The 55,187-nt window shown below is 72.2% G+C and carries 47 protein-coding genes and 2 pseudogenes; 25 read left to right on the forward strand and 24 right to left on the reverse strand.

All coding sequences use genetic code 11. The annotated features are described in order from the left end of the window. A partial coding sequence (locus AB0I21_RS45895) for a S8 family serine peptidase (RefSeq protein WP_360570507.1) occupies positions 1–1,946 on the reverse strand: 1,946 nt, incomplete at its 3' end. Between the two features lie 450 nt (positions 1,947–2,396). Between AB0I21_RS45895 and AB0I21_RS45900 the strand changes: the two genes are divergently transcribed. Continuing rightward, positions 2,397–2,981: a hypothetical protein gene (locus AB0I21_RS45900; protein ID WP_360570509.1), complete on the forward strand. Its 585-nt coding sequence runs from the start codon at positions 2,397–2,399 to the stop codon at positions 2,979–2,981. Here the strand turns inward: AB0I21_RS45900 and AB0I21_RS45905 are convergent. From AB0I21_RS45905 to AB0I21_RS45925, 5 genes and pseudogenes are all read right to left on the reverse strand, one after another. Then, a complete protein-coding gene (locus tag AB0I21_RS45905; RefSeq protein ID WP_360570511.1) occupies positions 2,978–3,412 on the reverse strand; it encodes a hypothetical protein in 435 nt (144 codons plus the stop codon). The genes AB0I21_RS45900 and AB0I21_RS45905 overlap by 4 nt on opposite strands. Before the next feature lie 10 nt (positions 3,413–3,422). Then, positions 3,423–4,556, reverse strand: a complete 1,134-nt coding sequence (locus AB0I21_RS45910; RefSeq protein ID WP_360570513.1) for a hypothetical protein — start codon at positions 4,554–4,556, stop codon at positions 3,423–3,425. A 128-nt stretch (positions 4,557–4,684) separates the two neighbouring features. Beyond that, positions 4,685–5,764, reverse strand: coding sequence for a stress response protein (locus AB0I21_RS45915; RefSeq protein ID WP_360570515.1), 1,080 nt, complete (start codon positions 5,762–5,764; stop codon positions 4,685–4,687). Positions 5,765–5,847: 83 nt separating this feature from the next. Further along, positions 5,848–6,225: pseudogene (locus AB0I21_RS45920) on the reverse strand (TerD family protein); the annotation flags it as partial. Between the two features lie 18 nt (positions 6,226–6,243). Then, the gene (locus AB0I21_RS45925) at positions 6,244–7,062 is read right to left on the reverse strand and encodes a MerR family transcriptional regulator (protein WP_360570517.1); all 819 of its coding nucleotides are present in this window, start codon (positions 7,060–7,062) and stop codon (positions 6,244–6,246) included. A gap of 226 nt (positions 7,063–7,288) precedes the next feature. Here AB0I21_RS45925 and AB0I21_RS45930 point away from each other — a divergent pair, with 226 nt between their 5' ends. Beyond that, a complete protein-coding gene (locus tag AB0I21_RS45930) occupies positions 7,289–9,400 on the forward strand; it encodes a translation factor GTPase family protein (protein WP_360570519.1) in 2,112 nt (703 codons plus the stop codon). On the opposite strand, the gene AB0I21_RS45935 is transcribed toward AB0I21_RS45930, so the two are convergent. From AB0I21_RS45935 to AB0I21_RS45945, 3 genes are all read right to left on the reverse strand, one after another. Continuing rightward, positions 9,368–9,850, reverse strand: coding sequence for an SRPBCC family protein (locus tag AB0I21_RS45935; protein WP_360570521.1), 483 nt, complete (start codon positions 9,848–9,850; stop codon positions 9,368–9,370). The two genes, AB0I21_RS45930 and AB0I21_RS45935, sit on opposite strands and share 33 nt — an antisense overlap. A 196-nt stretch (positions 9,851–10,046) precedes the next feature. Next, the gene (locus AB0I21_RS45940) at positions 10,047–10,415 is read right to left on the reverse strand and encodes a hypothetical protein (RefSeq protein ID WP_360570523.1); all 369 of its coding nucleotides are present in this window, start codon (positions 10,413–10,415) and stop codon (positions 10,047–10,049) included. Between the two features lie 25 nt (positions 10,416–10,440). After that, the gene (locus tag AB0I21_RS45945) at positions 10,441–13,680 is read right to left on the reverse strand and encodes a DUF4132 domain-containing protein (RefSeq protein WP_360570525.1); all 3,240 of its coding nucleotides are present in this window, start codon (positions 13,678–13,680) and stop codon (positions 10,441–10,443) included. Positions 13,681–13,793: 113 nt separating this feature from the next. Between AB0I21_RS45945 and AB0I21_RS45950 the strand changes: the two genes are divergently transcribed. From AB0I21_RS45950 to AB0I21_RS45960, 3 genes are all read left to right on the forward strand, one after another. After that, on the forward strand, positions 13,794–14,156 hold the full coding sequence (locus AB0I21_RS45950; protein WP_344510384.1) for a VOC family protein: 363 nt from the start codon (positions 13,794–13,796) through the stop codon (positions 14,154–14,156). Positions 14,157–14,160: 4 nt separating this feature from the next. Further along, positions 14,161–15,033 carry an RNA polymerase sigma factor SigJ gene (sigJ, locus tag AB0I21_RS45955; protein WP_360570527.1) on the forward strand — a complete coding sequence of 291 codons (873 nt, stop codon included), beginning with the start codon at positions 14,161–14,163 and terminating at the stop codon, positions 15,031–15,033. Between the two features lie 742 nt (positions 15,034–15,775). Next, complete coding sequence (locus AB0I21_RS45960) at positions 15,776–16,915, forward strand: FAD-dependent oxidoreductase (RefSeq protein ID WP_360570529.1); 1,140 nt, start codon at positions 15,776–15,778, stop codon at positions 16,913–16,915. Between the two features lie 64 nt (positions 16,916–16,979). On the opposite strand, the gene AB0I21_RS45965 is transcribed toward AB0I21_RS45960, so the two are convergent. Further along, positions 16,980–19,301: an ABC transporter permease gene (locus AB0I21_RS45965; RefSeq protein WP_360570531.1), complete on the reverse strand. Its 2,322-nt coding sequence runs from the start codon at positions 19,299–19,301 to the stop codon at positions 16,980–16,982. Between the two features lie 265 nt (positions 19,302–19,566). Further along, positions 19,567–20,289 (reverse strand): ABC transporter ATP-binding protein, encoded by a 723-nt coding sequence (locus AB0I21_RS45970; RefSeq protein ID WP_360570533.1) that lies wholly within the window; start codon positions 20,287–20,289, stop codon positions 19,567–19,569. A gap of 199 nt (positions 20,290–20,488) precedes the next feature. Between AB0I21_RS45970 and AB0I21_RS45975 the strand changes: the two genes are divergently transcribed. Both AB0I21_RS45975 and AB0I21_RS45980 read left to right on the forward strand, forming a co-directional pair. Further along, complete coding sequence (locus AB0I21_RS45975; protein ID WP_360570584.1) at positions 20,489–21,370, forward strand: histidine kinase; 882 nt, start codon at positions 20,489–20,491, stop codon at positions 21,368–21,370. 175 nt (positions 21,371–21,545) lie between these two features. Beyond that, a complete protein-coding gene (locus AB0I21_RS45980) occupies positions 21,546–22,220 on the forward strand; it encodes a response regulator transcription factor (protein ID WP_360570535.1) in 675 nt (224 codons plus the stop codon). A 53-nt stretch (positions 22,221–22,273) separates the two neighbouring features. Here the strand turns inward: AB0I21_RS45980 and AB0I21_RS45985 are convergent, their stop codons facing one another. From AB0I21_RS45985 to AB0I21_RS45995, 3 genes are all read right to left on the reverse strand, one after another. After that, a complete protein-coding gene (locus AB0I21_RS45985; protein ID WP_360570537.1) occupies positions 22,274–24,190 on the reverse strand; it encodes an RICIN domain-containing protein in 1,917 nt (638 codons plus the stop codon). A gap of 69 nt (positions 24,191–24,259) precedes the next feature. After that, positions 24,260–26,182 carry a discoidin domain-containing protein gene (locus AB0I21_RS45990; RefSeq protein WP_360570539.1) on the reverse strand — a complete coding sequence of 641 codons (1,923 nt, stop codon included), beginning with the start codon at positions 26,180–26,182 and terminating at the stop codon, positions 24,260–24,262. A gap of 191 nt (positions 26,183–26,373) precedes the next feature. After that, a complete protein-coding gene (locus AB0I21_RS45995; protein ID WP_344510398.1) occupies positions 26,374–26,667 on the reverse strand; it encodes a metal-sensitive transcriptional regulator in 294 nt (97 codons plus the stop codon). Between the two features lie 91 nt (positions 26,668–26,758). Here AB0I21_RS45995 and AB0I21_RS46000 point away from each other — a divergent pair, with 91 nt between their 5' ends. Genes AB0I21_RS46000 through AB0I21_RS46015 form a run of 4 tightly spaced genes read left to right on the forward strand, consistent with a single transcriptional unit; the run spans position 26,759 to position 30,611 of the window. Beyond that, on the forward strand, positions 26,759–26,974 hold the full coding sequence (locus tag AB0I21_RS46000; protein ID WP_354900198.1) for a heavy-metal-associated domain-containing protein: 216 nt from the start codon (positions 26,759–26,761) through the stop codon (positions 26,972–26,974). Then, entirely contained in the window at positions 26,971–27,867 is an 897-nt protein-coding gene (locus AB0I21_RS46005; RefSeq protein WP_360570541.1) for a hypothetical protein, read from the forward strand. Before AB0I21_RS46000 ends, AB0I21_RS46005 begins: the two co-directional genes overlap by 4 nt. Continuing rightward, entirely contained in the window at positions 27,854–30,199 is a 2,346-nt protein-coding gene (locus AB0I21_RS46010; protein ID WP_360570543.1) for a heavy metal translocating P-type ATPase, read from the forward strand. Before AB0I21_RS46005 ends, AB0I21_RS46010 begins: the two co-directional genes overlap by 14 nt. Before the next feature lie 37 nt (positions 30,200–30,236). Then, positions 30,237–30,611: a nuclear transport factor 2 family protein gene (locus tag AB0I21_RS46015; RefSeq protein WP_360570545.1), complete on the forward strand. Its 375-nt coding sequence runs from the start codon at positions 30,237–30,239 to the stop codon at positions 30,609–30,611. 58 nt (positions 30,612–30,669) lie between these two features. Here the strand turns inward: AB0I21_RS46015 and AB0I21_RS46020 are convergent, their stop codons facing one another. After that, positions 30,670–31,317 carry an LPXTG cell wall anchor domain-containing protein gene (locus AB0I21_RS46020; protein WP_360570547.1) on the reverse strand — a complete coding sequence of 216 codons (648 nt, stop codon included), beginning with the start codon at positions 31,315–31,317 and terminating at the stop codon, positions 30,670–30,672. A gap of 204 nt (positions 31,318–31,521) precedes the next feature. Here AB0I21_RS46020 and AB0I21_RS46025 point away from each other — a divergent pair, with 204 nt between their 5' ends. From AB0I21_RS46025 to AB0I21_RS46035, 3 genes are read left to right on the forward strand one after another with little or no spacing between them, the layout of a single operon-like run. Then, positions 31,522–32,379, forward strand: a complete 858-nt coding sequence (locus tag AB0I21_RS46025) for a PHB depolymerase family esterase (RefSeq protein WP_360570549.1) — start codon at positions 31,522–31,524, stop codon at positions 32,377–32,379. Between the two features lie 11 nt (positions 32,380–32,390). After that, on the forward strand, positions 32,391–34,403 hold the full coding sequence (locus AB0I21_RS46030) for a helicase-associated domain-containing protein (protein ID WP_360570551.1): 2,013 nt from the start codon (positions 32,391–32,393) through the stop codon (positions 34,401–34,403). An 11-nt stretch (positions 34,404–34,414) separates the two neighbouring features. Next, positions 34,415–35,500: a winged helix DNA-binding domain-containing protein gene (locus AB0I21_RS46035; RefSeq protein ID WP_360570553.1), complete on the forward strand. Its 1,086-nt coding sequence runs from the start codon at positions 34,415–34,417 to the stop codon at positions 35,498–35,500. Here AB0I21_RS46035 and AB0I21_RS46040 read toward each other — a convergent pair. Continuing rightward, the gene (locus AB0I21_RS46040; RefSeq protein WP_360570555.1) at positions 35,464–36,360 is read right to left on the reverse strand and encodes a BadF/BadG/BcrA/BcrD ATPase family protein; all 897 of its coding nucleotides are present in this window, start codon (positions 36,358–36,360) and stop codon (positions 35,464–35,466) included. The two genes, AB0I21_RS46035 and AB0I21_RS46040, sit on opposite strands and share 37 nt — an antisense overlap. A 148-nt stretch (positions 36,361–36,508) precedes the next feature. Between AB0I21_RS46040 and AB0I21_RS46045 the strand changes: the two genes are divergently transcribed. The 6 genes from AB0I21_RS46045 to AB0I21_RS46070 are packed head-to-tail and all read left to right on the forward strand — an operon-like array spanning position 36,509 to position 42,546. Continuing rightward, positions 36,509–37,372: a MurR/RpiR family transcriptional regulator gene (locus AB0I21_RS46045; protein WP_344510463.1), complete on the forward strand. Its 864-nt coding sequence runs from the start codon at positions 36,509–36,511 to the stop codon at positions 37,370–37,372. Positions 37,373–37,401: 29 nt separating this feature from the next. Then, positions 37,402–38,124, forward strand: coding sequence for an SIS domain-containing protein (locus AB0I21_RS46050; protein WP_360570586.1), 723 nt, complete (start codon positions 37,402–37,404; stop codon positions 38,122–38,124). A 16-nt stretch (positions 38,125–38,140) separates the two neighbouring features. Next, complete coding sequence (ngcE, locus tag AB0I21_RS46055; RefSeq protein WP_360570557.1) at positions 38,141–39,559, forward strand: N-acetylglucosamine/diacetylchitobiose ABC transporter substrate-binding protein; 1,419 nt, start codon at positions 38,141–38,143, stop codon at positions 39,557–39,559. Next, positions 39,559–40,467: a sugar ABC transporter permease gene (locus AB0I21_RS46060; protein ID WP_360570559.1), complete on the forward strand. Its 909-nt coding sequence runs from the start codon at positions 39,559–39,561 to the stop codon at positions 40,465–40,467. Before ngcE ends, AB0I21_RS46060 begins: the two co-directional genes overlap by 1 nt. Positions 40,468–40,490: 23 nt before the next feature. Continuing rightward, positions 40,491–41,279: a carbohydrate ABC transporter permease gene (locus AB0I21_RS46065; RefSeq protein WP_360570588.1), complete on the forward strand. Its 789-nt coding sequence runs from the start codon at positions 40,491–40,493 to the stop codon at positions 41,277–41,279. Between the two features lie 40 nt (positions 41,280–41,319). Further along, a complete protein-coding gene (locus AB0I21_RS46070) occupies positions 41,320–42,546 on the forward strand; it encodes a glycosyl hydrolase (RefSeq protein ID WP_360570561.1) in 1,227 nt (408 codons plus the stop codon). Positions 42,547–42,611: 65 nt separating this feature from the next. Here the strand turns inward: AB0I21_RS46070 and AB0I21_RS46075 are convergent, their stop codons facing one another. The 6 genes and pseudogenes from AB0I21_RS46075 to AB0I21_RS46100 form a co-directional block, all read right to left on the reverse strand. Next, positions 42,612–43,838 carry an RNA polymerase sigma factor gene (locus AB0I21_RS46075; protein ID WP_360570563.1) on the reverse strand — a complete coding sequence of 409 codons (1,227 nt, stop codon included), beginning with the start codon at positions 43,836–43,838 and terminating at the stop codon, positions 42,612–42,614. A gap of 15 nt (positions 43,839–43,853) precedes the next feature. Next, positions 43,854–44,210: a YciI family protein gene (locus AB0I21_RS46080; RefSeq protein WP_360570590.1), complete on the reverse strand. Its 357-nt coding sequence runs from the start codon at positions 44,208–44,210 to the stop codon at positions 43,854–43,856. A 46-nt stretch (positions 44,211–44,256) separates the two neighbouring features. Further along, positions 44,257–46,759 (reverse strand): annotated as a pseudogene (gene pepN / locus AB0I21_RS46085) (aminopeptidase N); the annotation flags it as partial. Between the two features lie 37 nt (positions 46,760–46,796). Then, a complete protein-coding gene (locus AB0I21_RS46090) occupies positions 46,797–48,161 on the reverse strand; it encodes an MFS transporter (RefSeq protein ID WP_360570565.1) in 1,365 nt (454 codons plus the stop codon). A 33-nt stretch (positions 48,162–48,194) separates the two neighbouring features. Further along, on the reverse strand, positions 48,195–48,857 hold the full coding sequence (locus AB0I21_RS46095) for an AbfB domain-containing protein (protein ID WP_360570566.1): 663 nt from the start codon (positions 48,855–48,857) through the stop codon (positions 48,195–48,197). Beyond that, positions 48,794–49,300, reverse strand: coding sequence for a carbohydrate binding domain-containing protein (locus AB0I21_RS46100; protein ID WP_360570568.1), 507 nt, complete (start codon positions 49,298–49,300; stop codon positions 48,794–48,796). Before AB0I21_RS46100 ends, AB0I21_RS46095 begins: the two co-directional genes overlap by 64 nt. Before the next feature lie 3 nt (positions 49,301–49,303). Between AB0I21_RS46100 and AB0I21_RS46105 the strand changes: the two genes are divergently transcribed. After that, the gene (locus AB0I21_RS46105; RefSeq protein ID WP_360570570.1) at positions 49,304–49,465 is read left to right on the forward strand and encodes a hypothetical protein; all 162 of its coding nucleotides are present in this window, start codon (positions 49,304–49,306) and stop codon (positions 49,463–49,465) included. Positions 49,466–49,652: 187 nt separating this feature from the next. Continuing rightward, the gene (locus AB0I21_RS46110) at positions 49,653–51,005 is read left to right on the forward strand and encodes an FAD-dependent monooxygenase (protein ID WP_360570572.1); all 1,353 of its coding nucleotides are present in this window, start codon (positions 49,653–49,655) and stop codon (positions 51,003–51,005) included. A 283-nt stretch (positions 51,006–51,288) separates the two neighbouring features. Here AB0I21_RS46110 and AB0I21_RS46115 read toward each other — a convergent pair whose 3' ends face one another. Continuing rightward, positions 51,289–52,752: a multicopper oxidase domain-containing protein gene (locus AB0I21_RS46115; RefSeq protein ID WP_360570574.1), complete on the reverse strand. Its 1,464-nt coding sequence runs from the start codon at positions 52,750–52,752 to the stop codon at positions 51,289–51,291. A gap of 136 nt (positions 52,753–52,888) precedes the next feature. On the opposite strand from AB0I21_RS46115, the gene AB0I21_RS46120 reads away from it, so the two are divergent. Further along, entirely contained in the window at positions 52,889–53,587 is a 699-nt protein-coding gene (locus tag AB0I21_RS46120; RefSeq protein ID WP_360570576.1) for a permease prefix domain 1-containing protein, read from the forward strand. Here the strand turns inward: AB0I21_RS46120 and AB0I21_RS46125 are convergent. After that, positions 53,552–53,920 carry a nuclear transport factor 2 family protein gene (locus AB0I21_RS46125; RefSeq protein ID WP_360570578.1) on the reverse strand — a complete coding sequence of 123 codons (369 nt, stop codon included), beginning with the start codon at positions 53,918–53,920 and terminating at the stop codon, positions 53,552–53,554. The genes AB0I21_RS46120 and AB0I21_RS46125 overlap by 36 nt on opposite strands. A gap of 175 nt (positions 53,921–54,095) precedes the next feature. Between AB0I21_RS46125 and AB0I21_RS46130 the strand changes: the two genes are divergently transcribed. Both AB0I21_RS46130 and AB0I21_RS46135 read left to right on the forward strand, forming a co-directional pair. After that, positions 54,096–54,872 carry a helix-turn-helix transcriptional regulator gene (locus tag AB0I21_RS46130; RefSeq protein WP_360570580.1) on the forward strand — a complete coding sequence of 259 codons (777 nt, stop codon included), beginning with the start codon at positions 54,096–54,098 and terminating at the stop codon, positions 54,870–54,872. Between the two features lie 101 nt (positions 54,873–54,973). Continuing rightward, positions 54,974–55,187 (forward strand): hypothetical protein (locus AB0I21_RS46135; protein WP_360570582.1); only part of this gene is annotated, 214 nt, incomplete at its 3' end.

The following is a 55,187-nucleotide window of genomic DNA, read 5'->3' on the forward strand; positions in this document are numbered from 1 at the left end:
CCGTTGTTGTAGTACTTGTACTTCAGCTTGTTGTCCGTGGTACGGACGTACACCTCGGTGGTGCCGTACTTCGGGTTGTACAGCAGTGCCGGGTCGCTGGCGATCGAGCCGCCGAGGTCGGACCACCCGGACCAGCCGTTGGCGTAGTACTTGTACTTCAGCGTCCCGTCAGCGAACCGGGCGTAGATCTCGGTCGTGCCGTACTTCGGGTTGTACAAGATGGCCGGGTTACCTGCCAGCTCGCCCCCGAGGTCGTTCCACCCGGACCAACCGTTGGAGTAGTAACGGTAGGCAAGGTGGTTGTTCGACAGACGCGCGTACACCTCGGTGGTGCCGTACGTCGGGTTGTACAGCACAGCCGGGTCACCCTGCGTGTTGCCACCCAGGTCAGACCAGTCCGACCACTCAGTGCCGGCCCGGTACGCGTACACGATCCGGTTGTCCGTCGTGCGGCCGTACACCTCGGTCGTGCCGAAACGCTGGTTGTTGATCCCAACGGGCTTCGACGCGATCGCCGGCGGGTCGACCTGACGCACGTACAGGAGCCGGTTCGCCGTGCTGTTCCACGCAGGACCGGGACCGTAACCGCCGTACATGTCCATGGCGCCGTTCGTGGCGCTCTGGATGAGCGCCTGGCGCACCTGTGACGGGGTGTAGTTCGGGTGTGTCTGCAGGATCAGCGCAGCCGCACCAGCCACGTGCGGAGCAGCCATCGACGTGCCCCAGAGCGACTCAGCGTAGGTCCCGGGGGCGATGGACGCCGACCAGATGTCGCCGCCCGGTGCGAGGATGTCCACGCACGGCCCGTAGTTCGACCAGCTGATCGGGTAGTCGCGGCCGTTGTACCGCCACGAGCCACCGACGGTCAGCGCGTCAGGAACCCGAGCCGGCGACATGTTGCAGGCGTTGACCGGGTCGTCGTTGGCGTCGCCGTTACCGGCGGCGATCGTGTACGTCAGACCCGACGCGATCGACTTCCGGACGGCCTCGTCCTCCGTCGGGAAGATTTGCGACCCACCGAGGCTCATGTTGACCACGGCCGGCTTGACCGCGTTCGCCGTGACCCATTCGATGCCGGCGACGACCTCAGAGGTCCAGCCGCCGCCGTTGCAGTCCAGGACGCGGACCGCGACGATCTTCACCTGCTTGGCCACACCATACGTGGCGCCGCCGATTGTGCCGGCCACGTGCGTGCCGTGCCCCTCGCAGTCGGAAACGTTGTCCGGCAGGTTGTGCTCGGGCGTGTTCCGACCATACGGGTCGGTGGCCGGGCGGAGCGCCCGGTCGACGAAGTTCTTGCCCCACGAACCCCGGCCGCCGAACTCGCCGTGCTCCTTGTACAGACCCGTGTCGATCACGTACGCAGTCACTGACGGCGCCGTGTTCGGGTAGGTGTACTGGTAGTCCAGCGCCGACGAACGCTGATCGACCCGGTCCAGGTTCCAGACCGGGTAGCTCTGCGTGTCCGACTTGTGCTGCAGCACGTCACGCGAGACGGACGCCACCGACTGGTCTGCCGCCAGACGCGCGGCCTGGTCCTCGGAGAGACCGGTGACCGCGAAGCCCTTCAGCACGACGCTGTACTCGTTGGTGACTTTGCCGCCGTGGCGGGTCGTCAGAGCCTTCGCCGAACTGGTGACGTTGGCCTTCGCCTGCGCCGTGTTCATGCCACTGAAGGCGGTGCTCTTCAGCTGAACGATGTAGCTACCCGGCAGAGCCTGGTCCGCGTTGCCGAAAACCTCGCCCCGCGGTGGTTTGACCACCTCTGCCGATGCCGGCGTGCCCGAGACGAGCACGACACCCGCGGCGGCGAGCGTCGAGACGCCCACCATCGCCCAGCGCCGCGGCCGGCTTACGAGCCGTCCATACGCAGCCCTTTCCTTGCCCTTTGTGTTGATGGTTATTCCCTCCCCATGAGGATCACCCGGCGGACATCGACGGTTCACGCCAGAAGGGTGATCGGAATTAGGGAGAGACTAAGTGGACGACCCCGTTCTCGGCCACCCCGTTCGGGTGTTCATGTCGTGAAGATCGGACGAAGGGACTAGCCGTGTGTTAGCCAGGCGGCGAGGGGCCCCGGCGGTTTGCTCCTGACCGTATGCTTCGCCCGACGTCCGGCCTAGGAGCGCACCATGTCCGATCCATCCCAATCCCTGCCCCAGCAGCCTCCCTACCCGCCGGCCGCACCGCCTCCGTTGCCGCCGCAGCAGGTGTACGAGCAGCCGCAATTCGGTCAGCCACAGCAGCCGCAATTCGGGCAGACGCCTTACGGGCAACCGCAATACGGTCAACCGCAGCAGGCGCAATACGGTCAGCCACAGCCCCAATACGGGCCGCCGCAATTCCACCAGCCACAGTGGACACCGCCGCCCGCCAAGAACCGTACGGCGCTGATTGTGAGCATCGTCGCAGTCGTCGTCGTCCTGCTGTTCGCGGCGGCGGTGACGGTCGCGTACAAGCTCACGCGCGACGACGAGCCGGCCGCGACCGCCTCAGCGGCGAACACGGCCGGTGGTGGCGGCGGCGAGAAGCGGCTGCGCCTGACGGCGCCGGCGACCGTCGGGTCGTGGAAGAAGGCGAGCAGTCAGGAGCTCGCCGACAAGCTGAGCGCCGCCGGCACCGTCAGCCTCATCGACGAGCCGTTCGCGGCCCAGTACGACAACGGCGGCATCACCGCGGCGATCTGGGGCGGGACCGGCAAGGAAATCCGGTACGACTCGGCGCAGGAGCTGTTCACGGCGTTCGTCAAGGGCGCCCTGACGATCACCCCCGGCACGCCCGGGACGACGTCGCCGGTCGACCCGGGGCTGATCGGCGGCCAGGCGTACTGCGTGGCCATCAAGGGCAGCGGCGCCGGTTCGTCGGCCTGCCTCTGGTTCGCGGACCAGCTGACGGTCGGGTTCGTCTTCACCGGTGGCGAGCCGGACGCCGCGGGCGGATACGTGAAGGAGATGCTGTCGGGCTTGGTGACCTTCGGCTAACGGTCCGGGACGCCGAGGTTCAGCTCGGCGGTGGCGAGCATGCGGGCGATCTCGATCCGCGGCTGCCGGAACTCCATCGCCACGACCTGGAACGGGTCGACGACGTGGACGGCGCCCTGCGCGTCGGTGGCGCTCAGCACGTACCGGTAGCCGCGCGGCGCGTTCGGTGCGGGCCGGACCTCCCAGGCCGCGCCGAGGCGGGCCGCCATGACGCGCGCGACGAACGACACGAGGTCGGCGTGCAGGGTGACCCAGTCGTCGGTCTGGAACTCCGTCAGGGGCAGCCGGTTCACGTACACCTGCAGCAACGGCACGACGGAGACCGGGTCGCGCTCGGCTTCGTCGGCTGGGGCACCGACGAGCTCGGCGACCGCGGCGAAGTTCTTCCGCGAGCCGGCGGCCCAGTCCTCCAGATCGGCGTCGGTCACCATGGACGGCCCTTCACCGGTTGCGCAGACGGGCGAGGAACGAGCGGGGCGCCGGCCGCTGACCCACGACGGCCGCGGGCCGTTTGACGGCGGCCGGCCGTTTGACGGTGGACGACGGCGCGGTGATCAGGCCGCGGGTGCGCAGCTCGGCCCAGATCCACGGCGGGCACAGCCCCCGGTAGCTGCGGAACTCCTCCAGCGGCACCCGGGTCGGCCGCAGCTCCAGCCAGCTCTCCTTGCTCAGCACGCCGCGGCACCGCTCCAGTGGCAGGGGTAAGTAGTCGTCGAAGCGCGACTTGTCCTGGCTGGTGATCTTGAGCACGTCGGCGCCGCCGGTGTCGGCGCTCAGCACCAGCACCGGGCGGTCCTTGCCTTCGTCGTCCTCCTCGAAGGTCACGAACGCGTTCCACACCTCGTGCGTCTTGGGCACGCGGACGGCCGGGTCGCGGGCCGGTCGCGGAGCCACGTCGGGACGGAGGCGGCGCAGCACCGCGATGGTCAGTACCGCGGCGGCGAGGGCGAGCAGCGGCAGGGTCAGCAGCATGATCGCCACCGTGGTGGTGGAGGCGGTGCGGGGGTTGCCGGCGACGGGCACGTGGTTGACGGCCGCCCATGCCCCGACCAGGCCGACGGCCGCGAGCACCACCCCGGCCCGCACGAACAGGTGCACGACGCCGTCGATGTCCGCGAACTGCCAGACGGCGATGCACACCACCAGCGCGCCCAGGGTCACGGCGCCGCCGGTCCAGAAGTCGAAGACCCGGAAGCCGAGCGCATAGGCGACGCACTTGGCGGCGATGCAGCCCGCGAGCAGGATGCCGGCGCGGACGAAGATCTGGCCCGCGCTGTTTCCGCCGGGCGTGCGGAAGCGGCGGCCGAGCACGAGGGCCACGACCGGCGAGGCGACCAGCCCCGGCCAGATCGCGCCGGCGTCGCTGTGGCCGAGCAGCACGTCGGCGGGCAGGCCGATGACGGCGGCGCCGCCGAACCAGGCGGCCACCACGATCGGCAGCAGCACCCAGCCCAGCGGCGTGAGGAACAGGGCCCGCGACTCCCACGCGATGACGCACACCAGGCCGAACCCGATCGCGGCGGCGATGAAGAGCAGCGCCCCGGTGCCGTTGAGCAGCCCGTCAGCGACGGCCATGCGCGCTCCTCCCCCACACGGTCGGCATCAGCCTGCCATAGACCATTGTGTCGCCGGTACGGTCCGCGCGGGCCCGACAATTCGCGCTGTCGCGACCGCGTCACACCCAGTCACGCCGCCGCGGCGCCTCACGTGAGGTCGTCGAGCGCCGCCGCCTCCGACACGGTCTCCTCCGGCAGTTGCGGCGCCGGCGACGGCCACGGCTTGAGGCCCTGCACGACGGTGCCGTAGAACGCGTCGAGCGCCGTGATGACGCTGTGCACGAAGGCCCCTCTGACGCCGGACCGCCTGGCGCCCATCGGAGTGCTCCGGCTCAGCTTGAAGGTGGTGATGACCAGCCCGGCCGCGCCCGGGATCTTCAAGGTCGCGTCGAGGACGCCGTCGACGGCGAGCTTCGAGACGACCGCGGCCTGCCGGGCGGCCGGGTCCACGGCGAGCCGGCGGGGCAGCGGGCTGGTGACGGTGACCCCGAGCTCGGCGGTGAGGTGCAGGCAGAGGAACCGCACCAGCCGCAGCCACGCGTCGGCGACCGCGGGCACCTTACGGTCGGCGGCCCGCAACGTGCCGGCGACCGCCGCGTCCCGGACGGTCGCCCACGCGGCGCCCATGTCGTCGAACCCGGACGCGCCCGAGCGGGGGTGCTCCAGGTACTTGATGAACTCGGCCAGAATCCACGCCTGGACCGGCGTCTCGACGCCGCGGTGCGTGAGCACCATCCTGGCCTCCTGCAGGATCTCGGCCCACGACAGGTGCAGCATCCCGACCTTGCGGAGCTTGCGCTTGTCCACGTCGACGGGGTGCTCGCCGGCGCCGGGCGCGATCTCGTTGGACAGCGTGACGACCACGTCGTAACCGCGGATCCGGGCGACGTCGAGGTACTTCTCGACCTGGTCGCGGCGCAGCTGGGAGGTGCCGGTCTTGACCTCGAGCAGGCACATCCACAGGCGGCTGCCGCGGGCGACCCTGATCACGCCGTCCGGGATGACCTTGCGGTCGGCGAGCTCGAACTGCACCTCGGCGAACGTCTCCACGGTGCCCGCGGGGGCGCCGAGCCGCGCGACGATGCCGCGGGCGAACGGGCGGACGGCGTACATGGTCGCCAGCAGCGCCGACGTGGCCCGCTTCTCCTGCTCCTCGGCCGCGCCGACACCGGCGACCGAGAAGAGCCGGGCCGCCGGCCAGTTCGTGCCGCCGGCCAGGGCGGGCACCGGCGGCATGATCCTGGTGGTCCGGGGTTGCCTGGTGCGCACCGTCTTCGCCCGGCTGGCCGCCGGAGCGGCGCGAGGCCGGCGAGGCCGGTGTCCCAGCCCTGACCGACCGCGCGCAACTTCCAGGCACCGTTGCGCCGGTACACCTCACCGAACACGAATGCCGTCTCGACCGTGGCGTCGGTGATGTCGTACCGGACGATCGGCGCTCCCCCGTCGTCCAGCGCCACGAGATGCATTCCGCTCAATTCGCCGAACGAGCCCCGGTCGAGACTCGCGGCAATCGCAATGGTGTCGACATCACCGGGCACCGACTCGAGGTCGACCGCGATCCGCTCCTCCACACCGCCCTCGGTGACGCTCGCACCGAGATGCCGCACCGACCCGTCCGCCGAGGTCGGCTGGTTGGAGAAGACGAAATCAGCGTCCGACAGGTGCCCACCACCGCCCGTAGTGGGCACCCCATCCGTACAGGCGGATCAAACGAGAGGGAAGGCGACGTCGCAGACCTCGTCCGACGGGGCAGCGGCGCCGAAGTCGGCGAAGTAGACCTCGCGGGGTGAGGAGCTGACCGGCAGGCCCTGGGCGGCGACCCACTGCGCGACCGCGTCGAAGGCGGACAGAATCTGCGGGTACGCGACCTGGGCCTTGATGATGCGGGTGAACGCCTCGCGGTGGGCCGGCTCGACGCGGACGGCGCTGTCCAGCGGGCCGGACGGGTCGACCGGCAGGCAGATCTCGACGGGGCCGTCGCTGTCCTCGTTGACCTCGCCGTGGTACACGATGAAGCAGGGGCCGGTCATGCCGTCGCCGTGGCCGGTGGCGGCCTTGAGCAGGCGGCCGATGGCCTCGTCGATCCAGGCCTGCAGCTCCTGGGCGTTCACGTGCCGCTGTTCGGTCAGCACCGTCTGTTGGGGCACGTCGCGGACCTGCACTTCGTACATGGTGAGACTCTCCCGGTCGTCGAGCAGCCGGCTGCGCAGGTGGGTGACGAGCTCGCGGCGGACGGCCGTCGCGTGCTCCTGGGCGGCCCAGTAGTCACCGAGGAGGCCGGCCCGCGTCCGCGGGTCGGGGGCGGCGACGATCGCGGCGACGGTCGCGAGCGGCATGTCGAGGCGGCGGAGCCGGGCGATCAGCCTGGCCGTCTCCAGCTGCTCCTCGCGGTACCAGCGGTAGCCGTTGTGCTCGTCGACGGCGGCGGGCAGGAGCAGGCCCTGCCGTTCGTACAGCCGCAACGCCTTCGGGGAGAGCCACGACCGCCGTGCGAACACCCCGATGGTGAGCAGCTCCTCGTCCACCTGCGCTCCTTCCGGGCCGGGCGGACCGCCCGGCGCGATTCAGGGTCGGCCTTGCCCATGGGGCAAGGTCAAGCCGCGCCGCCGGCGGCGGAAAATGCCGGTGCGTGCGCCGGCCGGCTGAGCCAGTATGGGGCGAGGACCACGTCGAGGACTCGAGGAGCGGACATGCGCGCAGGGATCACGTCCATCCGGAAGGGAGTCATCGACGCTGGAGGCCTGACCCTGCATGACCATCCTCAACCTCGGCATCGTCGCGCATGTCGACGCCGGTAAGACCAGCCTGACCGAGCGGCTGCTGTTCCGCGCCGGCGTCATCGACCGGATCGGCAGCGTCGACGACGGCAGCACGCAGACCGACTCGCTCGCCCTTGAACGGCAGCGGGGCATCACCATCAAGTCCGCGGTGGCGTCGTTCCCCGTCGGCGGCGTCACGGTCAACCTGATCGACACACCCGGGCACCCCGACTTCATCGCCGAGGTGGAGCGCGCGCTCCGCGTCCTGGACGGCGCCGTCCTCGTCGTCTCCGCGGTCGAGGGCGTCCAGGCGCAGACCCGGATCCTGATGCGGACGCTGCGGCGGCTGCGCGTACCGACGCTGATCTTCGTCAACAAGATCGATCGGCGCGGCGCCCGGCACGAGGACCTCCTCGCCGACCTCGCGGCCATGCTGACGCCCGCGCTCGCCCCTATGGGCCGCCCCACCGGCCTGGGCACGCCCGGCGCCGCCTTCGAGCCCGGCACCGCCCGCCTGGCGGAGGCCCTGGCCGAGCACGACGAGCAGGCCATGGCTGCTTTTGTGCACGATGCGGCCGATGTACGGCTGGAGCCCGAGCTCGCCCGGCAGACCGCGGCGGGGCTGGTCCACCCGGTGTACTTCGGCTCGGCGACGACCGGTGCGGGGGTCGACGCGCTGGTCTCCGGTCTCGCCACGATCCTGCCCGCAGCGACCGGCGACCCCGGCGCCCCGCTGTCCGCGACGGTGTTCAAGGTCGAGCGCGGCCCGGCCGGCGAGAAGATCGCGTACGTCCGCCTCTTCGCCGGCACGATCCACGTCCGCGACCAGCTCCCGGCCGGCAAGGTCACCGCGATCGGCATCCCCTCGGGCGGCACCGCGGTGCCCGTCGGGTCGGTCGCCGCGGGCCAGATCGGCAAGCTGTGGGGCCTCAGGACCGTCCGGATCGGCGACACCATCGGCGCTGACCCGCCGCGCGCGGGCTCGGCCCAGCTCTTCGCGCCTCCTACGCTGGAGACCGTCGTCGTGCCCCGGAACCCGCGCGACCGCGCCCGCCTGCACGCGGCGCTCGCCCAGCTCGCGGAGCAGGACCCCCTGATCGACCTGCGCCTGTCCGACACACCGCCCGACACACCGCCCGGCTCGGCGGCGGGCTCGGGGACTGGTTCTCCGTCGGGTTCGAGGGCCGGTTCGAGGGCCGGTTCGCCGTCGGGTTCGCCGTCGGGTTCGCCGTCGGGTTCGCCGTCGGGTTCGCCGTCGGGTTCGGCGGCGGGTTCGCCGTCGGGTTCGCCGGGCGTCTCTCTGGCCGTCTCGTTGTACGGCGAGGTCCAGAAGGAGGTCATCGAGGCGACGCTCGCCGCGGAGCACGGCGTGCTGGTCGACTTCCGCGAGTCGACGATCGTCTACGTCGAGCGGGTCGCCGGCACCGGCTCCGCCGTGGAACTGCTCGGCGCGCCGGACAACCCGTTCCTCGCCACGGTCGGCCTGCGCGTCGAACCCTCCGACGGCGGTATCGAGTTCCACCTGGACGTGCCCGTCGAGTCCATGCCGATGTACGTCTACAACAGGGCCGCCGACTTCGAGGCCGCGATGTCCTCGTACGTGCGCGACACCCTCCGCCAGGGCCTGCACGGCTGGAACGTCACCGGCGCCAGGGTCACGATGACCACGTCCGGCTACCAGGCCCCCAGCAGCTCCGCCGCCGACTACCGCAAGCTGACCCCCTTGGTGCTCATGCGCGCGCTGCGCCAGGCCGGCACGCAGGTCTGCGAGCCGGTCCACCGCTTCCATCTCGAGATCCCGGCCTCCACCACGGGCGTGGTGCTCGGCCTGCTGTCGAAGCTCGGCGCCGTGCCGTCGTCGCAGGACCAGCGCCGCGACTGGTGCGAGGTGACCGGCACCATCCCGGCGGCGCGCATCCGCGATCTGGAACGCCGCCTGCCCGGCATCAGCCACGGCCTCGGAGTCCTGGAGTACGCCTTCGACCACCACCGTCCTGTCCACGGAACGCCGCCCGTCAGGCCCCGCTCCGACCACAACCCGCTGAACCGCAAGGAGTACCTGCTGTGGGTCTCACGCCGCGTCGCCGCCGGCCCCGTCGGTTAACTCCTGCCGCAACCGGGCCAGGGTGATCCGCATGCCCTCCCGGTTGTCCTCGGGCCTCGTCTTCGCGGCCTTCCCGGTGAAGATCCTGCCGAGGATCATCGCCCCGCGAACCCGCTGGTCGATCCAGTACTGGGTGACCTCGGTCCCGCCCTCGACCCCCGCGAGCCGGAACCCCCACCGGGCGACCGGCATCCCGAACGTCGTCACGTCGAACGCGAACTCCACCCCGGGCTCCGCCGCCACCACCTCGCACGTGGTGAACCAGACATACGCCCCGCGCCGGTTGAACCCGACGAACCGCCGCGGCACCCGCTCCGGCGACCGCGTCAGCACCCAGGTGCCGAAGCACTCGGGACTGTGCCTCGCCATCCGCCGCACGTCCGCCACCGCCCGGAACACCACCTCCGGCGCCACGCCGACGGTGACCCTCTCGACGACCTCGTCAGCCATCTCTCAGCTCCCCATCCGTTCTTCGAACCGGGCCCGGTCAAGGTAGTCCGTCCCGCGCGGCCAATCACCCAAGTCGCCACCGCCGATCGCTGACCGCAGGTCGTGTCGCTCAAGCCGCCCGGCGGCCACCGACCCGGCCAGATCACCACCCGCAGGCCGTGTTGCTCAAGTCGTCACCGGCCACTTACCAGACAGGTCACCACCCGCAGGTCGTGCCGCTCGACCCATCGCCACCGGCCACCAACGACCAGGTCACCACCCGCAGGCCGTGTTGCTCGAATCGCCACCGCCGACCACCGACCGGCCTGATCAACACCCGCAGGGTCGTGCCGCTCAACCCATCGCCACCGGCCACCAACGACCAGGTCACCACCCGCAGGCCGTGTTGCTCGAATCGCCACCGCCGACCACCGACCGGCCTGATCAACACCCGCAGGGTCGTGCCGCTCAACCCGTCGCCACCGGCCACCAACGACCAGGTCACCACCCGCAGGCCGTGTTGCTCGAATCGCCACCGCCGACCACCGACCGGCCTGATCAACACCCGCAGGGTCGTGCCGCTCAACCCATCGCCGCCAGCCACCGACCGGTCAGGTCACCACCCGCAGGTCGTGGATCAGCTCCGAGAAGACGACCGGCGGCAGGTCCCCGAACGTCCTGCCGTCGGCGCGAGCTAAGACCAGGTCGGCGACCGTCTGCGGCGGTGCGGAGTCGACCGTGTCGGAGGCGTGCCAGCCGGGCTCGGTGTCGAGCACCGCGTAGACGCCCCCGCCGATCGGCTTGGCCATCTGCACGACGGCGTCATACCAGCGGGTCCAGCCGTGCCGCTCAAGACCACGCAGCACCGCGACCGTCACCTTCCGCCCCTCGAAGCGATCGATCGCCCGCGCGCCCCGCTCCTCGTCCGTGACGCGGTACGCCGGCCGCCCCAACTGCTCGAACGGCTGCAGCAGCTCGTAATCGGCGAACACCTCACCCCACGCCGCCAGCCCGCCCTCGGGGAACTGCAGCGGATGCAGCACACCGAGCGCCGCACCGGCCGGCAGGATCACGGGCTCGTCGTCGACACCAGCAAGGGTGCCGTCCTCGGCGACCCGGACGGTCGTGACAAGCCCACCGCGCTCCTCCCCCGCTGTCGCGGTCGGTACCAGGTCCTCGAACACCCCCCAGACCAGCCGCCGGGCGAGGTGGCTCATCCACGGGTGGGTGGCGAAGCGGTCGAGGAAGATGGCGGCCGGGATGCGGCGGCCGGTGCACATGGCGCGCTCCAGCCGCGACACGTGCAGCGACGCCGACGCGCGGGCCTCCTTGCGCAGCGCGGTGATGCGGTCCTTGGCCTGCTTGTGTCGCTGCTTGTCCTCACCGCGGGCCGGCTTGGGCAGCTCGGCGTGGACCCGGCCGGTCGCGTCACGGACGACGGGCAGCAGCTGGTGGTCGAAGACGATCCGGAACGTGCCGGCGTCGGTCTCGACCGTGTCGCCGTCGTCGTCGAGGCCGAGGGTGGGCACGAGCCGGTCGGCGAGCTCGTCGGAGGTGAGGCCGCGCAGGTCGGCGATCGCTTCGATGTGCTGGCGGGCGACGCTCTTGAACACGGGGAACCTGGACTTCTCGGCGAGCAGATTGAGCTCGATGAGCGCCGCGTCGGTGCCGCGGTGCCGCAGCGCGTCGAGGGCGGCCTGCGCACGGGCGCTCGCGCCCTGCCCCGGCCAGTGCTTGGCGAGCGCGGCGATGCGGCGCGCGCCCGCGTCGTCGCCGATGAGCCCGACGGCCTGCATGCACCAGCCGTCGGGAGCGGGCGCGCCCGCGGTGAGCCACCGCTCGAACAGCTCCTGCGCGAACGCCGCCCGCGACCCCGCCGTCCACGCGTCACGGGCGGCGAGGACCGCGGGATGCACCTCGTCGGCGTTGCAGACGGAGAGCCTGGCCAGCAGGTGCTCGACCGTGTCAGGGTCGGCGACGGCGCCATCGAGAGTGGCGATCAGCGACGGCAGCGGCGTGGCTGTCACGTACTGCGGCAGCTTCACCGACGTGACCGGGTCCTTGTCGAGCAGCGCGACGAGGTCGCCGGCCCGCTCCCCCGCCTGCGCGAGCAGCAGCGGGCGGTGACCCTGCGCGTCGAGATACCGCAGGACCCGCCCGACCGCGGTGTCCGCCGGCGTCGCCGACCACAGCGCGACGGCGCCCGCCGCGGCGTGCCGGGGATGGCGCAGCAGCCAGGACCGGGCGGGGCGGCGCAGCTTCTTGCCGGCGAACGCCTGCACGACCGGCGCAATCAACGCGACGTGCCCGACCGGCTGCGCGGCCTCCAATGCGTGCTCCACGCTGGCCCGGTCGGAGAACGCGGCGAGCAGCGGGGCGACGTGACTGATGCCGTGCCGGGCCAGCAGCAGCGGCAGCGTGAACCGCACGTGGTAGTAGTGCTGCGCGAAGCCGAGTGCCATCAGCCGCTCATGTGTCCACAGTGGAGCGATCGCGAGCATGGTCAGCGTCGTCGGCAGCGCCCAGTGCTCCCGATGCTCCAGCCACGCCGTCACCTGGGCCGTGTCGCACCGGCTGATCGACACGCCGTCCCACCGCACCGAGCCGTCGTCGCCGCCCAGCCCCTCGGCCGCCGCCCGCTCCTCGTCGCGCCAGCGCAGCTCGGGCTCGACCGGCACCGCGGGCTCCAACCAGACCGGATGCGCCGCGGCGGGCGGCCGGTAGTCGCAGGGGATGCCGTCGGGCACCACCATCTCGGTCGCCGGATCGCGGCCGGGCTCGAACGCGCCGGGGTCGGTGAGCGGGCCGAGCGCCGCCCACGGGTGCCCGGCCTCCCGCTCCCGCCGCAGCGCCTCGCGCGCCGCGTCGTCGTCGATGTGGGCCAGCAGGCTGCACCACATGCCGTTGTGATGGGCATGGTCCTCGAACGGATACGCCGGCTTCATCGTGGCCATGACGGGACCCGCGGCGGCGCCGGCGATGTCGAGGACGCTCGCGAGATAGGCCCGGCCACCGCCCGTGCCGAAGAACTCCCACCGAACCTTCTCGTTGGCGGCGAGGAGCTTCTTGAGCGTGCCGAGGTCGCCGGCGGCGAGCCCGGACGCATGGACGTCCACGTTGCCGAATCTGCCGCTGTACCGCATAGCGTCGCGATGCGCGCCGCGCTCCTCCTCGCCGGCTTGGGGGCCCAGCGGCAGCAGGAACGAGGTGGCCCAGAACAGGTCGGCGCGGACGCTGCCGGTGTGCTCGGCGGCCTTCTTGTCGCGGACTTCCAGCAGCGCGTCACGGGCCTGGGCATAGGTCGGCTCGTCGGCGAGGACCAGCAGCTCACGCAGTCGACCGAAGACCCCGACACCGACATAGGGCAGCTCGACGTGCAGCCCACCGAGGATCCGACGGCAGCCCTCGACCAGGCCGTGCGCCGCGACGAGGAAGTCGGCGAGCCAGTCGTGAACCGGGCCGGACAGATACTCGAACCTGGCCCGGCACGCCTCCACGAGCGCGCGGTCCTCGGCGGCGGTGCCGACCCGGTGCTCGTGGTCCAGCAGCCGGTGCCCTGTCGCGCGCTCCTGCGCCTCCGAGGAGGTGACGAGCTCCCAGACCCTGGACGGATTGCCGCGCTCGCGGATCGCGGCGTCCTCCGACCACACGCCGCGGCGCAGCCCCGCCCATGCCTCCTTCACGGTGGCGAGCGGTCTGATGTCCGTCGTGATGCCGCCACGGCGCGGATGCAGGACCGAACGCAGCCAGGGACTGACCGCGATCCCGTCGCGCCACACGAGCGGCGGCGGCTGCGGCGGGGTCCACTCCAGCGGGGCTGAGGACGCCTGGGGCGTGGTCCATCTGGTCACGGCGTCACACTAACCACGACCACCGACAAAACCGCCCGCCCGCTGATCAACGTTGGACGGAAACCGTCGTACCCGCGTGGTAGGAACAAGGCATCGAGACGGAAGGGGCAACGATGCTCACGGATTCGAAGGCGTTCAGCGGGTTCTCGACGGGCGACGTCCCGGCAGCCAAGCGGTTCTACAGCGAGACCCTCGGCCTCACGGTCGACGAGGAGCACGGCATGCTGCACCTGCGCCTCGCCGGGGACAAGGACGTACTGATCTATCCGAAGCCCGATCATCAGCCGGCGACGTTCACCGTGCTCAACTTCCCCGTCGAGGACATCGAGGCCGCAGTCGACGAGCTGATCCGGCGGGGCGTGACGTTCGAGCAGTATGAGACCACCGACGCCAAGGGCATCCATCGCGCCGGCGGGCCGCTGATCGCATGGTTCCGCGACCCGGCCGGCAACATCCTGTCCGTGCTGCAGCAGTGACGCCATGATCCCGGCAGACGTCTTCGACGAGCACCGCGGTCGGCTCAAGGCCGTCGCCTACCGGGTGCTCGGCCGGGTCGGCGACGTCGAGGACGTCGTGCAGGACGCGTGGCTGCGGTGGAGCACCGTCGACCCGGCGACGGTCGACGACCCCGAGGCGTATCTGGTCCGGGTGACGACCCGGCTGGCGATCGACCGGCTGCGCAGCGCCCAGGCGCGCCGGGAGCACTATGTCGGGCCGTGGTTGCCTGAGCCGATGCTGACCAGCCCCGACGTCGCGGAGCGGGTCGCCCTGGCCGACTCGGTGTCCACGGCGATGCTGCTGGTGCTGGAGTCGCTGTCGCCGTTGGAGCGGGCGGTGTTCGTGCTGCGCGAGGCGTTCGGCTATTCGCACGCGGAGATCGCCTCGTTCGTCGGGCGGAGCGAGGTCTCCGTCCGCCAGACCGCGGCGCGGGCCCGCGCCCACGTCGAGGAGCATCGCGTCAGGTATGACACCGATCTGGCGACGAGGACCGAGGTCACGCAGCGGTTCCTGGCCGCATGCGCCGGCGGCGACCTGCGCAGGCTGGTCGAGGTGCTCGCCCCCGGTGTCGAGCTGGTCAGCGACGGCGGCGGCCTGGCACCCGCACCGCGCAAGGTGATCGCGGGGCTGGAGCTGGTGGCGGGGGCGCTGCTGACGTTCGCCGGCCGCCTGCCCGAGGCACCGAGCATCGCCGTCGAGGATCTCAACGGCGGCCCCGCCATCGTCGTGTATTCCGCCGGTACGCCGGCCGTGGCCGTGTTCCTGTACCTGGTCGACGGCCTGGTCCGCTCGATCCACCTGGTCAGCAACCCCGAGAAGCTCTCCGGCATCCCACCACTGCCGTCAGCGACATGAGGAGGCAATCCGCGCCGTTGCCGGGAAGACCCCGGCACGTTCGGAGGCGATCCTGCGCGCCCGACGAACGACGGACGTTGCGAGGTGACATCGGTGCCGTGTGACGCATCGCAACGAGGACCGGGTCATGCAGTGCTTCGGCAGTGGCGCAGGCGAGACGAAGAGCGGTGAGTGGATGTCGTCGCGCTGGATGGTGCGGAGGAGGCAACCGCGCCTGATGACGGCGCGGTCAGATTGGTGCGGTGGAGGTGACGCGCGTGCTGGCGGCGCGGCAGGGTCGGTGCGGCAGGGTCGGTGCGGCAGGGTCGGTGCGGCAGGGTCGGTGCGGCAGCGGCGACCGCGCCTAATGACGGCGCGGCGGTGACGACCGCACCTGGTGGCGGCGTGGCAGGGTCGGTGCCGCAGCGGCGACCGCACCCGATGACGGCCCGGCAGCGTCGGCCCGGCAGCGTCGGCCCGGCGGTGGCGGGGATGGTGTGGCGTGCGTTGGGTGGTCTGCCGGTGCCGGTGATGGCCGGCCCGGTGTCGGTTCGTGAGTGGGATGGGGGCGCCCCGGCTGTGTTGGGCCGGGTGCCGGGCGCGGATGCCGGTGAGGCGGGCCTTGGACAGCCCGGTCCGGCGGCGGGTGGGGTGGGTGAGCGGCGTCACTGTCGGGGCGGCTCACGGATCGGTGGAGTGGCTCGTCCTGGGGGTGATGCGCGGCCGGCACGGCGGGCGCGCGAGAACCGGAAGGGAGCCGGGCATGCACCGGATCGTTGTCCTCGGCGGCGGGTACACCGGGATGATCGCCGCTATTCGTGTGGCGCGCAGGGCGCGGCGGCTCGGGGTCGTCGTCACGGTGGTGAATCCGTCGGAGCGGTTCGCCGAGCGGTTGCGGATGCATCAGGTCGCCAGTGGGCAGGTCGTTCGGGAGGTGGGGATTCCGGAGCTGTTGCGGGGCACTGGCATCGAGTTCGTGCAGGGGTGGGCGGAGCGGGTCGATCCCGGGCGGCGGGAGGTGAGCGTCGGTGGGCGGGTCGTGGGCTACGACACGCTCGTCTACGCGATCGGCAGTGTGGCGCAGACCGGGACGGTGCCTGGGGCGGAGGCTCACGCGTACACGCTGAACTCCGTCGAATCGGCGGCACGGCTGGCGGACCTGCTCGCCGCGCGGACGGGCGCGACGGTCGCGGTGGTGGGCGGCGGGCTCACGGGCGTCGAGGCTGCCACGGAGATCGCCGAGCGGCACCCGGAGGCCCGCGTGCTGCTGCTCAGCCGTGACGTGCCCGGTTCGATGATGTCGGCGCGGGCGCGGGCGCATCTCGACCGGGCGCTGCGGCGGCTCGGTGTCGGCGTGCGGACCGGGGTCGAGGTCACGAAGGTCCTGCCGGACGGGGTCGAGCTCGCCGGCGGTGAGGTCGTCGGTGCCGACGCGACGCTCTGGACGACCGGGTTCACGGCGTCGCCGCTCGCCGCGGAGGCGGGGATCGCCGTGGATGAGCGCGGGCGGATCGTGGTGGACGCGACGTTGCGGTCCGTGTCGCACCCGGACATCGTCGCGATCGGTGACGCCGCGGCGATCACGCAGCGGTGGGGGACGATCCACGGCACCTGCCAGAGCGGCATTCCCAGCGGGGCGCACGCGGCGGACAGCATCGCGCGGGTGCTCGCCGGGAAGCCGGCCAAGCCGTTCCGGTTCGGGTACATCCACCAGCCGGTGTCCCTCGGCCGCAGGGACGCCGTCATCCAGTTCACCCGGCCCGACGACACCCCGCGGCGCTGGTTCCTCAAGGGTCGCGCCGCGGTCGTATACAAGGAGTTGGTCACGAGGAGCCCGTTGCCGTCGTACCGGCTGTCGAAGCACCTCACCATCCCCGCCGCCGCCCTCTCCTCCCGCGGCTGAGACAGACACCGACAGCCGCGGAGGCGGGCAACGTGGCGGGGAGAACGAGCGGGGTGGGCGGGGGTCATTCGGTGCGGAGGACCTCGGCGATGGTGAGACGGGCGGCGGCGCGGGCTGGGACGAGGGCGCCGAGGACGGCGATCGCGGCGCCGGCGAGGGCCAGGAGCAGCAGGGTGGCCGGCTGCCAGACGTTGAGCAGGGCCAGCGGGATGTCCACCTTCGCGGCGCGGGTTGCCACGGGGACGACGAGACGGTGGGCGAGGACGCCGGTGGGGACGCCGACGAGGCCGCCGAGGAGGCCGAGGCCGGCCATGGACGTCACCGTCATCACGACCACCTGGCGGGGGGTCATGCCGATGGACTTGAGCATGCCGAGGTCGCGGCGGCGTTCGCGGACGTTGAGCAGGACGGTGTTGAGGACGCTCAAGGCGGCCACCACACCGAGCATCAGCGACAGCGCGGTCGACAGGCTGATCATCGAGACCGTGAACGAGTTGACGCCCACGTTGCTCCATGCGGCGAGGCCGGGGTCGGCGGCGCGGACGGAGGCGAGGTACGCGGATATGTCGGTGCCCGGCAGGAGCGAGATCTCGTACATGACCTCGTGGTTGGGGATCGGCTGCTGCGGGCCGAGCCGCTGCAGGGTCTCCCAGGTCGTGATCAGGGCGGGGCCGCCGACGGCGGCGCTCATGGTCTCGCCGACGACGGTCACCTCGGTGCGGTGGCCGTCGAGCTCGAGCGTGAGCCGGTCGCCGAGGTGGATGCCGCGCTCGTGCAGCAGCGCCGAGGGCACGACGATCTCGCCGGGGGCGCGCAGCCACCGTCCGGCGACGATGGCCTCCTTCAACCCCACCTCGTCGTGGTCGCCGCGCAGGAAGTCCACCGGGACCGCCTGGGTCTGCCCGGCGACGGTGACGTCGATCCCGAGCATGGCGGTCACGTGCCGGGTGCCGGGCAGCGACCGCAGCAGCCGCTCGATGTCCTCGTCGGAGCGGGTGGTCGTCGCCTGCTGGAACTGTGGGTTGCCTGGCCGGACCGCGATCGGGGCGGTCTCGTTGCGGTCGGCGATGCTCGAATACCTCGAGACGGTGGTGGCGAGCCCGCTCGCGAACGTCACGGTCGTCACGCCGAGCACGACTGCGGCGACGGTCAGGGCGGTGCGGGCCGGCCGGGCGAAGGGCAGGCCCAGCCCGAGGCTCACCGAGCGCGGCAGCCGGACCCCGCTCAGCCACCGCTGCACCCGCAGCCCCCGGCCGGTGCGGGGAGCGCTGCCGGCGCTGATCGCCTCGGCCGCCGGGAGCCGCCGGGCCCGCAACGCCGGCAGCAGCGCGGCGAGCAGCACCACGACGAGGATCCCGGCGAGCGCGGCGATCTGCACGCGCAGCCCGTTGCCCACGTCGCCGTGGAAACCGAGGCCCTGGAAGGCGTTCGTCAGCAGTGGCCGTGCGGCGAACTCGCCCCCGATGATGCCGAGCCCGCCGCCGACCACCGCCGGCACGGACACCATCGTCAGATACACGCCGACGACCTGGGCCGGGGTGAAGCCGATGGCCTTGAGGATTCCGATGTGCCGGTATCCGGAAACGACCGCCCCGCTGACGACGTTGGCGACGACCAGGACGGCGACGAACAGCCCGAGGAGCCCGAAGACGATCAGGAACGGCACGTAGGCACCCGGGCCGGCCTTCACCGCCTCCTTGATCACCAGGTAGGAGCTGGTGGCGAGCAGGCCGTCGGACGGCAGCGCGGCGGTGAACGCGTCGATGGCCGGCTCGGTCGGCTCGCCGGGCAGCCGGTACAGCATCTGGACGGCGGTCGGATGCAGCTGCGCCATCTGCGCGGGGGTGACCCACGCGTCGGCGGTGCGGCTGACGCTGTACCCGAAACCGACGACCGTGAGCGGCGGCGCGCCCCGCAGCTGGATGACGGACCCGACCAGGGACGGCGGGTGGTAGCCGGCCGCCGGCGGGAGGTCCGCCACCACGATCTCGCCGGGTGCGGTCGCCCAGCGGCCGTCCCACAGCTCGACCCGGTCGACCGGCCCGGCGGGGTCGGCCCGCCCGACGACGGTGAGCGAGTCGGGCAGGTGGAGCGCGGCGTCGGCCGGCGCGGCCAGCACCGCCTGCTCGAACGGCCCGGCGGCCGCCGTGGTGCCGACCGGCGGTGCGGCGGGCGTGGCGCCGGCGGAGCCGGGCTCGTAGACGGCGACGACGTGGGCACCGGCCTGGTCGGCGAAGACCCGCTCGAACGGTGCCGTCGACGCGTCCAGCAGTCGCAGCGCGACCACGAGGGTCGCGGCGGAGAACAGCACGACGATGCCGATGACGAACGTCTGCAGCCTGCGCCGGCGCACAGCGGCCCGCGCGGCCCGCCAGACGGCGCTCATGCCGTCACCTCCGCCGCGATCCGGCGCCGACGCGAGCCCGCAACCACGATCCGGCGCCGGGCCGAGCCGGCAACCACGAACCCGCGCCGGGCCGAGCCGGCAACTCCGGTCGGGCGCCGACGCGAGCCGGCAACTGCAATCCGGTGCTGGCCCGAACCGGCGACTACGATCCGGCGCCGAGGCGAGCCGGCAACCACGATCGGGCGCCGGGCCGAGTCGGCGGCTGCGATTCCGGCTCGCGCCTCTCCGCTGCGCTTCGGGGCGGTCACGGGGTGCGCTCCAGTCCGCGGCCGTCGAGGGACAGGCTGCGCTCGCCGACGACGCGGCCGTCGGCGAGGGAGACGACCCGGCTGGCGCAGCGCTCGGCCATGCGCTCGTCGTGGGTGACGAGCAACAGGGTCTGGCCGATCTGGTTGAGGTCGAGCAGCAGGTCCATCACCTGCTCGCCGGAGTGGCTGTCGAGGGCGCCCGTGGGCTCGTCGGCGAGCAGAAGGGCCGGCCGGTTCATCAAGGCGCGGGCCACCGCCACCCGCTGCCGCTCGCCGCCGCTGAGCACGGCAGGGTAGGCATTGCGGCGGTCGGCGATGCCGAGCTCGTCGAACAGCTCCAGCGCGCGCCGCCGGGCCTGCCTCGCGGAGACCCCGGTGAGCTGGGCGGCGAGGGCCACATTCTCCAGCGCGGGCAGGTCGTCGAGCAGGTTGAAGAACTGGAAGACCATGCCGATGCGCTTGCGGCGGAAGAGCGCGAGCCCGGTCTCGGTGAGCCGGCCCAGGTCCTCGTCGTGGACGGTGACGCCGCCGGCCGTCGGGCGGTCCAGCCCGGCGATCATGTTGAGCAGCGTGGACTTGCCGCAGCCGGACGGGCCCATGACGGCGACGGCCTCGCCCGCCCGGATCTCCAGCGTCACCCCGTCGAGCGCGGTCGTGTCGCCATACTCCTTGCGCACGCCGTCGAGCCGCACCACGACCCGGTCCCCATCACCACTCATGCCAAGCAACGTAGAGCGGGCGCGGCCGTGGCGCGTCCTTCCACGGGTCCACCCACCGCGCGGGCGGGTCATACCGTGGGCGTAGGTCACCTGGCCGATGCGGCACGAGCGCCGCGTCTGCCAAGGTGGGCGGGTGTGGACCTCAGCGGCGACCTGGCTCGGCATCGCGCTGGTGTGCGCGTGCGCCATCGCCGCGGTCCTGCTGACGGCGCTGCTGAGGACCAGGAAGCGGCTCGCGGCGGCGCTCGGCGAGCGGGGCTGGCTGCTGGAGCGGGAGCGGGAGGCGGCCGCGCGGGCCGCGGTCGGCGCCGAGCGGGCCAGGATCGCCAGGGAGTTGCACGACATCGTCAGCCACACGGTCAGCGTCATGGTCGTGCAGGCGTCCGCGGCCAGGGAGGTGCTCAACACGATGCCCGATGAGGCGGCGACCGCGCTGCGGGCCGTGCAGGACGCCGGCCGCGGCGCTCTGACCGAGCTGCGCCACCTGTTGGGCCTGCTCGCACCCGACGCCGACGGCCAGGACGGCGCCACGAGCCAGGCGAGCGCCCACGACCAGCACGGCGCCACGAGCCAGAACAACACGAAGAGCCAGAGCAGCGCCACGAGCCAGGGCAGCACCGAGAGCCAGAACGGCGTCATGGACCAGTACGGCACCAGAGGCCACGACCTGGAGCCGCAGCCGAGCCTGAGCCGGCTGTCGGCGCTGGTGGACCGGGTCGCGTTCGCCGGGCTGCCGGTCGAGGTCCGCATCTCGGGCGAGCCGCGGCCGCTGCCGGCAGGAGTGGACCTGACCGCGTACCGGATCGTGCAGGAGGGCCTGACGAACGCGCTGAAGTACGGTGGCGGCGGCAAGGCGGAGGTGACGGTGCGGTATGCGGACCGTTCGCTGCGGGTGGAGGTCCTCAACACCGGCCCGAGCGTGCTGAAGGCGGGTCCCGCCGAGAAACCCGCCAAGACCACCGGGCGTGGCCTGACCGGGCTGCGGGCCAGGGTGGCGGTGTACGGCGGCGACCTCGACGCCCGCAGACGGCTCGGCGGCGGCTACCGCGTCCGGGCCCGCATCCCGTTGGACCCCCCGTGAGCGCAGAACCCCCGTGAGCGCAGAACCCCCCGTGAGCGCAGAACCCGCCGCGAACACAGAGCCCGCCACGAACACAGGACCCGCCGCGAACACAGAGCCCGCCACGAACACAGGACCCGCCGCGAACACAGGACCCGCCACGAACACAGGGCATTCCATGGGCACAGGACACTCCGTGAACACCGGGAACCCGCGGGTGCTCGTGGTGGATGACCAGGAGCTGATCCGCACCGGGTTCCGCCTCATCCTGACCGCCCGGGGCATCGACGTCGTCGGGGAGGCCGCCGACGGGGCGGAGGCGGTGCAGGCCGCCGCGGCGCTGGAGCCGGATGTCGTGCTGATGGACATCCGCATGCCAGGTATGGACGGGCTGGAGGCGACCCAGCGGATCCTGGAGCGCCGGCCGGAGTGCCGCGTGCTGATGCTGACGACGTTCGACCTCGACCGGTACGTGTACGCCGCCCTGCGGATCGGTGCCAGCGGGTTCCTGCTGAAGGACGTGACCGCCGACCATCTCGCCAACGCGGTCCGGCTCGTCGGCACGGGTGACGCGCTGCTCGCCCCGTCCATCACCCGGCGGCTGGTGGAGCGGTTCGCCAACCAGGAAGACGTCGCACCGAAGACCGACGCCACGATCACCGGGCTGACGCCGCGCGAGCGCGAGGTCCTCACGCTGATCGGGCGCGGCATGTCCAACGCCGAGCTGGCCGCGGCCCTGTTCCTCGCCGAGGCGACCGTCAAGACCCACGTGGCGAGGATCTTCACCAAGCTGGCGCTGCGCGACCGGGCCCAGGCGGTGGTCGTGGCGTACGAGAGCGGCCTGATCACACCCGGCGACCCGGACACCTAGCCGGGGTGGTCGCCACCCGGAGAAGCGGCGACGACCACCCGGATCGGACGGGGTCAGGCCTGGGCGACCAGGCGGAACGACTGGGCCGCGCCGCCGGTGCACGACCACTGCTGCAGCAGCGCGCCGTCGGCGGTGGAGACGTCACGGACGTCGAGGCACTTGCCGCTGTTGCGGGCGGTGAAGCGGAAGTTCCCGCCGCCGAGCGACGCCGGCAGCCACTGCTGGTTGGTGGCGCCGCCGTAGGACCACAGGTGCACCTGCGTGCCGTCGCCCGTGGAGCCGGTGCCGCCGCTGACGTCCCAGACCAGGCTCGGCGCGTAACGGTTGACGACCTGGTAGTAGCCGTTGCTGGTGGGCCGGAACTGCCACTGCTGGTTGGTCGCGCCGGCCGCGCCGCACGCCCACTGCTGCAGGGCGGTGCCGTTGGCGGTGCCCCAGCCGGCGTCGTCGAGGCACTTGCCGCTGTTGGTGTTGATCACCTGGTACCACTTGGTGGGGTCGATCGAGGTGGCCGGCGGCTGCGAGGTCGGCGGCTGGGAGGTCGGGGTGACCGGGCCGCCGGGCCAGGTGAACGTCGCCATGGAGCCGGCGGGCAGGTTGTAGCCGAAGGACGCGCCGCCGTAGGAGACCTGGAAGTTCTGGGCGCCGCCGGAGTTCACCGCGACGAGCACGATGGAGCCGTCGGGGTTGCGGAAGGCGACGTTCTCGATGCCACCCTGGCCGTAGTTGGTCGAGTCGACGCGGACCGCGCCGGGCTTGACGAACTTCGCCAGGTGCCCCAGCACGTAGTACTCGGCGTTGTACGTGACGCTCCCGCCGTTGACGGTGACGACGCCCATGCAGTTGGTGCAGCTGCCGATGACGGGACCGTGCGACGGGTTGAGCGCCATGTTCCACATGGTCACGGTCTTCGCCCAGTTGCGGGTGGCGCCGATGGCGAGGTTGCGCCCCTGCCACAGCAGCGAGTCGGCGAACGTGTTGGCCGTGTTGCCCGACTCGGTGCCGGAGCACTCGGTGAAGAAGATGTCCTTGTTCGGGTAGGCGTTGCGCACGGTGCTCTGCCCGCTGGGGTTGCCGCCGTAGCAGTGCCAGGCGGTGCCGGCGGTGTTGTTGCCGGTCGCGGCGAGGACCTGCTGCGGGAAGGACGTGTTGTCCCAGTTGTGGTCCCAGGCGAGGATCTTCGTGCCGAGGCCGGCCGAGGACAGCTTCGGCGCGAGGTTGTTGATGATCGCGGCCTGCTGCGACGCCGACATCAGCATGCCGGGGTAGCCGGGCGGGGAGAACTGCGGCTCGTTCTGCACGCTGAGGTACTGCACCGGCACGCCCGCCGCCTGGTACGCCTGGACGGACCTCACCAGGTAGTCGGCGAAGGTGCCCTCGTAGTTGGTGCTCAGCGACCCGCCGACCAGGTTGTTGTTGGTCTTCATCCAGGCCGGCGCGCTCCACGGCACGACCATCGTGGACAGCTGCGGGTTCAGCGAACGGGCCTGGGTGAGCAGCGGGAGGATGTACGCCTGGTCGTGCGCGATCGAGAACCGCGACAGGCTCGGGTCGGCGCTGCCGTCGTCGTACGTGTAGAAGTTCAGCGAGAAGTCCGACGCGCCGAGCGGCTGGCGCAGGAAGCTCAGGCCGATCCCGCTCGACGGGTTGAACAGCGCGTTCATGATGCTGTTGCGGGCCGACGAGTTGTAGATGAGGTTGGCGGACGAGTCGGTGAACGACGCGCCGAAGCCGACCATCGACTGGTACGTCGTGCCGGCGTTCACGGTGATCGTCGAGCCGCTGCCCGCGGTACCGAACGCGACGTCGGCCTTCTTCGTGAGCTGGTTGGCGCGGTCCGGCGTGGTGAGCCAGACGCTCGCGTTGGTGGCGGCGAGGGCGGGCGACGCCTGGGTGACCACGAGCGCGGCGCCGGTGGCGAGCAGCGCGCCGGCGGCGCACGTCGCCAGGAGCCGTTTCCGAGAGGACATGGCGGGTCCCTTCTGGGGGTTGGGAAAAGACCGGGGTGGGGCGGGCGGGGCCCCACCCCGGTCCGGCTTCTACGCGTACAGGCGGATGTCGGCGAGGCTCCACCAGCTGCCGCTGCTGCCCGTGTTCGTCACCCGCACGTAGCGGGCGCGGGCCTGCACGTCCACGTTGGTGAGCTGGCCGGTGCCCGTACCGGAGGCGACGACGCGCCAGGAGGTGCCGTCGTCACTGACGGCCAGCTCCCACGAGCGGGCGTAGTCGCCGACGCTGCCACCGCTGTCGATGGCGACCCGGCGGAAGCTGGTCCGGTTGCCGAGGTCGACCTGCAGGTACTGGCCCGGCTCCTGTGCCTGGCCGGCGGACCATCGGGTCGAGGCGTCCTCGTCCACGGCCAGCTTCGCGTCGGCCGAGGCGGGCAGCGACGTGGCGGTGGCGCCCTTCAGCGACAGCAGCTTGCGGCCGTCGTCGAACACCCGGTTGCGGGGCCAGGTGAACGTGGCGAGCGAGCCGCCGGGCAGCGTGTAGTCGAACGTGCGGTCGCCCGCCGCGACGGTGAACGTGCGCGGGTCGTCGTTCTCGTTGTGCACGACCAGCGCCGTGGAGCCGTCGGGGTTGCGGAACGCGACGTCCATGATCTGGCCGTTCCAGCCGGTGGTGCCGAAGGAGGTGCTGGCGATCCGCACGGCGCCGGGCTTCACGAAGCGGGACAGGTGCCCGATCGTGTAGTACTCGGCGTTGGTGGTGAACGTGCCGTCCGGCTGGACGGTGATCAGGCCGGTGCAGGTGTCGCAGCCGCCGAGGTGCGGGCCGTTCGTCGAGTCGAGCGCGATGTTCCAGTTGACCGCGGACTTCGCCCAGTTGCGGGTGGTGCCGATGGCGATCGTCCGGGCGTGCCACTTGAGCGTGTCGCGGAAGAACTGCGCCGGCGTGTCGTTCGCGCCGTGCGAGCCGGAGCACTCGGTGAACCAGATGCCCTTGGTCGGGAACGCGTCGTGCAGCGCGGTCTGCGCGGCCGGTTCGCCGTAGTAGCAGTGGTACGCGGTGCCGGCGAGCCACTTCGCGGCGGGGCTGCGCAGCAGCTGGTACGGGTAGTCCGTCTCGGGGTCCTGCCCCGGCGGGACGTTGACGACGTCGTTGGGGTGGGTGGCCCAGTTGTGGTCGTACCCGATGATCTTCGTCCGCGGGCTGAAGAGCCGCAGCAGCGGGCCGAGGATCTCGATGACCTTGGCCTCCTGGGCGACCCGCATGGCGGTCGTCGGGTAGCCGTTGACGCCGCCGTTCTGCGGCTCGTTCTGCACCGTGATGTAGTCGATCGGCACCCCGGCGGCGGTGTACGCGAGGACGAAGCGGGTCAGGTACGCGGCGTACACGGCGTAGATCTTCGGGTCGTCGATGAGCGAACCGCCGACGAGCGAGTCGTTGGCCTTCATCCAGGCCGGCGGGCTCCACGGCGTCGCCATGATCTTCAGCTGGGGGTTGAGCTGCTTCGCCCGGCGCAGCAGCGGCAGGATCTGCGCCTGGTCGCGGGCGATGCTGAACTTCGACAGCGTCCAGTCCTTCTGCCCGGCCGGCACGTCGTCGAGCGAGTAGTGGCTGCTCGCGGCGGTGAAGTCCGACGAGCCGATCGGCTGGCGCAGGAAGCTCACGCCGTCGCCCTTGGCCGGGTCGAACAGGGCGCGCATGGCCTTGTCGCGTTCGGTGGCGCTCAGCCGGTACAGCACGGCGGCCGACGAGTCGGTGATCGACGCCCCGAAGCCGTCCATGGTCTGGTACTCACGGCTGGGGTCCACGGTGATCGTGACGTTCGGGTTGCCGGCTGCCGCCTTCGTGAAGGCGATCGGGGCCCGCTCGTGCATGAGCTCCGTCTGGTCGACGGTCGTCACCCACACCCGCGCCGACGGAGCGGCCTCACCGGCCTGCGCCTGCGTGAATCCTGTCAATCCGACGGCGACGGCGGCACCGGCCGCCACCAGCCGTAACACCTGTCGTGGCATCGCGTCTCTCCCGGAGCTACCGATGTAACAAATGAAACATCAATGTAACTAAGCGGAGGACAGCACAGCATCGGCCCGCACCGATTGTCAAGAGCAGTTCAAGCGCTTGACGCGTTCGGCGCGGGCCGTGAGATCGACAGGTTGGCTACCCGATGTAACGCATGGATGAAACAGAAGCGGCGTGGGAGCACTCAGCCCCGGCGGAGGAGGCGGCCGACGGCGGCCATCATCTCGGTGGCCATCTCCTCGCCCTTGCCCTCCTCGGCGCCGTGCTGCATGCAGTGCCGGGCGTGGTCGTCGAGCAGGCCGAGGGCGACCTTGTCGAGGGCCGCCTGGATGGCGCTGATCTGCGTCAGCACGTCGATGCAGTAGCGGTCCTCGTCGACCATCTTCCCCACGCCGCGGACCTGGCCCTCGATGCGGCGCAGCCGGCCCTGGAGCTGGTCCTTCGTGGCGGTGTACCCGCGAGGCGTGGCGGTGGTCATGTCACCCATCCTAGCGCACACCCCCTGGGGGTATGCTACGTTTGCCAGGTACCCGTGGGGGGTATCCAGATCCGTACCAGGAGGAGCCGACATGAGCACCACGACCTACGCCGTCAAGGGGATGACCTGCGGGCACTGCGTGCAGGCGGTCAGCACCGAGGTCGGGAAGGTGCCCGGGGTCACGGACGTCCGGGTCGACCTGGAGGCCGGTGCCGTGACGGTGACCAGCGACGGACCCGCCGACGAGCAGGCCGTCCGCGCCGCCGTCGACGAGGCCGGCTACGAAGTGGTCGGGCTCCGGGCATGAACACGCCGGCCCGGCTCGCCGCGTTCGGCGCGGTCCTGGCGGTGGTGTTCGGGGCGGCGTTCGGGGTGGGCCGGCTGGTCGGGCCCGACGCCGTCGCCGAGCCGGCCGGTGACATGGCGCATCCGAAGGCCGGTGACATGGCGCATCCGGAGGCCGGCGGCGATCCGGGCGCCGGGCACGGTGACCATGGCGGACCGGGCGCAACGCCGACCGCCACCGGCCGGTCCGGCCCCGCCGCTCATGGCTATTCGGTGGCGGTCGGCCCGTACAGCGGCGGCATCAGCTTCAAGATCGTTGGAGCCGGGGGCCGGACGGTCACCGGGTTCGAGACGGTGCACGAGAAGCCGCTGCACCTGATCGTGGTGCGCCGGGACCTCTCCGGGTTCCAGCACGTGCACCCGGTCATGGACGCGGACGGGACCTGGCGGGCGGCGCCGGCGCTGCCTGACGGCGGGCCGTGGCGGGCGTACTTCGACTTCACCGAGACCGGCGCGGCGGCGACCGTCCTGACGGCGGATCTCGACGTGCCCGGCGCGCCGCACTCGGAGCCGCTGCCGCCGCCTTCCGCGAGCGCGGCCATCGACGGCTACACGGTCCGCATCGACACCCACGACGGCGTCACCCTGCGGGTCGAGCGGGACGGGCGGCCGGTCACCGACCTGCAGCCGTATCTCGGGGCGGCCGGGCACCTCGTGGCGATCGCCGAGCGGGACCTCGCCTACCTGCACGTCCACCCCACCGGCCCCGCGGGCGGCGGACCGGAGGTCAGGTTCACGGTCGAGGGCGCCGCTTCGGGGACCCACCGGCTGTACTTCCAGTTCCAGCACGGCGGCGCGGTGCACACCGCGGAGTTCACCGTGACCGCGATCGGGGGCGGGCATGCCCACAACTGAGCTCACCATCGGCGGCATGACGTGCGCGGCCTGCGCGGCGCGGATCGAGAAGAAGCTGAACCGGCTCGACGGCGTGTCGGCGACCGTCAACTACGCCACCGAGAAGGCCCGGGTCGACTTTCCGCCGACCCTGGCGGTGGCGGACCTGATCGCCACGGTCGAGCAGACCGGCTACACGGCCGCTGTTCCTGCGGCGCCGGCGCCCTCACAGGAAACCGACCCGCTCGCCGAGGCGCGGCAGCGGCTGCTGGTCAGCGCGGCGCTCGCGGCGCCGGTGATCCTGCTGGCGATGGTGCCGGCGTGGCAGTTCGAGTCGTGGCAGTGGGCGTCGCTGACGCTCGCGGCGCCGGTCGTGGTGTGGGGCGCCTGGCCGTTTCACCGGGCGGCGCTGCGCAACCTGCGGCACGGCGCGGCGACGATGGACACGCTCGTGTCGGTCGGCACCGCGGCGGCGTTCCTCTGGTCGCTCTACGCGCTGTTCCTCGGCGACGCGGGCCGGCCCGGCATGCGGCACCCGTTCGAGCTCACGGTCTCCCGCTCGGCCGGTGCCGACGCGATCTACCTGGAGGTCGCCGCCGGGGTGACGGTGTTCATCCTGGCCGGCCGCTACTTCGAGGCGCGCGCCAAGCGCCGGGCCGGAGCCGCACTGCGCGCGCTGCTCTCCCTGGGTGCCAAGGATGCCGCGGTACTGGCGGCCGACGGCACCGAGCACCGTGCGCCCGTCGACCGGCTGGCCGTCGGCGACACGATCCTCGTCCGGCCCGGCGAGAAGGTCGCCGCCGACGGGGTCGTGCTCGACGGCACGTCCGCGGTCGACGTCAGCATGCTCACCGGCGAGCCGCTGCCCGTCGACCTCGGCCCGGGCGACCCGGTCGTCGGCGGCTGCGTCAACACGTCCGGGCGCCTGGTCGTGCGGGTGAGCCGGACCGGCGCCGACACGCAGCTGGCGCAGATGGCGCGGCTCGTCGAGGAGGCGCAGAGCGGCAAGGCCGACGTGCAGCGCCTCGCCGACCGGGTCGCCGGCGTGTTCGTGCCGATCGTGATCGCCCTCGCCGTGGGCACGCTCGGCTTCTGGCTCGGCACCGGCGGCTCGGCGGCCTCGGCGTTCACCGCGGCGGTCGCGGTGCTGATCATCGCCTGCCCCTGCGCGCTCGGCCTGGCGACGCCGACGGCCCTGCTCGTCGGCACCGGACGCGGCGCCCAGCTGGGCATCCTGATCCGCGGCCCGGAGGTCCTCGAGTCGACCCGTCGCGTCGACACCGTCCTGCTCGACAAGACCGGCACCGTCACCACCGGCCGCATGTCCGTCCTGGCGGTCCACGGCGACCCGGCCTCGCTGCGGCTCGCCGCCGCGGTCGAGCACGCCTCCGAGCACCCGATCGCGCGCGCCGTCGCGGCCGCGGTGCCGGCCTCGGCCCGGCCGGCCGTCGCGTCGTTCTCCAGCCACGCCGGCCACGGGGTCAGCGGCATCGTCGAGGACCGGACCGTCTGGGTCGGCCGCCCGTCGTTCCTGGCCGCACAAGGCCTGACGCCGTTCTCCGATGCCACGCCTCCCGTCACGGCGGCCGCCACCCCTTCCACCGCAACGACTGCCGTACCCGCCACCGCAACGGCTGTCATGGCCTCCCCCGTGACGGAAACCGCAACGGACACCGCGACGGACACCGCGACGGACGTCGCGCCCTCCAGCAGGGCGGAGCGGGTGCCTTCGGCCGGGACCGTCGTCGGCGTCGGCTGGGACGGGGCCGTGCGGGGGTTGATCGAGGTCGGTGACACCGTCAAGCCGTCGTCGGCCGCCGCCGTACGCCGGATCCGCGACCTCGGGCTCCGCCCCGTCCTCCTCACCGGCGACGCCGCCCCGGTGGCGCACGCGGTGGCCGCGGAGGTCGGCATCGACGAGGTCATCGCGGAGGTCCTGCCCGCCGGCAAGCTCGACGTCGTCCGCCGCCTCCAGGCCGAGGGCCGCGTCGTGGCGATGGTCGGCGACGGGGTCAACGACGCGGCCGCCCTCGCCCAGGCCGACCTGGGCCTGTCGATGGGCACCGGCACCGACGCCGCGATCGAGGCCGGCGACCTCACCCTGGTCCGCGGCGACCTGACCGCCGTCCCCGACGCGATCCGTCTCGCCCGGCGCACCGTGGCCACGATCAAGGGCAACCTGTTCTGGGCGTTCGCCTACAACCTCGCCGCGGTCCCCCTCGCCGCCGCGGGCCTGCTCAACCCGATGATCGCCGGCGGCGCCATGGCGCTGAGCTCGGCCTTCGTCGTCGCGAACAGCCTGCGCCTGCGCCGCTTCACCCCGGCCCGGCCCTCCCCCGAGACCGGCGCCTGACCGGGCGCACGCCCCGGGTGCCCGGTTACGATTGAGGATGGAGCAACTCTTTCAGCGCTACGTCCACGCCGGTGCCCTCTCCCGCGACCCGGACGCCCTGGCCGCCCTCTTCACCCCCGACGGCATCCTCGAGGCGCCGCTCGTCTCGCCCGCCGGCCCGTACCCGCACCGTCTTGAGGGCCGCGACGCGATCCGCGCCGGCATGGCCGCCTGGTACGCGCGACCGGCCGTCCCCACGCCCGCCGTCGACCTCGCGCGCTCGCGCTACGTCCTGCACGCCACCGCCGACCCGGACGTCTTCATCGCCGAGATCGACACCGCGTTCACCGGCGCGGGCGGCATGTCCCTGGTCCAGATCTTCCGCGTCCGCGACGGCCAGATCGCCCACCTGCGCGACTACTTCACGCTCTGAAAGACGCCGCGACGAACGGGAGGGGGAGCCCGGAGGCTCCCCCTCCCCACGTCATGGGCTACTCGGCGGTGAAGGTGACCCGGCGCCGGCGGCGCAGGGTGGCGACCAGGGCGGCGCCGCCCACCACGAGGGCGGCGCCCGTGCCGACCAGGGGCAGCGTGCTGCTGGATCCGGTCACCGGCAGGCTCGGGCTGGGAGACGCGGACGGCGTCGCCGGCTTCGAGGCGGATGGGGTCGGCGACGGGGTGGCGGACTTCGACGGCGACGGGGAGGGCGACGGGCACGGGCCGGTCAGCGGCACCCAGCCGCTCGCGACGTCGGCGCCGAAGCCGTCGGCCCACTTGGCCTTGTACGTGATCTTGACCTTGGTGGCGGGGCGCTCGACGACCGAGGTGAACGAGACCTGGGTGAGCGGGCTGCCGCCGGGGCGGGCGGCGATCGTCGTGGGGACCTGGGTGGTCGACAGGACGGTCGTGACGTTCTGGTCGAGCACCAGCTTGAGATCACTGAGCGTGACGATCTTGTTGTAATCGTTGGTCAGCTTCCAGGTGACCTCGTACTTGCCGCCGACGGAAACGCACTCGGCGGAGCCGGACGCCCCCGACGCGTGCGCACTGGCGGGCGAAGCGAACATGGTCGATAGCCCAACGGCCGCGGTCGCGGCGGCGGTGCCGATCGCGACCCTCCTGAACAGCGTGTTTTCCACGACGACTCCAACCTTACGAAACTTGACGTCCGACAACATAAGACCGAGGCGGGCGGGAGCGACAGCCGTTGTGGGGCAGGAAATTTGAAACTGGTCCTGGTTTGGGTGATTCATCCGGGAAAATACTTTTGATCGATGAAATTCGTCGTGACAGAGGGCGATCAGACAGGTGGAGATGCGCTACCACCCTTACGCTGACGAGGCATGAGACGGGGTTACGCACTGCTCGCGCTGATCATGCTCACCGCCTGCTCCACAAAGGACGCACCGCCGGCGACGCCGGCCGCGACGGCGGCACAAGGCAAGGGCGACCACACCCTGACCGTCACCGTCGGTGACAAGGAGCGCACGTTCCAGCTCCACGTGCCGCCGGGGTACGACCCGGCGCGCACCATGCCCGCGGTCGTCGCGCTGCACCACAAACCCGGCAGCGGCGCCACGATGCGGGAGCTGACCGGGTTCGACGCGAAGGCCGACGCGGAGGGCTTCCTCGTCGCGTACCCGGAGGGCGTCGGCGGGCAGTTCAACGCGTTCGGCTGCTGCGGAGCGCAGGACGACGTCGGCTTCGTCAAGGCCGTCGCCGCGCTGCTCGTCGAGCGGTGGCACGCCGACCCCGGCCGGGTGTTCCTCGCCGGCGTCTCCAACGGCGCCGACCTGAGCTACCGCGCCGCGGTCGAGGCGCCGGGCGTGTTCGCCGCGATCGGCGCGGTCAGCGGCGGCTTCGCCGGCGGGCGGACCGAGGCGGCGGACTACCGGCCGGCGGCCCCGGTGTCGGTGGTGACCCTCATCGGCGCCGCAGACCCGCAGGCCGCCACCTTCACGACCGGCGTCGACACCTGGCGCAAGCGCCTCGGCTGCGAGGCACCAAAGGAGACGAGCCCGGCACCGGGCGTACACGAGACGACGACGCGATGCGGGGACGGCAGCGACGTGCAGGCCTACGTCATCGACGGCGGTGCACACGCGTGGTTCGGCGCGACGGGGGGCGAGCTCAAGGCGCCGGGGCAGATCGGGGCGACCGACACGCTGTGGAAATTCTTCGTGGCGCACCCGCGACGCTGATGATGGTCGCCATGAGGACGATGCTCGACTTCCTGTCCGGCCTGCCCGAGCCGCGGCTGGCCGAGCTCGCCGCCGTCCACCTGCCCGACGGGCCGCCGCCGCGCGGGGCGAAGGCCCTCAAGGAGTTCGCGGCGCTGCTGCTGGAGCCCGCCACGGTGACGGCGACGGTCGCCGCGCTCAGCCTGCCGGAGCTGCAGGTCGCCGAGGCGCTGTCGCTGCGGGCCGCCGGCACCCGCCGCGCCGACCTCGCCGGGCTGCTGGGCGTGGCCGGGCACGACGCCGACCTCGGCATGGTGCTGGGACGGCTGGAGTGGCACGCGCTCGCCTGGCCCGACGGCGACTGGATCCGCACCGCGCCGATCCACGAGGTGATCGTCGGCGGCTACGGGTTCGGCCCGTCGGCCCGCCTGGAGCTCGTGCAGCTGCCGCTGGACCGGCTGCAGCGCATGGCGTACAACCTCGACGCGCCCGTCGGCCGGGACCGCGCGTCGCTGCTCGGCGCGGTCTGCGCCGCCCTCGCCGACGCGGCGACCGTCCGCGCGAAGTTCGCCCAGGCGCCGGAGGCCACCAAGGACCTGCTGCTGTCGCTGGCCGAGGACGACCCGTACTTCTTCGACCCGCGGCAGATGGGCGCGCTGCGCACCAACCGGTCCACGCCGCTGCGGTGGGCGGTCGACCACGGGCTGCTGATGTGGAACCCCGTCGGCATGGCCGCGGTGCTGCCGAGCGAGGTCGGCGTCGTGCTGCGGGAGGGCTTCCGCGCCGACTTCGACCCGGCGCCGCCGCTGCAGGTGCCGGTCGAGGTCAGCGTCGAGATGGTCGAGCGCGACGGCGCCGCCGCGGTCAGGGGCGCGCTCGCGCACGTCACCGCCCTGCTGGAGGCATGCGGCCGGGCGCCGGTGCCGATGCTGAAGGACGGCGGGATCGGCCTGCGGGAGCTGCGCCGGCTCGGCAAGGCGCTCGGCGGCGACGAGACCGGCATGCGGCTGTGGCTCACGCTCGCCGCCGTCACCGGACTGATCGGCGTGACGGACAACCGGATCGCGCCGTCGGCGTACTACGACGACTGGTTGAAGCTCGACCCGCCCGCACAGTACGGCGAGCTGCTCACCGCCTGGCTGGTCATGGACGCGATCCCGCTGGACCCGCAGGTGCCGGTGCTGCTGCGGACCGAGCGCGACGAGGCCGTGAGCATCCTGCGGCGCAGCCTCGTCTCGTTGCTCAACGGCCTGCCGGGCGGCTACGCGCTGCCGTCGCTGGACGGGGTCAACGCGCTGCAGATGTACATGCGGCCGCTGCTCACCGGGGCGGACGCCGAGGAGGCGTACCCGACGACGGCCATGCTGTGGCGGGAGCTGGAGCTGATGGGGCTGGGCGCCCTGCACGCGCCGACCGCCCTGTGCCGGGCCCTCGCCGCCGAGGCCGGCCTGGACGGCACCCCGCAGCGGCCCGTGCTGCGGGCCGAGCTGGAGCGGCTCATTCCAGCCGCGCAGCGCACGGTGCTGCTGCAGAGCGATCTGACCGCCGTCGCGACCGGGGCGCCGGCGCCGCAGCTCGCCGCGTTCCTCGACCTCGCGGCCGACCGGGAGTCCCGCGGCGGCGGGCACACCTGGCGCTTCTCTGAGGCGTCGGTGCGCCGCGCGTTCGACACCGGCGCGACGGCCGACGAGCTCCTCGCGTCGCTGCGCGAGTCGGCGGCCGGCGGGCGGGTTCCGCAGCCGCTGCAGTACCTGGTCACCGACCTCGCCCGCCGGCACGGGGCGCTGCGGGTCCGCCCGGTCGCGTGCGTGCTGCGCAGCGACGACCCGACGCTGCTCGCGGAGCTGCCGCGGGTGAAGAGCCTCGCCAGGCTGGGCCTGACCGAGCTCGCCCCGACCGTCTACGCCAGCGTCCTGCCGGTGGCGGAGACCCTGGCGGCCCTGCGGGCGGCCGGCTATGCCCCGGCGGGCGAGCACGCCGACGGCACGATCGCCTTCGACAAGATCACCAGATTCAGGACAGGTCCTGACCGCAACGCCGACTAGCGTGACCCGGTGTGATCCTCACGAAGCGGCAGCTCAACCGCACCTACCTGCAGCGCCAGCTGCTGATGACGCCCGACGGCGAACCCGATCCACGCCCGGTCGATGAGATCGTGGCGCACCTCGTCGCGGTGCAGGCGCAGGAGGTCGACGCGCCCTACGTCGGCCTGTGGACCCGCACCCGCCGGGTGCGGCACGAGGACCTCGTCGAGGCGCTCACCGACCGCCGGGTCGTGCGCGCCGGGCTGCTGCGGCGCACCCAGCACCTGACCACCGGCGCCGACTACCGCTGGCTGCGGCCCATGCTCAAGCAGCGGCTGGGGGCGGGCGGGCTGTCGCCGTTCGCCAAGGAGTTCGCCGGGCTGGACATCGTCGACATCGGCGCGGCCGGGCGCGACATCCTGCGCGGCCAGGCCATGACCCGGCCCAAGCTGGCGAAGGCGCTCGGCGAGCGGTTCCCCGGCCGCAAGGGGATCGCCCTGGCCTGGGTCGTGCAGTTCCAGGAGAACCTGGTGCACCCGCCGCCGTCCGGAGTCTGGCGCCGCCGCGGGCACGTGACCTGCGCGCTCGCCGAGGACTGGCTGGGCGGGCCGATGGAGGAGCGGCCGGACGTGTGGACGCTGCTGCGGCGGTACCTCGCCTCGTGCGGCCCGGCGAGCGTCGCCGACCTGCAGAACTGGTCGGGGATGAAGCGGCTCCGCGACGACGTCGAGGCGCACCGGCACCGGCTGCGGGTCCACCGCGACGAGCGCGGGCAGGAGCTGTTCGACCTGCCGGACCTGCCGGTGTGCGGCGGCGACGAGGAGCCGCCGGTGCGCTTCCTGCCGGAGTTCGACAACCTGGTGCTCAGTCACGAGGACCGCACCCGGATCATCGCCGACGAGGACCGCGCGAAGGTCTGCCCGGGCTACTCGATGGTCCACCCCACCTTCCTGGTCGACGGGTTCGTCGCGGGCATCTGGTCGGTGACGGCCGAGGCCCTGACCGTCTCGCCGTTCCGCCGGCTGACCGATGACGATGCGGCGTCGGTACTAGCCGAGGCCGGCCGACTGAAGGCGTTCCTTCAGGTCGACGTCACGGTGCGCCTCGACCAGAGCTGACCGGCCAGCCTGGCGGCGCCCAGGGCGGGGTCATGGGCGGTGCCGACCTCGACGCCACGGTCGTGCAGGGCGTCCAGCACCCCCGCCCGGACGGGCGTCGGCCCGGTGAGCAGCCCTCCCGCCAGTACCACCGCCGCATCAGGGGCATCGAGGGCGTCGAGCGTGCGGAGCAGCCGGTCCACGCCCTCGGCCACGATCGCGGCGGCGGCCGGGTCACCGTCGGCGGCGAACTCGCACACGACCGGGGCGAGCGCGGCGAACGACCCGAGCGGCAGCCGCTGCGCCCAGTGCACGAGGTCGTCGGCGGACGTGACGCCGGCGTGCAGCGCCACCCGGACGGCGAGCCCCGACGACGACCAGTGCCGCGCCGCGTGCCGGACCGCCTGCAGGCCCAGCCAGAGGCCGGAGCCCTCGTCGCCGAGCAGCCAGCCGAGGCCGTCGGCGGCGCGCACGACCTCCGTGCCGTCGATCAGCGCCGCGACCGCCCCGGTGCCGGCGATCAGCACGGCGCCCCGGTCCGCGGTGGACCCCGCGGCGTAGGCGGTCACCGCGTCGGCGACCACGGGGACCGGGCAGGTCAGGCCGATGGCCGCCCACTGGTCGGCGAAGCCGGCGGCGACGCCGGGATCAGCGAGGATGCTGACCCCGGCGACTCCCACCACGCCCGCGACGACCCCACCCGGATCGTGCGGGCCGAGTGCCTCGCGGACCGCCGTGCCGATCGCAACCGCGGCCGCCGACCCGACAGCGGACGGGTTGCCGGCACCTGCCGCCCCGCGCCCCAGGACCGTCCCGTCGGCCGAGGTGACGACCGCTTTGGAGGCCGTACCGCCGGCATCGACCCCGAGGATGAGCACCATGGCACGATCGAACCATGGAAAATGGTTGTTGACTAGAAGTTGAAGTGGTCGTAATTTTCATCGCCAAGACAGGACGATGAAAAGGATGACCGTAGTGACCGGTGAGAGCGGCGGGCTGCTGGGGCGGCTGCGCATCGAGGGGCCGACCATGCCGGATGCCCTCGGGAAGATCGCGGAGACCATCCTCAACGACCCCGAGACCGCGGCGCACGCCAGCATCGTCGACCTCGCCGAGCGGTCGGGCACCTCCACGGCGACCGTGACCCGGTTCAGCCGCACGCTCGGCTTCAAAGGCTACGCCAACCTGCGGGTCGCCATCGCGACCGAGACCGGCCGCGCCGAGCAGGCCCGCTGGGAGACCGACATCAGCGGTGACATCGCGCCCGACGACCCCCTCGACGGGGTGCTCGACGTGATCACCGCCGCGGACACCAGGGCGATCCAGGCGACCGCCGCCGGCCTCGACGTCGCGCAGGTCGAGCGGGTCGCCGCGGCGATCGCCGGCGCCGGGCGGGTCGAGATCTTCGGGCTGGGCAGCAGCGGCACCGCCGGCCGGGAGATGGCCTTCCGGCTGGAGCGCATCCGCGTCCCGGTCTGGTACCGGTCGGACAGTCACACCGCGCTGACCAACGCCGCGCTGCTCGGCCCCGGCGACGTCGCGATCGGCCTGTCGCACTCCGGCCGCACCCGCGAGGCGATCGAGACCCTCGCCGAGGCCGCCGACCACGGCGCGCTGACGGTGGCGGTGACGTCGTTCGGCCGCTCGCCGCTCGCCGAGGTCGCCGACGTGGTGCTCACGACGTCGGTCCACGAGACCACCTTCCGCGTCGCGGCCCTCTCCGCACTGCACTCGCAACTGCTGGTCCTGGACCTCATCTACGTGGCGGTCGCGCAGCGCACCTATGAACGGACCGCCGAGGCCCTGGAGCTCACGGTGCGCGCTGTGGACGCGCACCGGGTGCCCGACACGAACAGCAACCGCAAGCGACCACGGAGGGAAAAGCCGCTGTGACCAGCATCAGAAGTGGGGACTACGTCGAGGTGATCCGCGCCGCCATCGACCGCGTCACCGGCAGCCAGGCCGACCAGGTGGCGCACGCCGCCGACCTGATGACCGCCACGTTGCAGGCCGGCGGGGTGATCCAGGCGTTCGGCTGCGGGCACTCCGAGGCCCTGGCGATGGAGATCGCCGGCCGCGCCGGAGGGCTGGTGCCGACCAACAGGATCGCCCTGCGCGACATCGTCCTCTACGGCGGCGACCCGTCGACCGTCCTCGCCGACCCGCAGCTGGAGCGCACGCCGAGCGTCGCGCACCGGCTCTACGACCTCGCCCCCGTCAAGCCCGACGACACCTTCGTCATCGCCTCCAACTCCGGCGTCAACGGCGCCGTGGTGGAGATGGCGCAGCTCGTCAAGCAGCGCGGGCACGCCCTCATCGCGATCACGTCGCTGGAGCACTCCTCGCGCGTCGACTCGCGGCACGAGAGCGGCATGAAGCTCAGCGACTTCGCCGACGTGGTCCTCGACAACGGGGCACCCTACGGCGACGCGTCGCTGCCCCTGCCGGGCGGCGGCGCGGTCGGCGCCGTCTCCTCGATCACCGCGGCCCTGCTGGCCCAGCAGATCGTCACCGAAGTGGTGGCGCGGCTGCTGGCACTCGGCGTCACGCCGCCGGTCTACCTGTCCGACAACGTTCCAGGCGGGCGGGAGCACAACGCAGCACTCGAAGCGCGGTACGCCGGGCGCATCCGGCGTACCGCTTAGGAGAGAAGGCCCAGTCATGAACCCATCACCCTTCGCCCAACCGTACCCGACAAGACGGACCGTCCTGCGCGCGGCAGCTGCGGCGAGCGTCACGCTTCCGCTGCTCAGTGCCTGTGTGACCAGCGGCAAGGGCGACGCCGCCAAGGCCGAGACCGGCGCGAAGAGCGCCACCAACCCGCTCGGCGTGAAGGAGGACGCGCCCCTGGAGGTCGTCATCTTCAAGGGCGGCTACGGCGACGACTACGCGAAGAAGGCCGAGGGCCTGTACACGTCTAAGTACCCGAAGGCCACGATCGACCACAAGGGCATCCAGAAGGTCGGCGAGGCGCTGCAGCCGCGCTTCGTCGCCAACACCCCGCCGGACGTCGTGGACAACACCGGCGCCGGCCGCCTCGACCTCGCCACGCTCGTCGGCGCGAAGCAGCTGTCGGACCTCAAGGACCTGCTGGAGGCGCCGTCGTTCGACGACCCGGCGGTCAAGGTCAAGGACACGCTGCTGCCGGGCGTCATCGAGGACGGCACCTTCGACGGCTCGACGCTCGTGCTCAACTTCACCTACACCGCGTGGGGTCTCTGGTACAGCAAGCCGCTGTTCGCCAGCAAGGGCTGGACGTACCCGAAGACCTGGGACGAGATGATGGCGCTCTGCGCCACGATCAAGGCCGCGGGCATCGCCCCCTGGACCTACCAGGGCAAGTACCCCGAGTACATGAACGACCCGCTGCTGACCATGGCGGCGAAGACCGGCGGCACCGACCTGCTCAAGGCCGTGGACAACCTGCAGCCGAACGCCTGGAAGTCCGACGCGTTCAAGGGCGCCGCCGAGGCGTTCGCGGAGCTCGCCGCGAAGGGCTACATAATGGCCGGCTCGGAGGCGCTGTCGCACACCGAGTCGCAGGCCGCCTGGTGCCAGGGCAAGGCCGCGTTCATCCCCTGCGGCTCCTGGCTCGAGGCCGAGCAGAAGGACGTCGCGCCCAAGGGATTCGACATGGTGATGGGCGCCGTGCCGGCCCGCACCGCCTCGGACAAGATGGGCGGCGCGGCGATCCAGGCCGCCAGCAGCGAGGCGTTCATCGTGCCGTCCAAGGCCAAGAACGTCGCCGGCGGCATGGAATACCTGCGGATCCTGTTCTCGAAGCAGTCGGCGAAGAGCTTCGCCGAGAGCGCCGGCACGCTGCCCGCGGTCGTCGGCGCCACCGACGGGCTCACCCTGTCCAGCGGTCTGGACTCCACCAGCGCCGCGGTGAAGGCCGCCGGCAAGGAGGCCTTCACGTTCCGCTTCCGCACCTGGTACGCGCCGCTGGCCAAGGCCGTCGACGACGCCACCGGCGAGCTGATCAACAAGCGGGCCACGCCGGCCGAGTGGGCCGACCGCATCCAGAAGGCCGCGGACGCCATCGCCAAGGACAGCTCCGTCAAGAAGTACACCCGCTGATGAAACACGGTCGGCTCCGGTTCCTCATCGGTGCGCTGCTGCCCGCGCTCGTGCTGCACGTCGTCTTCGTGCTGTCGCCGTACGGGCAGGCGTTCTACCTCTCGCTCACCGACTGGACCGGCGTGGCCGGCGAGGCGCACTTCGTCGGGGCGGGCAACTACGCCCGCCTCGGCGGCGACTCCCTCTTCCTGGACGCCGTGCGCAACAACGCGGTGATGCTGATCTGCGTGCCCCTGGTGACCATCGCGCTGGGTCTGTTCCTGGCCAGCATGCTGCACCTCGGCGGGAGCAGCGGCCGGTCGTCCATCCGCGGGGCGGGCGTCTATCAGATCGTCTACTTCTTCCCGCAGCTGCTGTCCCTCGTGGTCGTCGCGGTGCTGTGGGGGTTCGTCTACAACCCGACCAACGGCCTGCTCAACGGGGGGCTGCGGGCGGTCGGCCTGGACGGGCTGGCCCGCAGCTGGCTGGGCGATCCGCAGCTGGCGCTGCCGGCGGTGATGGCGGTGCTGATCTGGTCGTCGGTGGGCTTCTACATGGTGCTGTTCAGCGCGGCGATCGACGGCATCCCGAAGGAGCTCTTCGAGGCGGCGCTGCTCGACGGTGCCGGCCGATGGGCGACCTTCCGCAAGGTGACGCTGCCGCTGGTCCGCGACACCGTGCAGGTCGCGTTCGTCTACCTGAGCATCGGGGCGCTGGACGGGTTCGCGGTCGTGCAGGTCATGACCGCGGGGCCGGGCGGCCCCGACGGCGCGACCGAGGTCATCGGGCTCTCGCTCTACCGCAACGCCTTCACCTACGGCAAGTTCGGCTACGCCTCCGCGATGGGGGTCACCCTGTTCTTCGCCACCCTGACCCTCGCCGTGCTCGCGCTGCGCTCGGGACGTAAAGAACGGTTGGAGCTGTCGTGAAGCGCTTTCCGGTACACCTGGCGATGCTGGCGTGGGGCGTCGTCACCGCGCTGCCGCTGCTGTGGGCGATCGTCAGCTCCTTCAAGAAGGACAACGACATCCTCAACAGCCCCTGGTCGCTGCCCACGGATCCGCAGTGGGGCAACTGGGCCAGGGCGTGGAGCCAGGCGAACATCGGCCGGTACTTCTTCAACAGCGTGATCGTGGTGGGCGGGGGCGTGCTGCTGACGATGCTGCTCGGCTCGCTGGTCGCCTACGCCCTGGCGCGCTACGAGTTCCGCGGCAACCGGTTCATCTACTACGTGTTCGTCGCGGCCATGTTCTTCCCGGTGTTCCTGGCCCTGGTGCCGCTGTTCTTCGTCGTGCAGCAGCTCGGCCTGCTCGGCACCTACCAGGGGCTGATCCTGGTCTACGCCGCGTACGCGGTGCCCTTCACGGTCTTCTTCCTGCACGCGTTCTTCAAGACGCTCCCCACGGAGGTGGCGGAGGCGGCGTTCCTGGACGGCTGCTCGCACGGCGCGGTGTTCTTCCGCGTCATGCTGCCCATGGCCCGTCCCGGTCTCGTCGCCGTCGGCATCTTCAACTTCCTCGGGCTCTGGAACCAGTACCTGCTCCCGCTGGTCCTCAACCCCGACCCAGATCGGTATGTCCTGGCGCAGGGTTTGGCCGCCCTGTCGGTCAGTCAGGGGTATCGCAGCGACTGGAGCGGTCTGTTCGCCGGTCTCACCATCGCAATGCTGCCGGTGCTCATCGCCTACGTCGCGTTCCAACGGCACATCCGAGCCGGTATGACCGCCGGCGCGGTCAAGTAAGGTCCGTCAAACTCCTTTCCCCTCAAGGAGGACTGTGCCCATGTCCATTGGCAAACGTCGATCTCTGGCCACCGTCGCGGCCGGCGTCGCGCTGCTCGGTGCGGGAGGTGCCGTGGCCGTCACCGCGGCCACCGTCGGCACCGCCGCGGCCGCGGCGAACAACTGTGGCTACCTGTTCGACGACTTCAACTACAGCTCGTCGTCGGACCCCACGCTGACCAGTCACGGGTGGGTGCCGCGCACCTACGCCGGCGGTCCCGGCGTCCCCGGGGCCACCTGGTCCGCCAACAGCATCACCTTCCCGACCAACGGCGGTCAGAAGGTGCTCCAGCTGCAGGCCTCCACCGACGGCACCGGCGGCGGCACCAACCAGGCGGAGCTCTACTCCTCGCAGAAGCGCTACTTCGAGGGCACCTACGCGAGCCGGGTCCGCTTCACCGACACGCCCGTCAGCGGCAACGACGGCGACCACATCAACGAGACGTTCTTCACCATCAGCCCGCTCAACGGGAACATGGACCCGACCTACAGCGAGCTGGACATCTCGGAGTACCTGCCCAACGGCGGGTGGGGCGAGCAGGGCCCGATCAACTACCAGACGACCTGGTACACCTACCAGGCCGAGCCCTGGGTCGCCGACAACGTCCACTCGGAGCAGCGGCGCAGCTTCGACGGGTGGCACGACCTGGTGGTCACCGTCGCGAACGGGCACGTCATCTACTACATCGACGGCGTCCAGATGGGCGACCACTCCGGCAAGTTCTACCCCCGCCAGACGATGACCATCAACTGGAACCTCTGGTTCATCGACACGGCGGCACACACTGGTGGGATGTCGACCTACATCCAGCAGGTCGACTGGGTCCTGTTCGCCAAGAACCAGGTGCTCACGCCGGCCCAGGTGACCAGCCAGGCGGGCGCGTACCGCTCGGCCGGCAACGCCTTCACCGACACGGTCGACTCGGCCGGTCCGTGCGTGACGCCGACCGGCTCGGCCACGCCCACCACCTCCGCGTCACCGTCCAAGTCCCCGTCGGCGTCGCCGTCGGTCTCCACCCCTCCGGCCACCAGCTGCAACGCCGCACCGGAGTGGTCGATCGGCGCCGTCTACAACACGGGCCAGACCGTGAAGCACGAGAAGAGCAAGTACGGCGACCCGAACGGCCCCGCCTCGGGCCAGGGCAAGCACCTGTGGCGCGCCAAGTGGTGGACGCAGGGCTCCGAACCCGGCTGGACCGCCAACTGGGAAGACCTCGGCCACTGCTGAGTTAGGTACGCGACAGGGCGGGCACCGAATCACGGTGTCCGCCCTGCCGTGCCGGTCGGCGCCCGCTAGACGCCGCTCGCCCGGTCCAGCAGGAGGGCGCGTTCGCGCTCGTTGCGGGTCATCGACGCGGCTCGCTCCAGCTCCGCCCTCGCCTCGTCCCGGCGGCCGAGCTTGAGCAGGAAGTCGGCGCGGACGGTGGGCAGGAGGTGATAGCCGCGCAGCGACGGCTCCTCCAGCAGCGGGTCGAGGACGGCCAGGCCGGCCGCGGGGCCGTCGGCCATGGAGACGGCGACGGCCCGGTTCAGCTCGACGACCGGGGACGGGGGCAGCTCGGCGTACAGGGCGGCGATGCGGTGCCAGTCGGTGTCGGCGGCCGTGGCGGCGCGGGCGTGGCAGGCGGCGATCGCGGCCTGGAGGGTGTACGTGCCGCCGCCGAGGCGCTCCGCGGTCGACAGGGCGGCCAGGCCGCGGGTGATGAGGAGCCGGTCCCAGCGCGAGCGGTCCTGCTCCAGCAGCACGATCGGCTCGCCGGACGGGCCGGTGCGGGCCGCGGAGCGGGAGGCCTGGATCTCCATGAGCGCGAGCAGGCCGTGGACCTCGGGCTCGGCCGGCATCAGGCCGGCCAGGACGCGGCCGAGACGCATCGCCTCCTCGCACAGCGCCGGGCGCATCCAGTCGTCGCCGGCCGTGGCGGAGTAGCCCTCGTTGAAGATGAGGTAGATGACCTCCAGGACGGAGCCGAGCCGCGCCGTGCGGTCGGCGCCGGTGGGCAGCTCGAAGGGCACCCGCGCGTCGGCGAGGGTCTTCTTGGCCCGGCTGATGCGCTGGCCGGCGGTCGCACCCGGGACGAGGAAGGCGCGGGCGATCTCGTCGGTGGACAGGCCGCCGAGCACGCGCAGGGTCAGCGCCACCCGGGACTCGGCGGTGAGCGCCGGATGGCAGGCGGTGAAGATCAACCGGAGGAGGTCGTCCTCGATGGTGTCCTCGCCGATGGCCTCGAACTCGTCCTCGGCGGTCTCGGGGTGCAGCAGGTCGGGCATCCGGGCCTCGAACCGCTCCCGGCGCCTGATCTGGTCGATCGCCCGCCGTTTCGCGGTCGTCATCAGCCAGGCGCCGGGGTTGCGCGGCACGCCCTCGGCCGGCCACTGCTCCAGCGCCGCCAGGAGGGCGTCCTGGGCCAGCTCCTCAGCGAGGCCGACGTCACCGACCATGCGCGCGACCCCGGCGATGACCCTGGCCGCCTCGATCCGCCAGACCGCCTCGATCGCCTGGTGGGTGTCCGCTCGCGTCACGGCACCAACGTAGCGTCAGCCGAAGTCGGCGACCTTGCGGACCTCGACCTCGATCTCGATCTCGTCGAACAGCGCGGTGAAGCGCTGCGCCCACTCCACCGCCTCGGCGTGGTCGCGGACCTGCAGGATCGCGAACCCGGCGATGACCTCCTTCGCCTCGGCGAACGGCCCGTCGACCACGGTCTGCGTGCCGTTCTTGGCGCGGATCACCGCCGCGCCCTCCGAGCTCGGCCGCAGTCCCTCGGCCGCGAGCAGGACGCCCGCCTTGGTCACCTCGGTCATGAACCCGCCCATCCGGGCCAGGAACTCGGGCGTCGGCGACCAGGCGGCCGGGTCGGCGTCGTTGACCTTGTGCATCAGCATGTAGCGCATCGTGGATCTCCCTTGTCGTGGTCCAGCGTCTGTCAACGCGTCGAACGGCGGCCGCGGTTTTCGACACCGGCGCCGAACGAGAGTTCCGCCGCCGCGTCGCCGACCTCGCGGCGCAGGATCGGGTCGAGGGAGCGCTCGGCGAGCATGACCGAGGCGAGCCGTCGCGACCGGCCGGCGTACCGGGGGAACGCCTGCCGCACGATGAGCTTCGCGAACAACTGGTAGCGGCCGGACACCATCGCGGGCGCGTCGGCGAAGAAGCGCTCCACATAGGGGTCGGTGAGCTCCTCCTGGCCGTGCTGCCAGAAGCCGGCCGCGGCGGCCATCGCGATCCCGGCCCGCTCGTCGCGCACGATCAGCTCCCACGCCTCCGCCTTCGCGTCCGCGTCGGGCAGGGCGGCGCGGCACCTGGCGGCCTTCTCGGCGCCGCGGGTGCCGGGGTCGCGCCGGGACTCCGCGGTGACGTCGGCCGCGGACGCGGCGCCGAGCGCGGCGAGCCGGGCGAGCGCGTCCCAGCGCAGATCCTGGCTGACGACGAGGCCCGTGGCGCCGGTGGGCGCGGGCAGCAGCGGCGAGGACGCGGGGGCCGCCACGCCGGTGAGCACCGAGACCGGGGTGGGGGCGAGCCAGTCGGCGAGCGTCGGGACGTGCGGCGGCCCGGCGACCGTCGTCAGCGCGGTCGCGAGCGCGACCTGCCGCCCGCTGCCCGGCGCCGCCGCCGACAGGGCCGCGGCGCAGATCGCGGCGAGCGGGCCGAAGTCGACGAGCCCGCGCCGGGCGAGGTCGTCCCGGGCGTACGCGAGGACCTCGACCAGCACGCTCGTCTCCGGCTCGCCGGCCAGCGCGGCCTCCAGCAGGGTGAGGAACGCCTCGGGGGACAGCTCGCCCTCGCCGGCGGCGTCCATCGCCGCGGTCCACAGCAGCGCCCGCGCGTGGGGGTCGGCGATCGCGGGCAGGACGGATGGCAACGCCGCCAGGCTGGCGGGGTCGAGGAGCACCTTCGCGTAGGTGTCGTCGACGAGCAGCACGCCGCCCGGCGGCAGGCCGGACCGCCCGTCCGCCGCGACGGACCCGCCGTCGAGGGTGACGGGGACGTCCCGGACGCGTGCGCCGTGACGGTCGTACACCGTGATCCGGAACCGGTGCGGCCGCAGCGGCGCGCCGGTCTGCTCGACGGTCAGGCCCGACGGCCCGGGCACCGGGCGCAACGTGTTGAACCCGGTGCTGCGCAGCCACAGGTCGGCCCAGCCGTCGAGGTCGGTGCCCGCCACCGAGCCCAGCACGGCAAGGAAGTCGGCGAGGCCGGCGTTGCCGAAGCGGAAGCGCTCGAAGTAGGCGCGGAGCCCGGCGAGGAACACGTCGTCGCCGAGGAGCGCCGACAGCTGCCGCAGCGCCGCGGCACCCTTGGCGTAGGAGATGCCGTCGAAGTTGAGGAACGCGGCGGCGGTGTCGGCGACGTCGTCGGGCGCGACCGGGTGCGTGGAGGGCCGCCGGTCGGCGAGCATGCCCCAGCGCTCGCGCCACGCCGCGAAGTCCGCGGCGGCGCCGGGGTGGCGGCCGGTCTCGGCGGCGACCCGCCACCCCATCAGCTCGGCGAACGCCTCGTTGAGCCAGATGTCGTCCCACCACCGCAGGGTGACGAGGTCGCCGAACCACATGTGCGCCAGCTCGTGCGCCATGACCACGAAGCGGCGCAGCCGGTCGTAGTCGGTGGCCACGGTCCGGAAGAGGAACTCCTCCTTGAACGTGACCAGGCCCGGGTTCTCGACCGCGCCGCCCGGGAAGTCGGGGATGAACGCCTGGTCGTACTTGCCGAACGCGTATCGCACGCCGAAGAGCTCGTGGTAGCGGTCGAGGTTCGCGGCCGTGGCGGCGAACAGCTCGCCGGCGTCGGCGTCCAGGTGCGGCGCGAGGGACCGGCGGCAGAGCAGGCCGAGCGGGATGCCGTCGTGTTCGGCGGTACGGACGTGCCACGGCCCGGCGAGCACGGTGAAGAGGTACGGCGCGATCGGCGGGGTCGGCTCGAAGGCCCACACGCCGTCGCGGGCCTGGCGCAGCGGCGCGTTGCCGTGCACCGTCCACTGTGGAGGTGCGGTGACGGTCAGCGTGACGGGCGCCTTCAGGTCGGGCTGGTCGAAGCAGGCGAAGATGCGCTGCGCCTCGTCGAGCGGCGCCTGCCCGTACAGGTAGACCTCGCCGTCCTCGGGGTCGACGCTGCGGTGCAGCCCTTCACCGGTCCGCGAGTAGGCCGCCGAGAACGTCACCTCGAGCCGGTTGGCGGCGCGCAGGCCGGACAGCGGCAGCCGGTTGCCGTCCAGCGTGGCCGGGTCCAGGGTCCGCCCGTTGAGGACGATCCGCTCCGGCCGGACGTCTTTCATCTCCACGAAGGTGGCGGCGCCGGGTGAGGTGCAGGCGAAGTCGACGACGGTGCGGGAGACGTACGTGGCGGGGTCGGTGACGTCGAGGGAGACCGCGTATCCCCCGACGCGGACGAGTGCGGCTCGGGTCTGCGCCTCGACCCGGGTCAGGGCGCGGCTCGGGCTGATCATTCCCCGACGCTACCCGGACCGCGGCGGCGCAATGCGCCTACTCGGCCCGCGACAACGACAGTTCGCGCGGGTCCGGACCGGCGGCGGTGGCGGTCGCCCCGGGGGCCACCCGGCCGGCGAGCAGCGCGCCGGCGACCGCCGGCAGCAGCGCGATCAGGAACGCGGCGACGTAGGCGACCGGCCCGGCCGTGACGAGCGTGGCGAACACCGCCCCGCCGACCGCGAGCACCACCGTCGTCAGCAGCGAGTCGGCGACCGACAGGGCGGAGCTGTTGACGCCCTGCTCGTCGGCCCGGGACAGCTGCAGGACCAGCGTGGACGCCGTCGGGGACGCCAGCCCCATGCCGAACCCGGCGACGCACCAGCCGGCCACGACCGCCGCGACGGGGACGGCCGGCGCGACCAGCGCGACCGCCGACAGCACGCCGAGCGCGATCGCCGACAGACCGGTCCGCAGCCGCGCGGCGGGGCTGAAGCGCTGACCCTGGCGGGCCTGGATCCACGAGCCGGCGGACCACAGCAGCGCCCCGGCGGTGAGGGTGAGCCCGGCCAGCGACGGGGTGAGGCCGCGCTCGCGGGTGAGCAGCAGCGGGATGAACACGTCGGCCTGCATGAACGCGGCGCCGGCGAGCCCGCGGACGAGGATGACGCTCGGCAGGCCGCGGCGGGCGCCGAACGTGCCGGCCGGCACCAGCCGCGGTCCGCAGACGGCGACCAGCAGCAGCCCGCCGGCCACGAGGGCGAGCCCGCCGTGCTGGCCGCCCCAGTGCAGCAGCAGCACACCCGCCGCGACGCCGGCCGCCCACGGGAGGCGGACGCCCGCCCGGGCGCCCGGCGTGCCGGGGGTGCCGCCGATCCGGCGCAGGTGCGGGCCGATCACCGCGACGACGGGCAGGGTCGCGATCGCGATCAGCAGGAAGACCCAGCGCCAGCCGAGGTGCTCGACGATGAGCCCGGCGATGGCCGGGCCGACCACGGCGGGCAGGACCCACGCGGCGGACAGCGCGGAGAAGACGCGCGGGTGCGCCGACGCGGGGTACGCCCGCCCGACGACCACGTAGAGCGCCACGGTGATGAGCCCGCCGCCGAACCCCTGGACGAGACGGCCGGCGATGAGCGTCCAGATGCCGGTGGCGAGGCCGGCGCCGAGCAGCCCGAGGCAGAACAGCACGACGCCGGCGAGGATCGGGCGGGCCGGGCCGCGCCGGTCGCACCAGGTGCCGGCGGCGACGGTGGCGACGATCCCGGTCGCGAACGGCCCGCCGAACGCGAATCCGTAGAGGGCGAGGCCGTCGAGGGCCTGGGCGACGGTCGGCATGGCCGCCGTCACGGCCACCGCCTCGAAGGCGACGAACGTGACCAGCGTGACCATGCCGACCGTGAGCGCGTTGCGTTTCTGCACCTCGTCACGGTGCAACTTCAACAGCGGTTGAGGTCAACCCAGCGGCGCCGCCACCACCCACGTGGTGTCGGCCACGTAGTTGGCCGGGTTGTCCGACGGCCGGGCGCCGCCATTGGACGCGATCCACAGCTCGCTGTTGTAGTGCCGCAGGTACATGTCCGGGAAGTTGTACGACTGGAACCGCACCCCGGCCTTGGCGCAGAAGGTCGCGTCGGCGTTGAAGACCGCGGAGCCGTCGCTCGCCGCGAGCTTGACCCGGTAGTCGTTGTGGCGCAGGTACCGGCCGGGGAAGTTGCGCGACTCGAAGGAGTAGCAGCTGTTGTCGGCCAGGCCCGGCACCACGTCGAACGTGGCGTCCTGCCGGTCCAGCACCGGCGAGGAGGCGCTGATCTGGCTCAGCACGCCGAGGCTGGACTGGTGCCGCACGTACCGGTCGGTGAAGCCGGGCGTGGTGGCCCGCAGCGAGTGGAAGCCGCCGGTGACGGCGACGCCGGCGGTCCGGGTGGCGACGTGGGTGAGGCCGCTGCCGCCGCTCAGGGTGGTGGGCACGACGTGGTCGCCGACGGTGGTGCCGAACATCTTCTGCACGTGGTAGGACGGCGAGCCGTAGGAGCTGACGGCGTTGAAGCCGATCAGGTTCGACGACCACTGCCAGTCGTCGACCGAGGTGAGCGCCGGGGCGTAGGCGGCGCCCATGACCAGTCCTCGTTGGCGGTCGACACCGGCGCGCCCGGGCCGGTGGTGAGCGTGGTGGTGAACTTCTGCCAGCCGATGCCGAGGCCGGAGAGGCTCGACGTAGCGTGGACAGCACCGCCGGTGCTCTCGATGGTGACCGTGAGCGGACCGGTGAAGCCGGCGGTGGCCCGCGCCCAGAAGGCGACCTGGTAGGTGGTCGAGGGCCGGACGCCGATGCCGTAGAAGCCGCCGTTGGCGGCGCCGACGCGCTGCCCGGGGCCGTTGCCGGTGACGGTGAGGCGCAGGGCGCGCTGGTTGGCCGCGTTGAGCGGCCCGGCGGTGTCGGCGGCGATGCTGCCGGTGCCACCACCGGCGGTGACCAGCGACCACGACGAGAGCGGGTTGGCGGTGCCCTCCTTCATGGTGCCGTTGCGGACCACGTTGGCGAGCAGTCCGCCCTCCATCGAGTGGTTGATGTCCTCGATGATGTGGCCGAACTGGTAGGGCCCGACGCCGTGGTGGTGTGGTCGGCGTCGACGGTAAGCGTGGCGGCGGCGGCGAAGGCGGGCGTGACGACCGACACCACGACCGTCAATGTTATCGCTAACAGCAGCGGCAACGGATCTTGACCATGCGAGGAGCTCCTGGATTGCCGGCGGGCAACGCGGTCGGCCTGGAGGCGGTCCCACATCCAGTCAAGACCCTGGATGTTAACGCTCACTTCCCGGGACGCATTTCATCGCCCGTTGACATGCGCCGGCAATCAGGGTCAACATGTGTTGGCCAACAGTTGTTGACATCGACGAGGAGGATGCCATGAAAACCGTCGTCGTCGGCGCCGGGCCGACCGGGCTGCTGCTCGCTGGGGACCTCGCCGCCGCGGGCACCGACGTGACCGTCCTGGAGCGGCGCACCAGCGAGTCCAACCTGACCAGGGCGTTCGGCGTGCACGCGCGGACCCTGGAGCACCTCGACGCCCGCGGGCTCGCCGACGAGCTCATCGCGACCGGGACGCCGGTGTCGAGGCTGCGGCTGTTCAACCGCGTGCGGGTCGACCTCGGCGTGCTGCCGACCCGCTTCCCGTTCCTGCTGATCACCCCGCAGTACCACGTGGAGCGGCTGCTGGAGCGGCGGGCGCTGGACCTGGGCGCCCGCATCGTGCGCGGCGCGACGGTCACCGGGCTGCGCGGGGACGCGGTCCTGACCGAGGACGGGGCCCACCCCGCCGACTACGTCGTGGGCGCCGACGGCGTGCACAGCGCCGTGCGCGAGGCGATCGGCATGCCGTTCCCCGGCAAGGCGGTGCTGCGCTCGATCATGCTCGCCGACGTGCGGCTCACCGACGCGCCGCGGGACGTGCTCGCGGTCAACGCCGTCGGCGACGCGTTCGCGTTCGTCGCGCCGTTCGGCGACGGGTGGTTCCGCGTCTTCTGCTGGGACCGGCTCGCGCAGCGGCCCGACAGCGCGCCGCTGGAGCTCGAGGAGGTCCGCGACGTGACCCGCCGGGCGCTCGGCACCGACTTCGGCATGCGGGAGGCGCGCTGGCTGTCGCGCTTCCACAGCGACGAGCGGCAGGTGCCGCAGTACCGGCAGGGCAACGTCTTCCTCGCCGGGGACGCCGCCCACGTGCACTCCCCGGCGGGCGGCCTGGGCATGAACACCGGCCTGCAGGACGCGGCGAACCTGAGCTGGAAGCTGGCCGCGGTCGCGCGGGGGTGGGCCCCCGACGGGCTCCTCGACACGTACCAGAGCGAGCGGCACCCGGTCGGCGAGCTGGTGCTGCGCAGCAGCGGCGGGCTGATCCGCCTCGCGATGCTGCATTCCCGCGCCGCGCGGGCCGGCCGCAACCTGCTCGGCGGGGCGCTGCTGCACGTGCCGACGATCATGCGCAAGGCCGCCGGCACGGTGTCCGGCATCGGGATCGACTACCCCGACGCGCCCCGACAGCCCGACGTGCTCCTTCCTCCGGATTCGCGCCTGTACGAGCTGCTGCGGGCCGGACGGCACGTCCTGCTCGCACCCTCGGCGCCGGTCGGTTACGACGACCGTTTGACGTACGCGTCGAACGACCGTTTTGTCCTCGTCCGGCCCGATGGCCACACCGCCTGGACCGGCACAGAGCGGGAGCTTCCGGTCGCGCTGCGGCGCCACCTGGGCCCGCCACGGTGATCCGCGACACCCCCCGTCCACATTGCTCTTGACATGGGAGCGGTGATCCATGTGTCATGCCCGTCACAGAGCGGCTCTCGTTGGGTTGCCGCCGACGCCGGACCGCCGCCGCGGGCCCGGCGGCGGCGCACACGGGGACGACGGACGCGCCTGCGAGACGTGCCGGGCCCCGCGCCGCCACGGGGGGCCCGGCACCTCGCTTGTCCTGGTTGTGGCCCGGCCTCGCTTGTTCTAGTTGTGGCCCGGCCTCGCTTGTTCTAGTTGTGGCCCGGCCTCGCTTGTTCTAGTTGTGGCCCAGCCTCGGCTTGTCGCCCTCGCGCTCGACCACCACGAACTGGCCCATCATCCCCTCGTCCTCGTGCCGCAGGACGTGGCAGTGGAACATGTACGCCGTCGTCGGGTCGGCGTAGTCGGCGAACGCGGCGATCACCGAGTAGCGCCGGCCGGGCTGCAGGAACAGGGTGTCCTTCCAGCCGCCGAGCTCCGGCGGGGGCGCGGCGCCGTCGACCGACAGCACCTGGAACTGCACGTCGTGGATGTGGAAGCTGTGCGGGGTGTCGTGCCCGTTGGCGACGTTCCAGACCTCGGTGGTGTCCTTGACGACGACGGCGTCCACCCGGTCCATGTCCATCCCGTCGTCGTTGATGTCGCGGCCCTGGAACGTGAAGGTCCGCCGCTGCGCCGCCAGCTTCGGGTCCAGCCGCTGGATGTCGGCGAGCTTCTCCGGCAGCGTCCCGGCCTTCAGGTCGCCGGCCGCCCGCAGCTGCAGCACGTCGAACGAGTCGCGGCCGCCGTGGAACCTGCCGAGGCCGGTCGCCCGGCTGCGCAGCTCGACCCGCTCCCCCGGTCGCATCGCGACGACGACCTCGGCCCGCTCCCCCACCGACAGCCGCACGTGATCGGTCCTGTACGGCGCGGCGAGCAGCCCGCCGTCCGTGCCGATCATCGTGAGCGGGCGGCCGTCGGACATCGTGAAGTCGTACACCCGCGCCGTCGACGCGTTGAGCAGCCGCAGCCGCACCAGTGTGGTCCGCACGTCCAGGAACGGGCCCCGGGTGCCGTTGACGAGGATCTCGTCGCCGAGGATGCCCACGTCGCTGCCGAACCGGTCGCTCATGCTCAGCTGGTCACCGTCGAAACCCTTGTCCTGCACGACGACCGGGACGTCGTCGACGCCGTACTCGTGCGGCAGCCCGGCCGGCTGCTGGTCGTCGTCCAGGATGAACAGGCCGGCGAGGCCGCGGTAGACCTGCCGCTCGGTGCGGTCACTGGGGTGCGGGTGGTACCAGAGCGTCGCCGCCGGCTGGTCGACCGTCCACGCTGCCTGGTAGTCGCTGCCGGGCGGGATCGGGTGGTGCGGCCCGCCGTCGACCTTCGCCGGCAGGTGCATCCCGTGCCAGTGCACGGTCGTCGGCTCGTTGAGCCGGTTGTGCACGTTGACCGCGACCCGCTCGCCCCGCGCGGCCCGCAGGGTCGGGCCGAGGTAGCTGCCGTTGTATCCCCAGGTGCGGGTGTTCGCGCCGTGGCCGAGGTCGCTGGCGCCGGGCTGCGCGGTCAGGTCGAAGACCCGGGTGCCGTCCGCGCCGACGGTCGACGGCGCGAGCGGCGGGATCTTGAGCGGCCGGTCGAACGCGACCTTGCCCACGGTGTCCACGGCCGTGCCGGACACCAGCCAGACGACGGCGGCGACGCCACCCCCGCAGAGCAGGAGCAGCAGGCCCAGCCCACCGAGAAGCCACTTGCGCACCGTCGTCCCCTCACCGTTCGCCGTCATAGGTAGCTCTGCTACATGTAGCTTCGCTGCTCACGGCGGTCCCCACATCGGGGAAAACCTCAGGGACAACCCCCAATCGCACCGTCCCGGGCTCCGCGATACTTGGCGGGTGGTTATCGACGCGTACGTGACCTCGCTCGGCGCCGCGCTGCGCGGCCCGCGCGCGGCGAAGCGGGAGTTGCTGACCGAGGTGCGCGACAGCCTGCACGACGCCGCCGCGCACCACGAGTCGGCCGGCCTGCCGGCCTCGGCCGCGGCGCGGCTGGCCGTCGACGAGTTCGGCACGGTCCGCGAGCTCGCCGCGGACTACCAGCGCGAGCTGGCGCTGCTGCAGGCCCGCCGGACCGCCCTCCTCGTCGCCGGCGCCGTCGCCGCCCAGCAGGTGATCTCCGAGGTGGCGTGGCGGTCCGCGGCCACCGGCTGGTCGTGGCAGCCGAGCTGGGGATACATGGTCCTCGCCCGCACCGTCGACTACGCCGGCTACTCCGTCGTGCTCCTCGGCCTGCTCGCCGCCGTCGCCTGCGGGGCCGGCAGCCGCTTCGTCAGCGTCGGCGGCGGCTTCGCCCGCGCGACGGGGATGGCGGCGATCGCCGTCTGCGCGTTCTTCGTCCTCGGCGGGACGGCCCTGTCGGCGCTGAGCCCCACCTGGCACGCCACGACGTCCGCCAGCCTGTCCCCGCCGGCGCTCGCCGCGGCGATCATCACCACCGCGACGCCGGTGTGGATGGTGTATTCGGGGCTGCGCTGCCTGCGGGCCGCCGCCCCGACGCGGTCAGCCCTGGGCCGGCACCCGGTCCAGGAAGCCTAGGACCTGGTTGATCCGGCCGTCCGCGGCGACCGTGACCACGTCGAAGCCCGCGACCGGCGCCTCCTGTCCCGGCAGCCCCATCTCCCAGCCGAACCGCGCCTGGTCGTGGTGGCCGTCGACGGCGCCGAGCGGGGTGATGACGAAGCCCGGGAACTGGGCCTGCACGCCGCCGATCATCCAGTCGATCTCCGACTGGCCGCGGGCCGCCGCCATCGGGTCGACGAACGTCACGTCCTCGGTGAACAGCGCGTCGATCGCCACCCGGCGGGCCTGCGGGTCCGTCTCGTTCCACACCTCGATGTACCGCTTGACGATGCTCTCGTAGTCGCTCATGCCGTCCAGCCTGCCGACGCCCGCGCCCCCGGTCGATTCCCCGCGAGGTAATGGCCACGCTTCCGTCCGGGTTCGTACCATCGCCGCATGACCGGTTCGAAGCGGAGCGGAGGGCCGGGCATCATGAGCGCAGGTTTCAGTCAGGCCGGCGCCGGAGCACAGCGGAGGTGACGGCATGACGCAACCTGTGGGGGTGTTGCTCCGGGAATGGCGGGAGCGGCGCAGGCTGAGCCAGCTCGAGCTGTCGATCCAGGCGGAGATCTCGACCCGGCACCTGAGCTTCGTCGAGACCGGCCGCTCCAAGCCGACCAGCGCGATGATCCTGCGCCTCACCGAGCACCTGGAGGTCCCGCTGCGGGACCGCAACGCGCTGCTGCTCGCCGGCGGCTACGCGCCCGCGTACCCGGAGGGCGGGCTCGACGCGCCGCAGCTGCGGGCGGTGCGGGCGTCGCTGCGGCAGGTGCTGACCGGGCACGAGCCGTTCCCGGCCGTGGTGGTGGACCGGCTGTGGACGATGCTCGACGCCAACGCGCCCGTCCACCGGCTGGTCGCGGGGGTGGCGCCGGCGCTGCTGGAGCCGCCGGTCAACGTGCTGCGCCTGTCGCTGCACCCGGACGGGCTCGCGCCGCGGATCGTCAACCTCGCCGAGTGGCGGGCGCACCTGCTGGGCCGGCTGGACCGCCAGGCCCGCACCACCGGCGACCCCGCGCTGTCCGACCTGCTGGCGGAGCTGTCGGCGTACCCGGGCGGCGACGGCCCCGCGCCCGCCCCGCACGACGTCGTGGTGCCGCTGCGGATCCGCCAGGACGGCGTCGAGCTGCGGTTCTTCAGCATCACCGCGGTGTTCGGCTCGCCGCTGGACGTCACCGTCGCGGAGCTCGCCATCGAGTCGTTCTTCCCCGCCGACGCGGCCACCGCCACGGCGCTCGGCACGGCGCTCGGCGCCGCCTGACGGTGGCACGTTTCTGGGATTCGACGAAGTGCGGCCGGCCGTAACGTCATATGCATCGCAAGGCCACACCGAAGAACTTCCCACACCAGAAGGAGCACCAAATGAGCGAGTACGACGGCGGCACCGACTACGGTCACGTCGAGACCGGCGAGAACCACGAGGCGCTGGACCAGCTGCACCAGGTCGACGCCAGCGAGAACAACTACGACTCGCAGTTCAACGTCTACGAGCAGGACCACGCGTCGGCCGAGAACACCAGCTTCGACCAGGGCCACCACATGTCCTACACCGACCCGAGCGGCGCGCAGTACGAGG

The sequence above is a fragment of the Dactylosporangium sp. NPDC050588 genome (assembly GCF_040654975.1).
Taxonomy (GTDB): Bacteria; Actinomycetota; Actinomycetes; order Mycobacteriales; family Micromonosporaceae; genus Dactylosporangium; species Dactylosporangium maewongense.

Excerpts from the sequence above, each read along its gene's own strand:
- AB0I21_RS45905 (WP_360570511.1), bottom strand. The coding sequence starts at position 3,412 with ATGGTGACCGACGCCGATCTGGAGGACTGGGCCGCCGGCTCGCGGAAG.
- AB0I21_RS45910 (WP_360570513.1), bottom strand. The coding sequence starts at position 4,556 with ATGGCCGTCGCTGACGGGCTGCTCAACGGCACCGGGGCGCTGCTCTTC.
- AB0I21_RS45930 (WP_360570519.1), top strand. The coding sequence starts at position 7,289 with ATGACCATCCTCAACCTCGGCATCGTCGCGCATGTCGACGCCGGTAAG.
- AB0I21_RS45935 (WP_360570521.1), bottom strand. The coding sequence starts at position 9,850 with ATGGCTGACGAGGTCGTCGAGAGGGTCACCGTCGGCGTGGCGCCGGAG.
- AB0I21_RS45950 (WP_344510384.1), top strand. The coding sequence starts at position 13,794 with ATGCTCACGGATTCGAAGGCGTTCAGCGGGTTCTCGACGGGCGACGTC.
- sigJ (WP_360570527.1), top strand. The coding sequence starts at position 14,161 with ATGATCCCGGCAGACGTCTTCGACGAGCACCGCGGTCGGCTCAAGGCC.
- AB0I21_RS45960 (WP_360570529.1), top strand. The coding sequence starts at position 15,776 with ATGCACCGGATCGTTGTCCTCGGCGGCGGGTACACCGGGATGATCGCC.
- AB0I21_RS45965 (WP_360570531.1), bottom strand. The coding sequence starts at position 19,301 with ATGAGCGCCGTCTGGCGGGCCGCGCGGGCCGCTGTGCGCCGGCGCAGG.
- AB0I21_RS45970 (WP_360570533.1), bottom strand. The coding sequence starts at position 20,289 with ATGAGTGGTGATGGGGACCGGGTCGTGGTGCGGCTCGACGGCGTGCGC.
- AB0I21_RS45985 (WP_360570537.1), bottom strand. The coding sequence starts at position 24,190 with ATGTCCTCTCGGAAACGGCTCCTGGCGACGTGCGCCGCCGGCGCGCTG.
- AB0I21_RS45990 (WP_360570539.1), bottom strand. The coding sequence starts at position 26,182 with ATGCCACGACAGGTGTTACGGCTGGTGGCGGCCGGTGCCGCCGTCGCC.
- AB0I21_RS45995 (WP_344510398.1), bottom strand. The coding sequence starts at position 26,667 with ATGACCACCGCCACGCCTCGCGGGTACACCGCCACGAAGGACCAGCTC.
- AB0I21_RS46000 (WP_354900198.1), top strand. The coding sequence starts at position 26,759 with ATGAGCACCACGACCTACGCCGTCAAGGGGATGACCTGCGGGCACTGC.
- AB0I21_RS46005 (WP_360570541.1), top strand. The coding sequence starts at position 26,971 with ATGAACACGCCGGCCCGGCTCGCCGCGTTCGGCGCGGTCCTGGCGGTG.
- AB0I21_RS46010 (WP_360570543.1), top strand. The coding sequence starts at position 27,854 with ATGCCCACAACTGAGCTCACCATCGGCGGCATGACGTGCGCGGCCTGC.
- AB0I21_RS46015 (WP_360570545.1), top strand. The coding sequence starts at position 30,237 with ATGGAGCAACTCTTTCAGCGCTACGTCCACGCCGGTGCCCTCTCCCGC.
- AB0I21_RS46025 (WP_360570549.1), top strand. The coding sequence starts at position 31,522 with ATGAGACGGGGTTACGCACTGCTCGCGCTGATCATGCTCACCGCCTGC.
- AB0I21_RS46030 (WP_360570551.1), top strand. The coding sequence starts at position 32,391 with ATGAGGACGATGCTCGACTTCCTGTCCGGCCTGCCCGAGCCGCGGCTG.
- AB0I21_RS46040 (WP_360570555.1), bottom strand. The coding sequence starts at position 36,360 with ATGGTGCTCATCCTCGGGGTCGATGCCGGCGGTACGGCCTCCAAAGCG.
- AB0I21_RS46045 (WP_344510463.1), top strand. The coding sequence starts at position 36,509 with ATGCCGGATGCCCTCGGGAAGATCGCGGAGACCATCCTCAACGACCCC.
- ngcE (WP_360570557.1), top strand. The coding sequence starts at position 38,141 with ATGAACCCATCACCCTTCGCCCAACCGTACCCGACAAGACGGACCGTC.
- AB0I21_RS46060 (WP_360570559.1), top strand. The coding sequence starts at position 39,559 with ATGAAACACGGTCGGCTCCGGTTCCTCATCGGTGCGCTGCTGCCCGCG.
- AB0I21_RS46065 (WP_360570588.1), top strand. The coding sequence starts at position 40,491 with ATGCTGGCGTGGGGCGTCGTCACCGCGCTGCCGCTGCTGTGGGCGATC.
- AB0I21_RS46070 (WP_360570561.1), top strand. The coding sequence starts at position 41,320 with ATGTCCATTGGCAAACGTCGATCTCTGGCCACCGTCGCGGCCGGCGTC.
- AB0I21_RS46080 (WP_360570590.1), bottom strand. The coding sequence starts at position 44,210 with ATGCGCTACATGCTGATGCACAAGGTCAACGACGCCGACCCGGCCGCC.
- AB0I21_RS46095 (WP_360570566.1), bottom strand. The coding sequence starts at position 48,857 with ATGGGCGCCGCCTACGCCCCGGCGCTCACCTCGGTCGACGACTGGCAG.
- AB0I21_RS46100 (WP_360570568.1), bottom strand. The coding sequence starts at position 49,300 with ATGGAGGGCGGACTGCTCGCCAACGTGGTCCGCAACGGCACCATGAAG.
- AB0I21_RS46110 (WP_360570572.1), top strand. The coding sequence starts at position 49,653 with ATGAAAACCGTCGTCGTCGGCGCCGGGCCGACCGGGCTGCTGCTCGCT.
- AB0I21_RS46125 (WP_360570578.1), bottom strand. The coding sequence starts at position 53,920 with ATGAGCGACTACGAGAGCATCGTCAAGCGGTACATCGAGGTGTGGAAC.
- AB0I21_RS46130 (WP_360570580.1), top strand. The coding sequence starts at position 54,096 with ATGACGCAACCTGTGGGGGTGTTGCTCCGGGAATGGCGGGAGCGGCGC.